This window comes from Streptomyces sp. NPDC093544 (assembly GCF_040683495.1).
Taxonomy (GTDB): domain Bacteria; phylum Actinomycetota; class Actinomycetes; order Streptomycetales; family Streptomycetaceae; genus Streptomyces.
The window spans coordinates 113986-169139 of sequence record NZ_JBFBEA010000017.1 but is presented as its reverse complement, the minus strand read 5'-3'; the positions used below and the strand labels follow the sequence as shown (position 1 = coordinate 169139).

General features: G+C 69.2%; 56 protein-coding genes and 2 pseudogenes (2 of these 58 only partly in view). 36 read left to right on the top strand and 22 right to left on the bottom strand.

All coding sequences use genetic code 11. The annotated features are described in order from the left end of the window. Together AB0N66_RS26095 and AB0N66_RS26090 are read left to right on the top strand one after the other, a co-directional pair. Positions 1 to 326 carry the 3' portion of a sensor histidine kinase KdpD gene (locus AB0N66_RS26095; protein ID WP_365439360.1) on the top strand. The gene continues 2215 nt to the left of window position 1, outside the view, so the window shows 326 of its 2541 coding nt (coding positions 2216-2541); its start codon lies off the left edge, out of view; its stop codon occupies positions 324 to 326. 87 nt (positions 327 to 413) lie between these two features. Further along, entirely contained in the window at positions 414 to 1019 is a 606-nt protein-coding gene (locus AB0N66_RS26090) for an SMI1/KNR4 family protein (RefSeq protein WP_365439358.1), read from the top strand. Positions 1020 to 1022: 3 nt separating this feature from the next. On the opposite strand, the gene AB0N66_RS26085 is transcribed toward AB0N66_RS26090, so the two are convergent. From AB0N66_RS26085 to AB0N66_RS26070, 4 genes are all read right to left on the bottom strand, one after another. Beyond that, a complete protein-coding gene (locus tag AB0N66_RS26085) occupies positions 1023 to 2105 on the bottom strand; it encodes a protein kinase family protein (RefSeq protein ID WP_365439356.1) in 1083 nt (360 codons plus the stop codon). A gap of 51 nt (positions 2106 to 2156) precedes the next feature. Then, on the bottom strand, positions 2157 to 3428 hold the full coding sequence (locus AB0N66_RS26080; protein ID WP_365439354.1) for an acyltransferase: 1272 nt from the start codon (positions 3426 to 3428) through the stop codon (positions 2157 to 2159). A gap of 73 nt (positions 3429 to 3501) precedes the next feature. Continuing rightward, complete coding sequence (locus tag AB0N66_RS26075) at positions 3502 to 5082, bottom strand: HAMP domain-containing sensor histidine kinase (protein WP_365439352.1); 1581 nt, start codon at positions 5080 to 5082, stop codon at positions 3502 to 3504. An 8-nt stretch (positions 5083 to 5090) separates the two neighbouring features. Continuing rightward, positions 5091 to 5903, bottom strand: a complete 813-nt coding sequence (locus tag AB0N66_RS26070) for a response regulator transcription factor (RefSeq protein ID WP_365439350.1) — start codon at positions 5901 to 5903, stop codon at positions 5091 to 5093. A 269-nt stretch (positions 5904 to 6172) separates the two neighbouring features. On the opposite strand from AB0N66_RS26070, the gene AB0N66_RS26065 reads away from it, so the two are divergent. Next, positions 6173 to 6739, top strand: coding sequence for a GNAT family N-acetyltransferase (locus AB0N66_RS26065; protein WP_365439348.1), 567 nt, complete (start codon positions 6173 to 6175; stop codon positions 6737 to 6739). Between the two features lie 14 nt (positions 6740 to 6753). Here AB0N66_RS26065 and AB0N66_RS26060 read toward each other — a convergent pair whose 3' ends face one another. Further along, positions 6754 to 7125 carry an HGxxPAAW family protein gene (locus AB0N66_RS26060; RefSeq protein ID WP_365439346.1) on the bottom strand — a complete coding sequence of 124 codons (372 nt, stop codon included), beginning with the start codon at positions 7123 to 7125 and terminating at the stop codon, positions 6754 to 6756. A 97-nt stretch (positions 7126 to 7222) separates the two neighbouring features. On the opposite strand from AB0N66_RS26060, the gene AB0N66_RS26055 reads away from it, so the two are divergent. Further along, positions 7223 to 7720, top strand: coding sequence for a MarR family transcriptional regulator (locus tag AB0N66_RS26055; protein ID WP_365439344.1), 498 nt, complete (start codon positions 7223 to 7225; stop codon positions 7718 to 7720). Between the two features lie 331 nt (positions 7721 to 8051). Next, positions 8052 to 9872, top strand: a complete 1821-nt coding sequence (locus AB0N66_RS26050) for an APC family permease (RefSeq protein WP_365439342.1) — start codon at positions 8052 to 8054, stop codon at positions 9870 to 9872. A gap of 13 nt (positions 9873 to 9885) precedes the next feature. Here AB0N66_RS26050 and lysA read toward each other — a convergent pair whose 3' ends face one another. Both lysA and AB0N66_RS26040 read right to left on the bottom strand, forming a co-directional pair. Further along, complete coding sequence (gene lysA, locus AB0N66_RS26045; RefSeq protein ID WP_365439340.1) at positions 9886 to 11253, bottom strand: diaminopimelate decarboxylase; 1368 nt, start codon at positions 11251 to 11253, stop codon at positions 9886 to 9888. A gap of 9 nt (positions 11254 to 11262) precedes the next feature. After that, positions 11263 to 11667: an SAV_915 family protein gene (locus tag AB0N66_RS26040; protein ID WP_365439338.1), complete on the bottom strand. Its 405-nt coding sequence runs from the start codon at positions 11665 to 11667 to the stop codon at positions 11263 to 11265. A gap of 283 nt (positions 11668 to 11950) precedes the next feature. Here AB0N66_RS26040 and AB0N66_RS26035 point away from each other — a divergent pair, with 283 nt between their 5' ends. Next, positions 11951 to 13510, top strand: a complete 1560-nt coding sequence (locus AB0N66_RS26035; RefSeq protein WP_365439336.1) for an acyltransferase family protein — start codon at positions 11951 to 11953, stop codon at positions 13508 to 13510. Here the strand turns inward: AB0N66_RS26035 and AB0N66_RS26030 are convergent. Next, the gene (locus AB0N66_RS26030) at positions 13507 to 14046 is read right to left on the bottom strand and encodes a universal stress protein (protein ID WP_365439334.1); all 540 of its coding nucleotides are present in this window, start codon (positions 14044 to 14046) and stop codon (positions 13507 to 13509) included. The two genes, AB0N66_RS26035 and AB0N66_RS26030, sit on opposite strands and share 4 nt — an antisense overlap. A 415-nt stretch (positions 14047 to 14461) precedes the next feature. Here AB0N66_RS26030 and AB0N66_RS26025 point away from each other — a divergent pair, with 415 nt between their 5' ends. The 4 genes from AB0N66_RS26025 (at position 14462) to AB0N66_RS26010 (ending at position 18270) form a co-directional block, all read left to right on the top strand. Beyond that, positions 14462 to 15016, top strand: coding sequence for an HPP family protein (locus AB0N66_RS26025; protein ID WP_365439332.1), 555 nt, complete (start codon positions 14462 to 14464; stop codon positions 15014 to 15016). A 136-nt stretch (positions 15017 to 15152) separates the two neighbouring features. Further along, positions 15153 to 16058, top strand: coding sequence for an AraC family transcriptional regulator (locus AB0N66_RS26020; protein ID WP_365439330.1), 906 nt, complete (start codon positions 15153 to 15155; stop codon positions 16056 to 16058). A gap of 273 nt (positions 16059 to 16331) precedes the next feature. Continuing rightward, a complete protein-coding gene (locus AB0N66_RS26015; protein ID WP_365439328.1) occupies positions 16332 to 16781 on the top strand; it encodes a nitroreductase/quinone reductase family protein in 450 nt (149 codons plus the stop codon). Between the two features lie 73 nt (positions 16782 to 16854). Then, positions 16855 to 18270 (top strand): aldehyde dehydrogenase family protein, encoded by a 1416-nt coding sequence (locus AB0N66_RS26010; RefSeq protein WP_365439326.1) that lies wholly within the window; start codon positions 16855 to 16857, stop codon positions 18268 to 18270. A 136-nt stretch (positions 18271 to 18406) separates the two neighbouring features. On the opposite strand, the gene AB0N66_RS26005 is transcribed toward AB0N66_RS26010, so the two are convergent. The 5 genes from AB0N66_RS26005 to AB0N66_RS25985 form a co-directional block, all read right to left on the bottom strand. Then, complete coding sequence (locus AB0N66_RS26005) at positions 18407 to 18739, bottom strand: toxin-antitoxin system, toxin component, PIN family protein (RefSeq protein ID WP_365439324.1); 333 nt, start codon at positions 18737 to 18739, stop codon at positions 18407 to 18409. A 43-nt stretch (positions 18740 to 18782) separates the two neighbouring features. Continuing rightward, positions 18783 to 19439 carry a DUF433 domain-containing protein gene (locus AB0N66_RS26000; protein WP_365439322.1) on the bottom strand — a complete coding sequence of 219 codons (657 nt, stop codon included), beginning with the start codon at positions 19437 to 19439 and terminating at the stop codon, positions 18783 to 18785. Between the two features lie 68 nt (positions 19440 to 19507). Next, a complete protein-coding gene (locus AB0N66_RS25995) occupies positions 19508 to 20359 on the bottom strand; it encodes a hypothetical protein (RefSeq protein WP_365439320.1) in 852 nt (283 codons plus the stop codon). A gap of 284 nt (positions 20360 to 20643) precedes the next feature. Further along, positions 20644 to 20772: a DUF397 domain-containing protein gene (locus AB0N66_RS25990; RefSeq protein ID WP_365439318.1), complete on the bottom strand. Its 129-nt coding sequence runs from the start codon at positions 20770 to 20772 to the stop codon at positions 20644 to 20646. Further along, on the bottom strand, positions 20735 to 21649 hold the full coding sequence (locus AB0N66_RS25985) for a helix-turn-helix transcriptional regulator (RefSeq protein WP_365439448.1): 915 nt from the start codon (positions 21647 to 21649) through the stop codon (positions 20735 to 20737). The genes AB0N66_RS25990 and AB0N66_RS25985 overlap by 38 nt, the downstream gene beginning before the upstream one ends. Positions 21650 to 21819: 170 nt before the next feature. Between AB0N66_RS25985 and AB0N66_RS25980 the strand changes: the two genes are divergently transcribed. The 3 genes from AB0N66_RS25980 to AB0N66_RS25970 all read left to right on the top strand — a co-directional run bounded on the left by AB0N66_RS25980 (position 21820) and on the right by AB0N66_RS25970 (position 24148). Beyond that, the gene (locus tag AB0N66_RS25980) at positions 21820 to 22329 is read left to right on the top strand and encodes an ATP-binding protein (RefSeq protein WP_365439316.1); all 510 of its coding nucleotides are present in this window, start codon (positions 21820 to 21822) and stop codon (positions 22327 to 22329) included. Positions 22330 to 22967: 638 nt separating this feature from the next. After that, on the top strand, positions 22968 to 23306 hold the full coding sequence (locus AB0N66_RS25975) for a MerR family transcriptional regulator (protein WP_365439314.1): 339 nt from the start codon (positions 22968 to 22970) through the stop codon (positions 23304 to 23306). Positions 23307 to 23410: 104 nt separating this feature from the next. Then, positions 23411 to 24148 carry a dienelactone hydrolase family protein gene (locus AB0N66_RS25970; protein WP_365439312.1) on the top strand — a complete coding sequence of 246 codons (738 nt, stop codon included), beginning with the start codon at positions 23411 to 23413 and terminating at the stop codon, positions 24146 to 24148. 52 nt (positions 24149 to 24200) lie between these two features. Here AB0N66_RS25970 and AB0N66_RS25965 read toward each other — a convergent pair. Continuing rightward, a pseudogene (locus AB0N66_RS25965) lies at positions 24201 to 24527 on the bottom strand (transposase); the annotation flags it as partial. A gap of 74 nt (positions 24528 to 24601) precedes the next feature. Between AB0N66_RS25965 and AB0N66_RS25960 the strand changes: the two are divergent. Continuing rightward, complete coding sequence (locus AB0N66_RS25960) at positions 24602 to 24820, top strand: ATP-binding protein (protein WP_365439310.1); 219 nt, start codon at positions 24602 to 24604, stop codon at positions 24818 to 24820. Here the strand turns inward: AB0N66_RS25960 and AB0N66_RS25955 are convergent. From AB0N66_RS25955 to AB0N66_RS25945, 3 genes are all read right to left on the bottom strand, one after another. Continuing rightward, a complete protein-coding gene (locus tag AB0N66_RS25955) occupies positions 24817 to 25356 on the bottom strand; it encodes an NUDIX domain-containing protein (protein ID WP_365439308.1) in 540 nt (179 codons plus the stop codon). The two genes, AB0N66_RS25960 and AB0N66_RS25955, sit on opposite strands and share 4 nt — an antisense overlap. A 61-nt stretch (positions 25357 to 25417) precedes the next feature. Beyond that, a complete protein-coding gene (locus tag AB0N66_RS25950; RefSeq protein ID WP_365439307.1) occupies positions 25418 to 26113 on the bottom strand; it encodes a maleylpyruvate isomerase family mycothiol-dependent enzyme in 696 nt (231 codons plus the stop codon). 9 nt (positions 26114 to 26122) lie between these two features. After that, complete coding sequence (locus AB0N66_RS25945; RefSeq protein ID WP_365439305.1) at positions 26123 to 27400, bottom strand: permease; 1278 nt, start codon at positions 27398 to 27400, stop codon at positions 26123 to 26125. Positions 27401 to 27479: 79 nt separating this feature from the next. Here AB0N66_RS25945 and AB0N66_RS25940 point away from each other — a divergent pair, with 79 nt between their 5' ends. Continuing rightward, positions 27480 to 27863, top strand: a complete 384-nt coding sequence (locus AB0N66_RS25940; protein ID WP_365439303.1) for a hypothetical protein — start codon at positions 27480 to 27482, stop codon at positions 27861 to 27863. A gap of 185 nt (positions 27864 to 28048) precedes the next feature. On the opposite strand, the gene AB0N66_RS25935 is transcribed toward AB0N66_RS25940, so the two are convergent. Continuing rightward, positions 28049 to 28801, bottom strand: a complete 753-nt coding sequence (locus AB0N66_RS25935; protein ID WP_365439301.1) for a hypothetical protein — start codon at positions 28799 to 28801, stop codon at positions 28049 to 28051. A gap of 223 nt (positions 28802 to 29024) precedes the next feature. Continuing rightward, positions 29025 to 29171, bottom strand: coding sequence for a hypothetical protein (locus AB0N66_RS25930; RefSeq protein ID WP_365439299.1), 147 nt, complete (start codon positions 29169 to 29171; stop codon positions 29025 to 29027). Positions 29172 to 29583: 412 nt separating this feature from the next. Between AB0N66_RS25930 and AB0N66_RS25925 the strand changes: the two genes are divergently transcribed. The 12 genes and pseudogenes from AB0N66_RS25925 to AB0N66_RS25870 form a co-directional block, all read left to right on the top strand. Further along, a complete protein-coding gene (locus AB0N66_RS25925) occupies positions 29584 to 30132 on the top strand; it encodes a GNAT family protein (protein ID WP_365439297.1) in 549 nt (182 codons plus the stop codon). Positions 30133 to 30322: 190 nt separating this feature from the next. Then, positions 30323 to 31102, top strand: a complete 780-nt coding sequence (locus tag AB0N66_RS25920; RefSeq protein WP_365439295.1) for a metal-dependent hydrolase — start codon at positions 30323 to 30325, stop codon at positions 31100 to 31102. Beyond that, the gene (locus AB0N66_RS25915) at positions 31102 to 31677 is read left to right on the top strand and encodes a helix-turn-helix domain-containing protein (RefSeq protein WP_365439293.1); all 576 of its coding nucleotides are present in this window, start codon (positions 31102 to 31104) and stop codon (positions 31675 to 31677) included. Before AB0N66_RS25920 ends, AB0N66_RS25915 begins: the two co-directional genes overlap by 1 nt. 327 nt (positions 31678 to 32004) lie before the next feature. Beyond that, positions 32005 to 33081, top strand: a complete 1077-nt coding sequence (locus AB0N66_RS25910; RefSeq protein ID WP_365439291.1) for a low specificity L-threonine aldolase — start codon at positions 32005 to 32007, stop codon at positions 33079 to 33081. A gap of 110 nt (positions 33082 to 33191) precedes the next feature. Then, positions 33192 to 34232, top strand: coding sequence for an ABC transporter substrate-binding protein (locus AB0N66_RS25905; RefSeq protein ID WP_365439287.1), 1041 nt, complete (start codon positions 33192 to 33194; stop codon positions 34230 to 34232). 58 nt (positions 34233 to 34290) lie between these two features. Beyond that, positions 34291 to 35256: an iron ABC transporter permease gene (locus AB0N66_RS25900; RefSeq protein WP_365439285.1), complete on the top strand. Its 966-nt coding sequence runs from the start codon at positions 34291 to 34293 to the stop codon at positions 35254 to 35256. 4 nt (positions 35257 to 35260) lie between these two features. Continuing rightward, positions 35261 to 36061, top strand: coding sequence for an ABC transporter ATP-binding protein (locus AB0N66_RS25895; protein ID WP_365439283.1), 801 nt, complete (start codon positions 35261 to 35263; stop codon positions 36059 to 36061). Positions 36062 to 36350: 289 nt separating this feature from the next. Beyond that, the gene (locus AB0N66_RS25890) at positions 36351 to 36893 is read left to right on the top strand and encodes a PadR family transcriptional regulator (RefSeq protein ID WP_365439281.1); all 543 of its coding nucleotides are present in this window, start codon (positions 36351 to 36353) and stop codon (positions 36891 to 36893) included. Next, a complete protein-coding gene (locus tag AB0N66_RS25885) occupies positions 36890 to 37708 on the top strand; it encodes an ABC transporter ATP-binding protein (protein ID WP_365439279.1) in 819 nt (272 codons plus the stop codon). The genes AB0N66_RS25890 and AB0N66_RS25885 overlap by 4 nt, the downstream gene beginning before the upstream one ends. Before the next feature lie 2 nt (positions 37709 to 37710). Next, on the top strand, positions 37711 to 39489 hold the full coding sequence (locus tag AB0N66_RS25880; protein ID WP_365439277.1) for an ABC transporter permease: 1779 nt from the start codon (positions 37711 to 37713) through the stop codon (positions 39487 to 39489). A gap of 214 nt (positions 39490 to 39703) precedes the next feature. Beyond that, positions 39704 to 40948, top strand: coding sequence for a serine hydrolase domain-containing protein (locus AB0N66_RS25875; RefSeq protein ID WP_365439275.1), 1245 nt, complete (start codon positions 39704 to 39706; stop codon positions 40946 to 40948). Between the two features lie 422 nt (positions 40949 to 41370). Further along, positions 41371 to 41698 (top strand): annotated as a pseudogene (locus AB0N66_RS25870) (tyrosine-type recombinase/integrase); the annotation flags it as partial. Between the two features lie 47 nt (positions 41699 to 41745). On the opposite strand, the gene AB0N66_RS25865 reads toward AB0N66_RS25870, so the two are convergent. Next, positions 41746 to 42183, bottom strand: coding sequence for a hypothetical protein (locus AB0N66_RS25865; protein WP_365439446.1), 438 nt, complete (start codon positions 42181 to 42183; stop codon positions 41746 to 41748). Between the two features lie 585 nt (positions 42184 to 42768). Between AB0N66_RS25865 and hemL the strand changes: the two genes are divergently transcribed. The 9 genes from hemL to AB0N66_RS25820 all read left to right on the top strand — a co-directional run bounded on the left by hemL (position 42769) and on the right by AB0N66_RS25820 (position 52543). Then, positions 42769 to 44088, top strand: a complete 1320-nt coding sequence (gene hemL / locus AB0N66_RS25860) for a glutamate-1-semialdehyde 2,1-aminomutase (RefSeq protein ID WP_365439273.1) — start codon at positions 42769 to 42771, stop codon at positions 44086 to 44088. Positions 44089 to 44225: 137 nt separating this feature from the next. After that, positions 44226 to 44873, top strand: a complete 648-nt coding sequence (locus tag AB0N66_RS25855; RefSeq protein WP_365439444.1) for a histidine phosphatase family protein — start codon at positions 44226 to 44228, stop codon at positions 44871 to 44873. A 209-nt stretch (positions 44874 to 45082) separates the two neighbouring features. After that, a complete protein-coding gene (locus tag AB0N66_RS25850) occupies positions 45083 to 46360 on the top strand; it encodes a hypothetical protein (RefSeq protein WP_365439271.1) in 1278 nt (425 codons plus the stop codon). Between the two features lie 66 nt (positions 46361 to 46426). Further along, entirely contained in the window at positions 46427 to 47062 is a 636-nt protein-coding gene (locus AB0N66_RS25845) for a TlpA disulfide reductase family protein (protein ID WP_365439269.1), read from the top strand. Between the two features lie 63 nt (positions 47063 to 47125). After that, positions 47126 to 47887: a cytochrome c biogenesis protein CcdA gene (locus tag AB0N66_RS25840; protein ID WP_365439442.1), complete on the top strand. Its 762-nt coding sequence runs from the start codon at positions 47126 to 47128 to the stop codon at positions 47885 to 47887. Between the two features lie 3 nt (positions 47888 to 47890). Next, positions 47891 to 49825 carry a cytochrome c biogenesis protein ResB gene (locus AB0N66_RS25835; protein WP_365439267.1) on the top strand — a complete coding sequence of 645 codons (1935 nt, stop codon included), beginning with the start codon at positions 47891 to 47893 and terminating at the stop codon, positions 49823 to 49825. Continuing rightward, complete coding sequence (ccsB, locus tag AB0N66_RS25830) at positions 49822 to 50916, top strand: c-type cytochrome biogenesis protein CcsB (protein ID WP_365439265.1); 1095 nt, start codon at positions 49822 to 49824, stop codon at positions 50914 to 50916. The genes AB0N66_RS25835 and ccsB overlap by 4 nt, the downstream gene beginning before the upstream one ends. A gap of 122 nt (positions 50917 to 51038) precedes the next feature. Beyond that, positions 51039 to 51641 (top strand): RNA polymerase sigma factor, encoded by a 603-nt coding sequence (locus AB0N66_RS25825; protein ID WP_365439440.1) that lies wholly within the window; start codon positions 51039 to 51041, stop codon positions 51639 to 51641. Further along, positions 51638 to 52543 carry a CU044_5270 family protein gene (locus AB0N66_RS25820; protein WP_365439263.1) on the top strand — a complete coding sequence of 302 codons (906 nt, stop codon included), beginning with the start codon at positions 51638 to 51640 and terminating at the stop codon, positions 52541 to 52543. The genes AB0N66_RS25825 and AB0N66_RS25820 overlap by 4 nt, the downstream gene beginning before the upstream one ends. Positions 52544 to 52755: 212 nt before the next feature. Here AB0N66_RS25820 and AB0N66_RS25815 read toward each other — a convergent pair whose 3' ends face one another. Beyond that, positions 52756 to 54300 (bottom strand): hypothetical protein, encoded by a 1545-nt coding sequence (locus tag AB0N66_RS25815; RefSeq protein ID WP_365439261.1) that lies wholly within the window; start codon positions 54298 to 54300, stop codon positions 52756 to 52758. 42 nt (positions 54301 to 54342) lie between these two features. Further along, positions 54343 to 55154, bottom strand: the final stretch of a protein-coding gene (locus tag AB0N66_RS25810) for a hypothetical protein (RefSeq protein ID WP_365439259.1). 1297 nt of this gene lie beyond the right edge of the window; the window shows 812 of its 2109 coding nt (coding positions 1298-2109); its start codon lies off the right edge, out of view — the gene reads right to left on this strand; its stop codon occupies positions 54343 to 54345.

The following is a 55154-nucleotide window of genomic DNA, read 5'->3' as shown; positions in this document are numbered from 1 at the left end:
ACAGCTCCGAGGAAGCGCCTGTGCTGGTCTCCGCGAGCACACTGGCCGCCCGGGTGGAGCTACGGGTCGTGGACCGTGGCCCCGGCGTCCCCGACGAGGCCAAGGACCGTATCTTCGAGCCCTTCCAGCGCTACGGCGACGCTCCGCGCGGCGCCGGCGTGGGCCTCGGCCTCGCGGTCGCCCGTGGTTTCGCCGAGGCCATGGGCGGCACACTGAACGCCGAGGACACCCCCGGCGGCGGCCTCACGATGGTCCTTACCCTGTGCTCCGCGCCGGCCCAACGCCCGCCGACGGTCTCCGAGTTCGCGGCGACGGTCGTCTCCTGAGGGAGGCCGCGGGGGTCCTTCCGGGAGCCGGAGATCTCTATGGTTGAGGGGTACTGGTGTACTGGCGTGCGGTAACGGGGAGGGGCCATGTCCCAGGTGGACGAGGTCATATCGGCATGGGAGCGCATCGTCCGCTGGCTGGAGGACCACGCTCCGGCCAGCGCCCAAGCGCTCCATCCTCCGGCCACGAACGGGGACATCCACAGACTGAACGAGCGTCTGGGCTTCGACATCCCCGATGTCCTGGAGGCGTGGCTTCGCATGAACAACGGCAGCACCGCGAAGGACACCACGCAGCCCATCCCCGGAGGGGGTGTCGCACTGATCAAGCACGTCGATTCCGGGCTCTTCCCGAGTGGGATGGCTTTCCACGGATGCGATGAGATCGCCCGCGAACACGACGACTACCTGCACATCGCCCGCGGCATGGCGGACGAGGACTATTGGAAGCCCGCGTGGCTGCCTGTGATCGCACTGCCCGACGCACCGTACGGATTCATCCTGGACGCCGGGCAGCCCAAAGGGACGGCTCCTGTACTGAGGTTCGCCGAAGCCTCCTACCCGAAACCCCACCTGCCGTCACTGGGCGATCTCCTGCGCCCCATGGCGGACCTGCTGGAGCACGGCGAGGCGCCGCGAACCTTCCCGGAGCACCGGCGATTTACCGTCACGAGCGGAAGGCTCGACTGGTAGTTCTCACTCCCCTGACGCTGATGTGCCGGCCAGGGCCCGTTGGACCTCGGCCGCTGGGAACGGCGTGCGTTTGCTCTGTGTGAGCAGTCGGTGGTGGAAGTCGTCGAGCACGATTGCGTGTGGGGCGTGGCGGTCGAGGATCGCGGCGATGCCGGGCGGAACGCTGTCGGGGCGGTGGCCCTCGATCCATCGGCGCAGGAAGGTTCCGTGTTCGGTGGTGCCACGCACGCCGTCGGGCAGGTGATGGCGAAGCAGGTGGTTCGGTGCGTAACTGCGGTCGTACACGAGATGGTCGGCAAGGAAGGCGCTCTCCTCCGCCGAGAGTTCGAAATCGCGGCTCGACGCGAGCCCGAAGTCCGCGAAGTAAACCTGCCGGCCGTCGGTGAGCAGGTTGTCGAAGTGCGTGTCGAAGTGGACCAGTCCGCGCGTGCTCATGAACTCCGTCCCCCGCAGCAGCGCATCCTCGATCCACGGGTAGGGCGACTCGCCTCCAGGCTCCCGCCGGGCCGCGTCGCGGGTGTCGCCGAGCGCGGCGCCGAGCGTCCGGGGCACATGCTGCAGGAAGAGAACCAGGCTGAAGGAAGACTTTCCGATGGCCTCCAGCCGGCGGCGCACGGCCGGCGACCCGTCCCAGTGCTCGACGGCCCCCTCAACTCCCCCGAGGAAGTCGGCGAAGCCGTCAGGGGGACTGTCAGGCAGTACCCGCCAGTGGTAGAGGAGCGGGAAACCCGCGTACTCGTCTTTCAGCACCCAGCCCGTGGTCATGATGTGCGCGGCCAGCTCACGCCAGGCGCCGAACCCCGCCGACCCCACCCCGTACTGGTAGAAGAGGGGAAGCTCGAACAGGTTGGCGGTCGAGCGCACGTGCTCCGGCTGCAACTCGATGTCCGTAAGCGGAACCCGCTTGACGAAGACGCGTATCCCGTCGACTTCCATCTCCGCCGACCTGCCGCCGATACCGGAGCCGAGACTCTTCGCGGCGGTCACCGCATCCGCCAGCCGGCGATCGCTGAGCAGGGACAGCCGTGCTCCCACGGACGCGTAAGCGGACACTCGCCGGGCATGCCCTGACTCGGTCACATCCATCGGGGGCTCCAGCCTGTCATCAAGACGAACTGATGTTGATCATGCCAGGAGTTACGCAGCCGGAGAAGTAGGAGCAGGAGAGGTAGGAGCAGGAGCGGCTGGGCCGGCGGGAGCGGTGGCAGCAGGGGCTGCCTTCTTGTGGCCGCGGCGTAGGAAGGGGCGTTCGATGGCGTAGTAGGACACCAGGGCCACCAGGATCGTCAGGGCGGCGGTGGCGGGCAGCAGCCAGGTGTCTACGCCGAGAATGCCCAGTATGCGGGCTATGGGGTAGTGCCAGAGGTACATCCCGTAGCTGAGGTTGCGGCCCGTCCAGGCGAGTGGTGGCAGCGACAGGAGTCTGGAAAGTGTTCCGTGAGGCCGGAGTTCGAGTCCTGCGACCAGGATGGCCGACGCCACCGCCACCGCCAGGAAACCGACGGTGTACCAGGCCGGTGTCCACCAGCCCGCGCTGCCGGTGATCGGCACCTGCCAGGCGGTCAGTGCCAGCGCCGCAAGGGCGGGCCAGGTCAGCCGTCCCGCCCAGACGCGCAACCGCTCCAGCCTCGGGTCGCCCGCGCGCAGCCGGGCAAGCACCACGGCCACCAGGGCTCCGGCGAGCAGCTGGTCGGCACGGGTGTCGGTGCTGTTGTAGATGCGGTGCGCCGCGTCCGGGGCCCACAGGGAGAGGCGCCACACCACCGGCAGGGCGCAGAGCACTGCCGTGGCGATCAGCACGGTGCGGGCCCGCACCCGCCGCAGCAGCAGGACCATCACGGGCGGCCAGACCAGGTAGAACTGCTCCTCCACCCCCAGCGACCAGGTGTGCGCCAGCGGCCCCGTGATGTCGGAGTAAACACCGGGCTGCACGGCCCGCACGATGTTCATCACGAAGGTCGCCGCCAGTCCGACGGCCAGCAGATGGCCGTCGAAACTCCGCAACGACGTGGTGAGTGCCAGCACGGCGCACACCGCGCACAGTGCGAACAGCGCCGGCACCAGCCGCCGCCAGCGCCGCCGGTAGAACGAGGACATGCCGACCGTCCCGGTACGGGCGTACTCGGCGAGCAGCAAGCGGGTGATCACGAAGCCGCTGATGGTGAAGAAGACGTCGACCCCTACCGAGCCGCCCGGCAGTATCTCGGGTCTCACGTGATAGACGAGCACCATTGCCACGGCCACGGTGCGCAGCCCGTCAAGACCGTTCACCCGCCCGGTGCGCCGCACCGCGGAGGGGAAGCCCCGGCCCGCCGTGGTCCCGCCGCCGGATCCGCCGGCGGGCCCAGGAATCGCCTCCAGGCCGCCGGTCTTCACCGTCGCGCTCTGTGTACTCGTCGCACTCGTCATGAAAAGGATCGCTCTTCACCTGCCGCCGGTCTCGGAATAGCTGCGTCTGCCCTGCAATCACGTCGGAAAACCCTCAAACACGCCCTGACCCCGGTAGCACCAGCCGGAACGTGCAGCCCTCCCCGGGTGCGGTGTCCAGCTCCAGACGGCCGCCGTGCCCCTGCGCGATGGCCGCGGCGATGGCGAGCCCGAGGCCGCTTCCGCCCTGGTCGTGGGCGCGCGAGCGGGACCGGGAGCGGTCCACGCGGTAGAAGCGTTCGAAGACGCGCTGGGCCTCTTCGGGGGCCAGGCCAGGGCCGGCGTCGGCGATTTCCAGGACGCCGACAGCGGTGCCGTGGGCGAGGGCCGGGGAGGCGCTGGTGCGTCCCGGCCGGTCCGCGCCGCCGGTGTCCGGGGAGACCAGGGCGGTGCCGACGCGGACGTGGATGGGGGTGCCCGGGGGAGTGTGGGTGCGCGCGTTGGACAGCAGGTTCTCGACGACCTGCCGCAGCCGGTGCGGGTCGCCGAGGGCCTCCACGAGTTCCAGTTCCTCGCCGTCCTCGTGTTCCTCGCTGTCCTCGTGTTCCTCGGCGTCCTCGTCCCGCTCGGCGCCTTCGGCTTCCTTCGCTTCCTTCAAGGTCCGCAGCGGTTCCAGGTCGATGCGGCGGCCGGAGTCGCCCAGCGCGGCCGCGCTCACCGCGTCGGCGGCCAGGGACAGCAGGTCGACGGGTTCACAGCCGTACGACGGCTCATGGTCGAGTTTGGCGAGGAGCTGGAGGTCGTCGACGAGGAGGCCCATGCGTTCGGCGTTCTGGGCGATGAGCCGGTTCGCCTCGCGGCGGCCCGCGGCGGACTGCTGTTCGTGGCGGAGCGCGAGTTCGGCGAAGCCCTGGATCGCGGTGAGCGGCGTACGCAGTTCGTGGCCGGCGTCGGCGACGAAGCGGCGCAGCCGGGCCTCGGAGGTCTCGCGCTCGCGCAGGGCGCCCTGGAGGCGTTCGAGCATGGTGTTGAGGACCCGGCCGAGCCGCCCGGTCTCGGTGCGTGCCCCGGTGTCCGGCAGCCGCAGGTCGAGGTCGCCGTCGGTGATGCCCTGGGCGGTGCGTTCCATGCGGGTGAGGGGGAGCAGTCCGAGGCGTACGACCCAGCGGCCGAAGAGCACGACGCCGGTGACGGTGAGGGCGAGCACCGTGCCGTCCAGGTAGAGGATCTTGGAGGTGGCGCCGTCGATGGTGGCGAGGGGCAGCGCGACGACCGCCTTCATGTCGTCCGGGCCGTCGCGCAGGACGATCCGCCAGCGGGCGTCGCCCGAGGTGGCGGCCACCGTGGCGGGATGGCCCACGGTCAGGCCGAGGCCGTCGACGGTGGACGCCACCTCGGGCCTGGTGGCCTGGTCGGCGTCGCCGAGCGAGGCGCTCAGGAGGCTGCCGTCGGAGCCGTAGAAGTAGACCCGGAAGTCGGAGGGCAGCGCCCCGGGGGTGGTGAACCTGCTCGGGAACCCCTCATCGCTCACCACGTCCTGGTACGCCTTCCTGGGCGTGCTGAAGTGGGCGAGCTGGTCGTCGAGTCCGTCCATCAGCCAGGAACGCAGCACGACGAAACCGGCGACCTCGGCGGCCAGTACCGCGGTGGTGGCGACGACGGCGAGACCGAGGACGAGCCGGCCCCGCAGTGACACGGGCCGTTTCACCGGTCGGCGGCCTCGGCGGCCTCCACGCGCTCGGTGGTCTGCGGTGCCTGGTCGCGTTCGGTGGCCTGTGGTGCCTGGTCGCGCGGCAGCCGCAGCGAGTAGCCGATCCCGCGCACCGTGTGGATCAGCGGCGGCTCGACGCAGTCGATCTTCTTACGCAGGTACTTCACGTACGTCTCGACGATGCGCACGTCACCGGCGAAGTCGTACCCCCATACGCGCTGCACGATCTGCGCCCTGGTCAGCACCCGGTTGGCGTTCTCCATCAGGTAGGCGAGCAGATGAAACTCGGTGGGCGACAGCGGCACGTACCGCTCAGCGCGGTACACCTCGTACGCCCGCTCGTCGAGCCGCAGGTCGGCGAAGAGCAGGATGCTCTCGTCGTCCTCGTCCGCTTTGTCGGAGGGCGCTTCCTCGGCGCCGGTGCGGCGCAGGATCGCCTGGATCCGCAGCAGCACTTCTTCGAGGCTGAAGGGCTTGGTGACGTAGTCGTCGCCGCCGGCCCGCAGCCCGTCGATACGGTCGGACAGGTCGGTGCGCGCGGTCAGGAAGAGCACGGGGGTCTTCTTGCCGCCCGCCCGCATCGCGCGGGTCACCTCGAAGCCGTCCAGGTCGGGCAGCATCACGTCGAGCAGCACCAGGTCGGGGCCGAACCTCTCGATCTCCAGCAGTGCGGCACCGCCGGACTCCACGCTGCTCACCGCGTAGCCGCTGAGCCGAAGCGTGGACTCCAGCAGGGCGCGGATGCTCGGCTCGTCCTCGACGACGAGGAGCCTGTGGGGGGCGTGGGGCTCGGGGTGCTCGGCCATGGCGTCGACTCTCCCCCCTCTTCATGGGCGTGGGCTTGGGGAAAGCTGGGGGTTGGCTGAGAGCCGCCCATGATGAAAGGCCCCGGACTCCTCCACTGAGGGAGTCCGAGGCCACCTCGTGTCTGACTGAGACCCCGCTCGGAACGAGACGTGGCTCCACGTGGTGCCTCGTACGTTAGGCGTGCCGTGTGGGAGACCCCGGGATGTCTGCTGAGAGGTTCACGTAAAACGCTTCGCCCACCGGCGGCGTCGCGTGAAGACTGAACGGTATGACCACTACCGATCCGACTACCGATCCGACTGCCGATCCGACTACTGATCCGACTGCCGATCTGTCGGCTTTGAAGGAACCGCCCGGCCTCGTCCCGCCGACCGCGACCGTGCGGGACTCGTATCTGGCCGGTGAACGCGCCGACTGCGTGGCCGAAGGACGCAGCACGGAGTGGCTCGGCCCGGCAGGCGACGACTTCGAGGACTTCGTCGCGCAGCGCGTCGGCGTGCGGGACCGTTGGGGGGTTCCCTCCACCCTCTTCTGGTACGTCTCCGGGGAGCACTACCTCGGCTCGCTCGTCGTCCGGCACAGTCTGACCCCCGAACTGGCGGAGGTCGGCGGCCATGTCGGCTACCACGTCGTCAGACCCTGGCGCCGACAGGGCCACGCCACGCGGATGCTCGCCGCGGGGCTTGCCGAGTGCCGGGGCCTGGGCCTCAGTCGCGTCCTGCTGACCTGCGGCGCCGACAACGCTCCGTCACGCCGGGTCATCCGGGTCAACGGGGGTGTCCCCGACGGTCAGGTAGAGGGCGAGGACCGCTTCTGGATCACCCTCGGTACCTGAGCTCGACGTACGCGTCAGACTGTCTGCTTCACAGGCGCCGCCTCGGCTCGGGCCGGGACGGCCGCCGCGCTGCCCGCCGCGCTGCCCGCCCCGCGCCCGGCCAGCCGGCAGCCGAGGCAGCCGGGGTGGCCCCGCCGGGCGGCGGTATCGCGGGTGCGCCAACCGTGGCCGAACGGACGTGGTCCGCCGGCCTTCCCCCACCCCGCCAGGTGCAGCAGCCAGGTGGTGAGCGCGGCGAGAACGACGACGGCTCCGCCCGACCACAGTCCGACCGGAGATCCGGCGGCCAACGCCACGCCCAGGATGGTGGTTCCCACGGTGGCCATGGCGGTGCCGGTCCAGCCGGCGACGGTGTGGCCCATGTCATGGTCGCCATGTGCACTCATACCGGCCCCCCGGGGGTGCGATGGTTCATCGGTCGATGTGTACCGCTCGGCAAAGTGTCTTACGAGCTAAGTAACTTAGATGCTAAGGGGATTTTCGGTGGAAGGCAAGGCGCGCCCCGAGGCGACGGCTGATCAGGCGCTGTACGCGATGGACCGGATGATCGCGCTCGCCCATTTCGGGCAGCAGGACATCGCGGGCCGACTCGGGCTCAACCCCACCGACCTCACCTGCCTCGGTTTTGTCATCGAGGCCGCCCTCGCCGGTGAGCCGCTCGCCGCGGGTGACCTCGCCGAGCGGGCTCGCCTCACCACCGGGGCGGTGACCGGCGTGCTCAACCGGCTGGAGAAGGCCGGTTACGCCCATCGGCAGGCTGACCCCGGGGACCGTCGCCGGGTGCGAGTGGTGATGGAGGAGTCCGCCCAGGCGCGCGTCCTTGAGGTCTACGGGCCGTTCTACGAGCGCGTCTGCGCGCTGTTCGCCGACTACACCCCGGACGAGACCGCCGTGTTGGCGGACTGGTTCGCCCGCGCGACGGCCGCGATGCAGGACTCGCTGGAGGAGATCCGCCACGGCGGTGCGGCAGCCGAGGCGTGACCACGCAGGCGCGGGTCAAGCTGAGGCCTGACCATGCAGGTGTGCCGGTCAGGCTGAGGTGTGACCGTGTAGGTGCCGGTCAGGCTGAGGTGTGACCGTGTAGGTGCCGGTCAGGCTGAGGTGTGACCGTGTAGGTGCCGGTCAGGCCGAGGTGTAACCGCTTAGGCGCCGGTCAAGCCGAGGTCTGACCACGCAGGCGCCGGTGAGCCCTCGTCCGCATCGCCAGTCTTTGCCCAAGCCCACCCCGCCTTGGCGCGTCCTTGCCCCCTCTCGGCACCGCACGCCGGTCACACTGACCTCGCCCCCGCCCCCTGCCCCCGCGAGGTCCCCCATGGCATACGGTCTGGCCCGCCGCCAACTGAAGCCGAAAGTTCCGTTGCGTCACGGAGAGGGCGACAAACACCATCTGACCAGCCTCGAAGGGCTCGCCGCGCTGTCGCTGGACGCGTTGAGCTCGGTGGCGTACGGCCCCGAGGCGATCGTGCTGGTGCTGATCGTCGCCGGCACCGGGGCGCTGACCGCGACGCTCCCCGTGACGCTGGTCATCGCCGCGCTGCTTGCGGTGCTCGTGGTGTCGTACGGGCAGGTGATCGCCGTACATCCGGACGGCGGTGGCGCCTACGCCGTGGCCAAGAAGGATCTCGGGCCCCGGATCAGCCTGCTCGCGGCGGCCAGTCTCGTCGTGGACTACGTGCTGACCGTGGCGGTCAGTCTGGCGGCGGGCGCGGCCAGTCTCGCGTCCGCGTTCCCCTCCCTCAACTCGTATCTGCTGGAGATCTGCCTCCTCGGACTGGCCCTTCTCACCGTCGTGAACCTGCGGGGCGTCGCCGAGAGCGCGCGGGTGCTGATGCTGCCCACCCTGCTGTTCATCGTCAGCATCTTCGGCATCATCGTCGTCGGGCTGCTGCGCGACCACCCGGCCGCGGTCGTCGGGACCGCCCAACCCGTCGACGCCACCGAGGCGTTGGGAGTGGTACTGCTCCTGAAGGCGTTCTCCTCCGGATGTTCCGCGCTGACCGGCGTGGAGGCCATCGCCAACGGAGTCCCCGCGTTCCGGGAGCCGCGCGTCAAACGTGCCCAGCGCACCGAGCTGATGCTCGGCGGACTGCTCGGGCTGATGCTGATCGGTCTTGCCGTGCTGATCCAGCGCGACGATGTGGTCCCGCGCGGCGGCGTGACCGTGCTCGCGCAGCTGACGGCGGGCTCGTACGGCACGGGATGGGCGTACTACGCGACCAATCTCATCGTCACGACGGTCCTCCTCTTCGCCGCCAACACCAGCTTCGGCGGCCTGCCCGTGCTGATGAGCCTGCTCGCCAAGGACCACCGGCTGGCGCACCTGTTCGCGCTGCGCACCGAACGCCCGGTGTACCGCTGGGGAGTTGTGGCCCTCGCCCTGCTCGCCGCGCTGCTGCTGGCCGCCGTGAACGCCAACACCCACCGCCTGCTCCCGCTGTTCGCGATCGGTGTCTTCGTCGGGTTCACCATCAGCCAGACCGGGCTCGTACGGCACTGGTCGAAGGAGCGGCCGCACGGGTGGCTGCGGCGCGCGGTGCTCAACGGGTTCGGCGCGGTGCTGACGAGTGTGGCGTGTGTGGTGCTGCTGGCCAGCAAGTTCGTCGAGGGTGCCTGGGTCGTCGTCGTCGCGATTCCGCTGCTGATGCTGCTCTTCGCCCGGATCCAGCGGTACTACACCGAAGTCGGCCGGGAGTTGGGGCTCGGCGAGATCCCGCCACCGGTGCGCGTCATCGCCGACTCCCTCGTCATCGTGCCGGTCGGCGAGGTCAGCAAACTCGCGCAGTACGCGCTGACGGCCGCCCGCGCCCTCGGCTCGGCGGAGGTCGTCGCTGTCGCCGTACACGGAAACCAGGAAAGGTCCCAGGCCCTGAAGGAGAGTTGGGACCGCTGGGATCCTGGCGTACGGCTCGACATCGTCGACAGTCCCAAGCGCTCCCTGGTGGAACCCATCGTCGACTACGTCCAGCGGGCGGCGGAGGACGGACGGCAGATCGTCGTCCTCATCCCCGAGGTGGAGCCCCGCCACCGCCGCTACCAGATTCTCCAGAACCAGCGCGGACTGCTGCTGGCCGCCGCGCTGAGGGCTCGTACCGATGTCGTCGTGTGCGTGGTGCCGTACCGGCTGAGCATCTGATCGACCGGGGTGGCTACAGCCCGACGTCCCGGCGGCTCATGTCGTCCAGCGACTCGCGGCGTACGAGGACGCGCGCGATGCCGTCGGACGCCGCGACGACCGGGGGCCGGCCGACGAGGTTGTAACCGGAGGCCATGGACAGGTGATAGGCCCCGGCCGCCGGGACGGCGAGCAGGTCGCCGGGGTGTACGTCGCCCGGGAGCGCCACCTCGTCCGCGAGGATGTCGCCCGCCTCGCAGTGCCGGCCCACGACAGTCACGAGGCGCGGCGCCGCGGCGGACGCACGGCCGATGAGCCGGGGCGCGTACCGGACGCCGTACAGCGCCGGCCTCGGGTTGTCGCTCATGCCGCCGTCGACGGCGACGAAGATGTGCTCCCCGGTGCGCTTGACCGACAGGACCCGGTAGACGGCGACCCCCGCGGGGCCGACGATCGCCCGGCCGGGCTCCAAGGTGAGCCGGGGGACGGGCAGTTGGGCGCGGGCGCAGCCGTCCGCCAGCTCGGCGCGGACGCGGCCGGCCAGCACACCCACGTCGAGACTGTCCTCGCCGGGCCGGTAGGCGATGGCGTGTCCGCCGCCGATGTTCAGCTGCGGCAGCGTGACGCCGTGCTGGTCGCGGATCCGGGCCAGCAGCCCGACCATGCGGCGCACAGCGGCGACGTACGGCTTCACGGTGGCGATCTGCGAGCCGATGTGGCAGTGCAGGCCGACGAGTTCGAGGTGCGGCTGGTCGAGTATCCGGGCGACGGCGTGCTGCGCGGAGCCGTCCGTGATCGACAGGCCGAACTTCTGGTCCTCGGTGCCGGTACGGATCTTGGTGTGGCCGCCGGCCGCGATGCCGGGCACCACCCGCACCATGACCTTCTGCCGGGTGCCCTCGGGCGTGATCGCGGCCAGCCGGGCGATCTCCGAGGTGCTGTCCACGACGATGCGTCCGACACCGAGACGCAGCGCGGTGCGCAGGTCCTCGGGGCTCTTGGCGTTGCCGTGCATCACGATCTTCTCCGGCGGGAACCCGGTGGTGACGGCGAGCGCCAGCTCACCGGCCGAGCACACGTCCAGGCCGAGGCCCTCCTCCTGCACCCAGTGCGCCATCGCACGGCACAGGAACGCCTTGGCCGCGTACACGATGTCGGCGTCGGGGAACGCCGTGCGGTAGATACGGCAGCGCTCCCGGACCTCCTGCTCGTCCAGCACGTACACGGGGGTGCCGAAGCGGTCGGCCGCCTCGGTGAGGGAGACGCCGCCGACGGAGACGTCTGCGTCGGGCTCGGGGCGGGCGGAGCGGGGCCAGACCGACAGGGCGGCTGCTCCGCCCGCGGGTTCGCCCTCGTCCGGAGGCGGAGAGGCAGGAAGGAGAGAGGTAACAGAGATGGACATGACGCCTCCTCAGCCGATCAGCAGGTTCAGATACGCGATGACGGCGGCGGCGCCGGTCACCCGCAGGGCACCGACGTGCTGGGGGTGCCAGTCGCGCCAGGTGTGCTCGCGGTCATCGGTCTCGGTGGGCGCCGGAGCGGAGAGCTGCGGGTCGACGGTGAGCGCGGTCACGCCCAGGGGCGCGGCGAGCGAGCGCAGCGCGGGTTCGGAGAGCCTGATGCAGGCCTGTTCCGTGCCGAGGGTGGCGGTGAGCCTCGCCGCCGAGGTGAATCCGACGGCCGTACGGCCGCCCAGGGGAGTGCGGAAGAACCGGGCCGTACAGCCCGCGGGCCCCGACCGGACAGGTACGTAGAGGAGTCCGGCCGGGATGCGTTCAGAAGGCTCGGGGTCCTCGGAACAGTTCAGTGGAGACATCGTGCAGCTCCTTGACGAAGACGACGTGCGCGCCGCTCTGCCGATGCGGTTGCTCTGGTGCTTTGCGTATCGGCCGGACGCTTCAGTGACGCTATGCCCGGGTGACGGGGTACGGAGCGGTCCGCTGACGGATGCTTGACGCCTGGGGCGGCTGCCGTAACGCGATGCTTACGGGGATGCCGCCGAGTGGGGTTCGACCGGGCGTACGCCTGGCGTCACCGCCCCGGAGGCCGGACACTGGTGCCGCCATATGCGACATGCCACACGCCACGGGGGAGGCGGCATGACGGAGCCGGGAGGCGCGCCGGGACCGGGGAGGCGTACGGAGCCGGGGGAGCGGGCGGAGCCTGCGGTGGGCGTGCCGGAGCCGCGCGGGGAACCCGCGGGAGGGGTGCCGGGGGAGCGGGTGGAGCCTGGGGTGGGCGTGCCGGAGCCGCTGGTGGAGCCTGCGGGAGGCGTGCCGGGGGAGCGTGTCGAGGCCGCGGTGGACATGCCGGAGCCGCGGGCGGAAGTCATGGGCGCCGCGTCAGGGGAACGCGCGGAGTCCGCGGGTGCCGCGTCCGGTCGGCGTACGGAGTCCGCGGGTGCCGCGTCCGGTCGGCGTACGGAGTCCGCGGGTGCCGCGTCCGGCCGGCGTACGGAGTCCGCGGGTGCCGCGTCCGGTCGGCGTACGGAGCTGGACGCGATCCGTACCCTCGTCGTCGTCGGGCTCGTCTTCTTCCACTCGGCGCTGGTCTTCGCCACGGACGACGACTTCTACGTCAAGAACGGCGACACCACCGACGCGATCCTGGTCATCGCCGGGTTCGGTGTGGTGTGGGCGATGCCGATGCTGTTCTTCGTGGCGGGCCTCGGCTCCTGGTACTCACTGCGCCGCCGCGGCCCCGGCGGCTTCGCCACGGAACGGCTGCTGCGGCTCGGCGTACCGCTGCTCTTCGCGACGGCCGTACTGCTGCCGCTGCCGCAGTGGCTGCGCGAGCGGGCCGCCGACCCCGGCTACGACGAGTCGTACCTCCGCTTCCTGCCCCGCTTCTTCGACGTCCACCTGGATCTCTCCGCGTTCCCGTTCGTCGTGCAGGGCGAGTACTTCGAGACGGGCCACCTGTGGTTCGTCGTGCTGCTGCTCACGTTCTCGTTGTTCCTGGTGCCGCTGACCCGGTGGTTTCCCGTGCCGCGCGCCCAGCGGCTCCGCGACGCGCTCGCCAGGGCGTGCGAACGGCGTGGCGTGGTGCTGCTCCCCGCCCTGCCGCTCGCCGCGATGAGCGCGCTGATCGGCCTGGAGGAGGACTACGGAGGCTGGGGCCGGTGGGCGTACCTCCTCTTCTTCCTCTACGGTTTCGTCCTGGCCACCGACGACCGCCTCCGCGCGGCGATGCGCCGGGACGCGGTGTGGGGAGCAGTCCTTGGCCCCCTCCTCTTCGCCGCCTCCGCGCCCGGCTTCATGACGGCGGACGACGCCTTCACGGACCCGACCGCCCTCGCGACGGTCACGCGCGCGCTGTTCGGCGCGGCGGGCTGGTGCTGGATCGTGGGCATCGTGGGGCTGCTGGACCGCCGTGACCGCCGTGTGCCCGGGGCCGGTGACGATGTCGGTCGGCGCCGTCGCCTGTTCGGCTATCTGGCCGTCGGCGCACTGCCGTTGTACGTCCTGCACCAGCCGATCGTCGTGGCGGTCGCGTACGGAGTGGTCGGCCTGGACGCCCCGATCCCGGTCAAGTACGCCCTGCTCGTCGCGGCTTCGCTGTTCCTGACCCTGGCCGCGTACGAACTCCTCGTACGGCGGACGAGGTTGACGCGTTTCCTGTTCGGAATGCGCCCGAGCAGAGCGCAGGCCAGGCCCTAGTTCTGGATGCCGTCGGTCAACTCCCGTGCGTCGAGGGGCAGTCGCAGGCCAATACGTCGATGCACCGAGGCAAGGTCGCTCTCCAGCGGCGAGGGTGGCACGGCCAGGACCGGACAGGTGGCGTGGGCGAGGCAGTACCGGGCGGTGGACGGCGAGAACGCCCGATGCAGCCAGCCACGACACCCCGCGCCGACCACCAGGAGGTCACCGTCCCGGTCGGCACACTCCACCAGCGCGCGCCCCGCCATACCCCGTACGACCAGGCCCTGGAACGGAACGCCGGGTCCCACCTCGCCGAACGCCGTACGCAGCGTCCCGAGCAGCCGTTTGCCCGCCGCCTGCCGGAGGTCGGCCGTCGGAGAGGGGAACACCGCGCGCCCCTGGGCGAGTTCACCCCTGGGCGGCTCCCACGCCAGCACGGCCACCAACTCGGCTTCCCCGCGCCGCGCCTCGGCCACGGCCCGGTGCAGCGCCACCAGACTCCCCAGCGACCCGCTCACCCCGACCACGATGCGCCGCCCGTCGAACTCGCCCATCGCCTGTTCTCTCCTCGGCCTACGTCCCTCTACATATCGGCGTCCCATAGAAGGGCCGAGGGGCGTGGGCGGACGGCTCTGTTGGCGATTGCCTGACGCCGGGGCGCCGGTTCATAGCGACTCTCTGACGCCGGGCGGCCCAAGTGGCCGCCGCCCGGTGCCCTGGGTGCAAGCGGTTTCGATAGAGGCCCTCGATCGGGCGATAGGGAGGCGGTCTTGGACGGGCGTCGCCCGGCAAGGTCACGATGCCGGGGATGATCCCCGTCTTCACGGACGACGAGCCGCCGTGGGCCGGAAGCGGGGACTCTCCGAGGAGTTCCCGTGCTGCTTCCGTGCGCCCAGCAGGTGTGCGACCCGCCTGAACTGGGCCGATCTACGGCTTCCGGCCTCACCTCCCGATCTGAATCCCGCATTCATGGCGTCTGACGCGCCTGAGATTCCGGAAGTCGTGGACGTACACGCCCGCCCGGCGAACCACCCCGCGAACCGCTGGTGGAAACCTGACGAGCCACGGTCTCCCCGGCGCACCGTCGCGTCCGCGGCCATCACCACGTCGGTCGGGCTGGCCGTGCTGGCGGCCGTGGGGTCGCTCACCCACCAGACGGCGCTCGTACCGCCGCTCGCGGCCACGATGGCGATCGTGACCGCGACCCCTCACTCGCCTCTCGCGCAGCCCCGCCATGTCATCGGCGGCCACATGCTGTCCTGCCTCGTCGCCTTCGCGGTGCTCGCCCTCGGCTGGCGCGGTCCTTGGGCCGCCGCGGTGGCCTGCGGCATCGCCTGCGGACTCGTTCTCATACTCAAGACGGCCCACCCACCGGCCATGGCAACCGCCGTCATGATCATGCTCACCCACCCACCGCTCACCCCCTTCGTACCCCTCCTCGCCGTCGGCGCGGTGCTGCTCATCGCGGTACAGATGGTCTCCGCCCGCCTCCAGCAGGAGGTGTATCCCACGTCCTGGTGGTGAGGCCGCCTCTTGCGCGCTCTGTACGATCCGCAACCGGCGCACCCAGGCTCGGCGGACGCTTTGACGAAACTGGCGAGTCGTTGCACGTTCCTCTCGGTTCTGAAGATCATCGCCGGTCATGTGCTGCAATCGAGGCATGTCTCTGGGCGAACTTCGCGACCTGCTGGAACGGCATGTGCGTCCCGATCTGACCACTGCCATCGACGAGGTCCGGATCTGCAAGGCCGACCACGCCGTGCCGCCGGAGTCCGCGATGTCCGGCACGGTCCTCGCGGTGATCGCTCAGGGCCGCAAGCGTCTGGCACTGGGAGACCGCGTCTACGAGTACGGCGCTGGTCAGTACCTGATCACCTCGGTCGATCTCCCGGTGACGGGGCACTTCGTCGACGCCGCCCCGGGCCGCCCCACGCTCGGTTTCGGGATGACTCTGGAACCTGCCGCCATCGCCGAGCTGCTGCTGCTGGCAGGGTCGGAGGATCTGCCGAGGTCCCCCGGCACCGTACGCCCGGGAATCGCCGTCAGTGACGCCCCGGACGAGTTGCTCGACGCCATCGTGCGGCTGCTGCGCCTGCTTGACCGGCCTCGGGACCGGAAGGCACTGGTCCCGCTGGTCAAGCGCGAGATCCTCTGGCGGTTGATGACCGGGGAACAAGGTGATGCCGTGCGTCAGCTCGGCCTGGCCGACAGCAGCCTGAGCCACATCAGACGTGCGGTGCAGTGGATCCGGGAGAACTACACCCAGCCGTTCCGGGTGGAGGAAGTGGCACAGCTTTCGGGGATGAGCGTCTCCGCTTTCCACCGGAACTTCCAGGCGGTAACGGCGATGACCCCGATCCAGTTCCAGAAACACATCCGGCTACAGTCGGCGAGATTGCTCCTTGCGAACCATCCGAACGACATCACCGGCGTCGGGCACCGCGTCGGATACGACAGTCCGGCCCAGTTCAGCCGGGAATACCGGCGCCAGTTCGGTGCCCCGCCCAGCATTGACGCGTTGCGTATGCGTGGCCGAGCCGGTCCCGCTGCCGCGGCGCTCCCATAAGAGCCGCTTGGGCGAAGAGGATTGTGCAACCAAGCGAGAGGATCTTGCTGGCTCGGCGCCCGCCGCATTGGTTCCATGGAGGTACCGGAACGTTCCACGAATTTCGGGACGAAGCAAGAGGCGGGTAATGGCGGCGGTGATGAAGGTCGCCGACCGCCCACCGAATGCTCTCCGATCACCTCCGAGGGAGAGAATCATGAATTACCGCACGCTGGGCCTGTCCCGAGTCGAGGACGGCGACGCGCCCCTCGACGAGGATCCGCGGACCGGGCTGTGACTGTCGATGACGCCGTCGCCCGCGCCCTGGCCATCGGGCCGGACTCCTCGGCGGCCGAGCGCACGATCGACATCACGACGCTGGGTGCTCGCAGCGGCATGCCGCGGCGCATCGAGATCTGGTTCCACCGCGTCGACGGCCGCTGGTATCTGACCGGCATGCCCGGACCACGTAACTGGTACGCGAATCTGCGCGCGCATCCGCGGTTCACCGTGCATCTCAAGCACGGGGTCACAGCCGACCTGCCGGCGACCGCGGCGCCGGTCGACGAGCCGACACGGCGGCGAGTGATCACCGCGGTCCTCGACCTGCAGAACCGGCCCGAGATCGCGGCGCGGGTCAGTCAACGCCAGAACTTCGACACGTGGTTCGCCCACAGCCCGCTGGTCGAGATCGTCTTCGACGACGAGCAGTTGCGGACAGCCTCCTCGGCGTCGGCCGGATAACCCGAACCATCAGGATCAGACAACCGCCGCCCCTCTCTGTGGTTTCGGCGGCGGACAAGTCCAGGAGACCACCATGAAAGACAACGTGATCGACAAGATCTACATAGACGGTGAGTTCGTCACCCCGCACGGCATGGAACTCGCCGACCTTTTCAATCCCACCACCGGGAAAGTGATCGGACAGGTCCAGCTTGCCGACGAGGTCGATACAGCGGCGGCTGTCGCAGCGGCGAAGCGTGCGCTGCCGGCTTGGTCCGCGACATCTAAGGAAGAGCGAATCGACGCGCTGCGTCGGCTTCAGGCCGCGGTCGCCGCGCGAAGGAACGAAATCGCGGACGCCGTCCTCTTGGAGTACGGCGCTCCGGTGCGCAACGCGTTTATGGTCGATTCGGCTCCCGGTGCGATAGCCGACATGATCACGACCTTGGAGGGCTTCGACTTCGCACGGCACGTCGGTAATGCGACGGTGGAGATGGCGCCGATCGGCGTCGCCGGCCTGATCACGCCGTGGAATTCCGATCCGTTCATCATCTGCGACAAGCTCGCGACCGCATTGGCGGCCGGCTGCACCGTCGTCATGAAGCCGAGCGAGATGAGCGCGACGCAGACCCATGTCGTGACTCAGGCACTCCACGAGGCCGGGCTGCCCCGGGGTGTCTTCAACATCGTGACGGGGCGCGGCGATGTCGTCGGGTCCGCGATCACCCGTCACCCTGACGTCGCCAAGATCTCCTTCACCGGCTCGACCGCGGTCGGCAAGGTCATCTTCCGCGAGGCGGCCGAGACGATGAAGAGCCTGACGCTCGAACTCGGCGGTAAGTCTCCGTCGATCATCCTGGACGACGCCGATCTCGATGAAGCCGTCACGGGCGCGCTCATGGCCGGGTTCGCCAACAGCAGCCAGGCGTGCGTCGCCGGCACCCGCATCCTCGTCCCGGAGAGCCGATTGGACGAGATGCTCGCTGTCGCCACGGCGAAGATGGCCGACTTCCCTGTCGGTGATCCGGGAGACCAGGCGACCGTCATCGGTCCGATGGTGAGCGAACGGCAGTGGGAGCGGGTGCAGGGTTACATCCGTCGCGGTGTCGAGGAAGGCGCCCGGATCGTCGTCGGTGGACCCGACCGACCGGAGGGCCTCGCGGACGGATACTTCGTGCGCCCGACCCTGTTCGCGGACGTCACCAACGACATGACGATCGCGCGCGAGGAGATCTTCGGGCCGGTGCTGTCGATCATCACCTACCGCGACGAGGACCACGCCGTCGAGATCGCCAACGACACGGACTACGGCCTGCACGCCTACGTGTTCTCGTCGGATCCCGCGCGAGCGCATCGTGTCGCGTCGCGGCTTGAGGCCGGCCGGGTGTCGATCAACGGTGGTTATGCGCCGCTGTCCCCGTTCGGGGGGTTCAAGCAGTCGGGCATCGGGCGGGAATACGGCACCTTCGGTCTTGAGGGCTTCCTCGAACCGCGGTCCGTGATGGCCTGACCGGCCCGCCCGTGCCTGGTGACTGATGCGCGAACCTGCGGCCCATCGGCGGTCCCATAGCGCCTCGGTCAGCCATGACGGCACCGCGGTCCGAGGTCACCGTACCCCTCTCGGTGACACCTGCGGGCGCGGGCTGTCATGGCCAGGTGCGGTCGAGGCCGCCCTGCCGTACGGCGTAGGCGGCCGGACCGCCCTTCTCGACGGCTCGGTGGATCGCGCTGCGGTGTGCATCGAGCCGGTCCATCATCTCCAGACTGCGGAGCTGCTGGTTGTCGAGGTAGAAGAGCACCGCGCAGCGGTCGAGGACAGGCTGGATCTCCAGGTCCCGTGTCTTGATGCGGCCATCCTTCGACAGCGGAACCCAGGACCGGTCGAGACCGTAGGAGATCCACTCCTCGTCGGGGATGTTCTGCGCGTCCTCCGGGAAGACGTCGACGATGCGGTGCACCGACCAGCCGCGATCCCTCAATTCCTCCGCTACCCGGCGTCCCGGGTTCCGGTCGAGGAAGAACTCAGGCGGCAAGGCGCACCACTGCGTGGCAGAGTTCGTCGACCTGCTCGGGAGTCATCCCGTACTCGTAGGCGATGTCCTCGACGCTTTCCCCGGCCTCCCAGAGGTCGGTGACCGCCTTGACCGAGACACGGTTGGTGGCGATGACGGGCAGTCCGTGGCCGAACCGCGGGTCGATGACGACAGGAACCGATTCCCCGTGCTGCCGCAGTCGCAGGCTCGCTGGGTAGTCGTCGTCGCCCTCCCAGTTCAGGTATCGGAGGTAGCGGGCCACCACTTCCTGGATGGGGGCCTGACCGTCCCGGGCCCTGCGCAGATCCCCGAAACCGTGCTCTACGAAGATGTCCACCCCGTCGGTCGCGACGCGCTTCGAGACCAGGCCGTAGGGGGTGTCGAACGCCTTTCGTACGGCGGCCGCCGCCTCCCGGATCTCACTCATGCGCAGACCGAGCGAGCGAAGAGAACGCAGGACGTGAGCCTCGGCCACGGCGATGAAGGGAACCGACGGCTGCCCGCTGCGTACCGGCTCGACCCGGTGCACGAGCGGTGCGCCGGCCGCCGTCCCCTTGAGCCAGCTGGTGAGCGTCGACAACGGGACCTCAAGGTGCGAAGCCGTCTCCGTGGGCGTCAGAAGCCCGTCATTGAACCGGTCAACCATGACCCTCCTCCCGCTGATCCCAGGTTTCGCATGCTCGCACACGCGGGTCCCTGGCTGCCTCAGGATCATCAGGCCGCTTCCCGGCAGTCGCGGCAGGAGGACGGTTCCGGGGCCCGGAAGGCGCGTTCGCAGCCGTCGCAGGTTTGCCAGGGCAGGACGGGCTGCTGGGCGGGCGGCGGTGCGTACAGGGCTGGTGGCGCCGGGAGTGGGACCTCGGCGAGTCGGTGTGCGAGAAGGCGCGCTGGGCGGGACCGGAAGTGCTCGGGGAGTCCGGCGGTGAGCAGGCCGGTGATCTCCTCGGGCCGGAGACCCCGCGCGAGCCACTCGGAGACGTCCGGGGCCAGTTCGGCGACCTCGCGGCGGGACAGGACCAGTCTGCGGTCGACGATCCGCAGGGAGGCGAGGATGACGACGGCCTGGGGGTCGGCGGCATCCAATGAGGGGGAGGGTTGCGGTGATGAGGGCGTGGGCTCGGGTGCGGTGACTGTTCCGTGTGGGGACTCTTCGGCGGACTTCCGTGGCTGAACAGGCCGATTGGGTCGGTTCGGCGGCGGGGTGGGCTGACCCTGGCCGCGCGGTACGTCGTAGAAGAAGGTCCGCGTGCGTACCTGGCCGTCGGGCCCGCGTTCGCGCCGGCGTTCCAGGTATCCGGCGGCTTCCAACTCCCTTAGCGCGCGGGAGATCAGGATCTCGCCCTCGGTGAAGTGCGCGCAGAGCGCGGCGATGCTGACGATGGCGCCGTCGGGCAGCGAGAGGATGTAGGCCGCGACGCCGACCGTGACCGCGCTTCCGCGCCGCTGCGCAAGGGCGTTGGCGATCACGGTGAAGTCGGCGGTGAGGCGGGTGCGGACGTGGATCACGCCGGAGGTCGGAGCGCCAGTGTTGGCGCGCGAGGGCGCGTTAGACTGCGGATCAGCCATCGGGAAGCTACTTCTTCCTGAGCGGTCAGGCCCTCGTTCAGGATTGCCGTCCTGGCGGGGGCCGTCGTTCGTGTGGAGTTGTCGCCGGGAACGTAACCTCCCGCCACCACTCACCGCAACTGGGTCACCCCTGAGGGTGAACGGGCGGGAGGGGGAGGGTAGTTGGTTCTTTCCTTAAAGTCCTTGGGGGAGGGCCGTGGCCCACCGGGCCGCCGCGAACGAGGGCCCGGTGGATCGGGAACGCCGTCCGGTGCCGGTACCTGGGCGGCTCGGATTCGGTCGGCTCAGATGCGGTGGCGGGACTTCAACTCGCCTATGAACAGGGCCCAGGAGGCGGCGGCGAAGGCGAGCGCCGGGCCGTCGGGGGCCTTGCTGTCACGGACGGGGACGAGGCCTGGGATTCCGGACGCCACCTCGACGCAGTTGCCGCCCTCCTGATTGCTGTGACTGCTCTTGCGCCAGGCGGCGCCGTTCAGTTCGGGACGGGATGGTCGCGCCACGGTGGTTGCCCTCCATCACTGATCGGATCATGTCGAGCGACATGAGCGGGGGCAGGGCTGCCGCCCGGAGCCGATCGTAAAACAGCCGGAAGCGCTCGACGTCGGCCGGTTCTTCCACGAGTTGGCCGTAATGGGAACCCTCCGTATAGGCGACTTCGCTGCCGTCCGACAGCTCCAGGATGGTCAGCGACCCGCCCATCACATCGTGCTCGCCCTGTTCGAACGGCAACACCTGCACCGTGATGAGACGGTCGGAGGCGGCATCCAGCACACGCGCCAACTGGGCTCGCATAACTGCCCATCCGCCGACCGGCCGCCGTAGCACCGCCTCGTCCAGTACGACCCACAGCGCGGGTCGGTCGGATGCGGTCAGCCGCTCCTGCCGACCGAGTCGCGCCGACACCCGCTCCTCCAGGTGCTCCTCGCCCTGGAGGGAAAGCCCGACGCTGAGTACGGCCCGCGCGTAGTCCTCCGTCTGCAAGAGACCGGGCACGAGGTGCGCCGCGTACTCGCGAATGAAGACCGCCCTTTCCGAGTGCGCCATGAACGCCCGCGACCAGTCCGGAAACGCCTCGCGGTAGACATACGGCCACAGGTCGATCAACAAACCGTCCGCGCCGAGGACTTCATCAAGAGCGCGGGCCAGCTCCAGCGTCGGCTTCGCCCCCGACGCCCGCTCGACCTGCGTGATCCGAGAGGCGACCACATGTGTCCTCTCGCCCAGTTCCGCCTGGGTCAGCCCCGCCGCCGTACGGAGTCTGCGAACGCGTGATCCGAAGAGCGCCGCCATCGATGATCCCGGGTCAATTTCCTTGGCCAAGGCGCTACATCCATTCCTTACGGTCCGAACGGTAAGGCTCGATCACCTTTTGAGCGTAGGCCCGCATGACGACCCTTGTGTACGGAACGTCACGACGCGCACACACTGCGGGTCGTGCTTGCGGCTACGAGAGGGATGCGATGGACGGCACTGTGTCGAAGGAACCCGCGGAGGCGACCGGGGGTCCCCTGTTCGCCATGCAGTTCACGTCGTCACCCCGAGGCGCCCGGCTCGCCCGGCAGCTGACGGTGCGCCGCATGGCCGAGTGGGGCTATCCGTCGACATCGGACACGTCCGCGACGGTCTCGCTGCTCGTCGCCGAACTGGCCACCAACGCCGTACAGCACGGCCGGTTGCCCGGACGGGACTTCCACCTCCGGCTCGCCATGGACGCACGAACTCGGCTGATCCGTATCGAGGTTGGGGACGCCTCCACGCGCCAACCCCGGTTCGGATCGGAAACAGTCGCGGGGCCGGAGGACGAGTCCGGTCGAGGCCTGCTCCTGGTGGCGGTGCTCGCCGTGCGCTGGGGGACGGTGCCCCGTACGCCCGTCGGGAAGACGGTGTGGGCGGAGGTCGTGGCGGACCCGCCGGAAGGCGCATGCGGCTACCCCGGGCCGTGCGAACCGTGCGAACCGTGCAGGCCGTGACGGCCTCGCCCCTGTCTGCGTCGCTGTTCGAGGTCGATTACCCCACTGCTGGACGCACGGAAATCTATGTTGGCCGGAGTAGACATTGGGCGGTGTCCTGGTTATGGTTTCTCTCGTAGCCCAGAGAGACAGCAGGGCCTGGCAGACACGAACTGCCGGGCAGCAGTACATGCAGTCGCAGTGCGTAGGACGGTGCGGTGGTGGAGTTCCGAAGCCAGGGTTGTTGCAGGACGGCGACGGGACTGACGACCGGACCGGGTGGCCCGAGGTGATCAGGGGCCGCCGTGAGCAGGACCGCGGTTGACGCGGCGGCAGTAACCGTAGGTGCAGTTCGCAATACCCAGCAGTACGCCGTCTCCGCTTGGTAAGTGATTGATCCAGAGGGAAGAACGGAGGGGCCGAGCGCCGTCAGGATCGCCCGGGCGTAAGTGTTGAGCCCGGGTACCGCAGGACATCGATAGTGAGGTGGTCTCCGGTCGAGCAACCGCGATCCCCGCACCCCCGACAGAATCTCGGTCGGGTGCGCGGAAACAGAAGGCCGGCGCAGTACCAGGGCCGGCAGATGGTGTAGCAGTTCCTTCGGGGCCCTGGTGCCATACGGCACCGGGGCCCCTCCACGCGTTCCGCAGAGAGGTGCAATGACAGCAGACGACTCCTACGGCCGTCTCGATGACGACGACTACCCCGCCTACACGATGGGCCGGGCCGCCGAGATGCTCGGCACCACCCAGGGCTTCCTCCGCGCCATCGGCGAAGCCCGCCTCATCACCCCGCTCCGCTCGGCAGGCGGACACCGCCGCTACTCCCGCTACCAACTGCGCATCGCCGCCCGGGCCCGGGAACTCGTCGACCACGGAACCCCCATCGAGGCCGCCTGCCGCATCGTCATCCTCGAAGACCAGCTCGAAGAGGCCCAGCGCATCAACGCCGAACATCGCCGCGCCGCCGAATCAGCGAACCCAACGGCCGCGGCCTGAGGTTCTTGTGAGCCCTCGTCGTATTTCAGGGGGATACCCGCGCTCCTCTGCCAACGGCAGAACAGCGGCCGAACCGGGCTCGACGATCACTAAAGTCCAGTCTCATGACGACGATTACGACGCGTACGGTCGAGTACCCGGCCGACGGTCTGACGATGATCGGGCACCTCGCGCTCCCGGCCGGTGTCGACCGCCGGCCAGCGGTGCTGCTCGGGCCAGAGGGCATGGGGCTCAGCGACGTCGAGCGCCGCCGGGCCGATGCTCTCGCCGAGCTGGGATACGTAGCGCTGGCCTTCGACCTTCACGGCGGGCGCTATTTGGGTGACCCCGAGGAGATGCTGGCCCGTTGCATGCCACTGCTCTCTGATCCCGACCGGATGCGGGGCATCGGTCATGCGGCGCTCGACGTGTTGCGCAACGAACCGCGGACCGATTCCGACCGGATCGCCGCCGTCGGCTACGGCACCGGGGGCGCCGTCGGGCTGGAACTCGGGCGCGACGGCGTCAACCTGCGCGCCATCGGGACAGTCAACGCGCTGACCACGGGCCGACCGGGCGAGGCGGCGCGCATTCGCTGCCCGGTGTGGGCCGGGGTCGGGTCGGAAGACCCGATCATGCCGCCCGCGCAACGCAAGGCGTTCACCGCTGAGATGCAGGCCGCGGGCGTCGACTGGCGCCTGGCGGTCTACGGCGGCGCCTTGCACGCCTTCCACCATCCGCCGGTCGACCACCCCGTGGTCCCCGGCGTCGGCTACCACCCGCGGCACGCGCAGCGAGCCTGGCGCGACGTCGTCGACCTGCTCTCCGAGTGTCTGCCTGTGACGGAGGAGCTGGGGGCATGACCCAGGCAAACATGCTGGCCCCAGGCTTGGTCGGCGTCATGCCTGGGACGCCTCAACCAGCGTGGACGGGTTCGGCAGATCGGGTCATGGATGCGTTGGGCTGGACGGCGGGCCGGGTGAGCCTGCGGGTCATAAGCGTGATCGAGGCGAGGGTGAGCATCGCCTCGGAGTGCTCAGGTCGGGTCTCGTAGTCGCGCACGTTCCGACGCGCATGCGACAACTGAGCCAGTGACCTCTCTACCACCCAACGCCTCGGCAGGATCACGAAGCCCTTGGCGCCCTTGGGCCTGCTCACGGTCTTGATCGTGAGGTGGAGGAAGGACTTGGCCCAGGCCACAAGGGTGCCCGCGTAGGCCAAGTCGGCCCAGACGATGGTTGGTCCGCGTGCGTACCTGGCCGTCTGGTCCGCGTTCGCGTCGGGTGCCCGGACGGGACGTCCACCTCCGGGTCACCATGGACGTACGAACTCGGCTGATCCGTATCGAGGTTGCGGACGCGTCCACGTGCCAACCCCGGTTCGGCTCGGAAACAGTCGCGGGGCCGGAGGATGAGTCCGGTCGAGGCCTGCTCCTGGTGGCGGTGCTCGCCGCGCGCTGGGGGACAGTGCCCCGTACGCCCATCGGGAAGACGGTGTGGGCGGAGATCGCGGCGGACCTGCCGGACAGGTCCTAAGTCCAGCCGTGCAGCGAGACTTCGGGCCGGTCCGCGGCGAGGTATCGGCGGAGAGCGACGGCGCTGGATTTCACGAAGGGATCGGGGATGGCGCCGATGTCGGTCCAGCGCACCTGGGCGTGCTTGAGCGGCTCGCGGTTCTCTGGTTCGCCGCTCCATTCGTGGGCGGCGAAGACGACGGTGAGGAAGCCGTTGGGTGCTTCGGCCCCGAATGCGCCGTGGATGATGTGAGCGACCTTCAATGCCTCCGGTCTCACCGTCACGCCCGTCTCCTCATACAGCTCGCGCACGGCGGTCCCGGTGATCGGCTCGCCGGGTTCGCTCTTGCCTAGGGGGAGATCCCACATGCCCCGGCCGAACTTGGCGTTCTCACCACGCTGGAGGAGGACGACGCGGTTGGTGGCCCGGTCGTGGACGATGACGGCGGCGGTCAGCACGGTCATGGCTGCGAGGGCGGGCTTGAGAGCATTGGGCTGGTCGTCGGTCTTCGGCTGAGCCACGGTGATCCCTTCGGCGGGCGGGATGGGCGACAGCATGGCCAGGTGCGGTCGGGGCCGCCCTGTCGTACGGCGTGGGTGGCCGGGGCCGGCGGTCGCGTCAGGGCACCAGCGGACCGTCCAACACCGCCTGCCCGGCTCGGCGATCACCTTCCCATGCCAGTGCGTCATCGGTTCGCGGCAGCCGCCGCCCCCACAGTGTCAGCAGGAGGTTCTCCGCGGTGCCGGAGAGTACGGCGACCGGGTCTCCCGGACCGTACGTCCAGGTCGACCCGGTGTCCGTGGCTTCGAGCCGGAGCGCGACCGTGGGCGGGATCGCCCGGCCACGCGCGATCATCCGCAGGGCCATGGTGTCGAAGACCTCGGACACCCCGTCGTCGACCAGCTCCGCGTTGAGCGGCCCGGGTGCCCCGAGGGCGTTCTCGGCGTCCCACCTGTGCACGAGCGTTTCCATGCAACGCCGTCGTTGCCAGAACCCGACCGTGTGCGGCGGATGGAACGTCCAGGCCGCGGTGGACGGATCGGCGTCCAGGGCCGCGAGCAGGGTCTCGGACGTGTCGTCGAACCACCGCCCCAGCGCCGCCGGTTCCGGAGGCGCCGCCGCCGCTCTGAAGTCACCGTTCCCCTCGGTGACAGCGGCGGCCGCCCACAGGTTCTGGCCGCCCAGATGGTTCGCCAGGTCGTACAGCGTCCAGTCCCCGCAGTGCTCGACCCGTGCGGCTGGATCGCCGTCCAGGCAGGCCCGAAAACCGTCCAACTCGCGGCGCAGATGGAGGAGTAGAGACGCGGAATCCATACCGCGAACCTATCCCGATCGATCGGGATGGTGGGGGTGGCGGGGATGGTGGGGATGGTGGGGTGGGTCCGGCTGATCGGGCTGATCGGGCTGATTGGACTGGTCAGGCTGGTCAGGCTGGTCGGGCTGGTCGGACTGATTGGACTGGTCGGGCTGGTCGGGTGAGCCGCCCATCATTCGCATCATCATCAGGCCGCCGGTGCGCCAGAACCGTACGAGCATGGACGCCGCCAGCAGCAGGAAGACGATGTTGAGCCAGGTCGTGTAGTTCCAGGTGATCCCTTCCTCCGGGATCGTCGCGTCGGCCTGGTCCGGAATCAGTCCCAGGCCGCCGAAGGCGAACTCGACGATGTATCCGGCGACGGCCATCGCCGTGAAGAACGTGACCAGGAGGAAGGTGGCCATCCGGGCGCCGTAGTACTTCCGGTAGATGTTCAGGATCGGGAGGATCAGAAGGTCGGCGAAGATGAAGGCGATCACCCCGCCGAAACTGATCCCGCCCTTCCACAGCACCACCGCGAGCGGCACGTTGCCGATGGAGCAGACGAACGTCGCGATTGCCACGAGTGGCCCGATGAGCGGCCCGACGAGCTTGGCGGCGAGCGGATGGTCCGTCAGGAAGAACGCCTGCCAGAAGTCGTCCGGCACCCAGGCGGCGATCGCCCCGGCGATCAGGAGCCCGGCCACCAGGTCGCGCAGGATGGCCGCCCACTCCATGACGAAGATGTGCGACACGGACGTAAAACCGTCCCGCGAGAACAGTCGGCGCGCGAAGCCGCCCTCACCTCCCACGGACATGTCCATCGCCGCGTGGCCCTCCATGGACCCGGCCAGCCCGCGCTCGGCCTGCTCGCGGGCCTGGCGCAGGAGCCGCTCGCGCAGGAAGACCCGGAACAGCACGGCGATGACGACGATCATGATCGGGCCGCCGACGAACTCGGCCACCGTGAACTGCCAGCCCATCAACAGCGCCAGGATCACGCCGAGTTCGATCACCAGGTTGGTGGAGGCGATCTCGAAGGCCATCGCCGCGGTGAAGTCCGCGCCCTTGCGGAAGAGCGAGCGGGCGAGGGCCACGGCGGCGTACGAGCAGGAGGACGAGGCCGCCCCGAGCCCGGCGGACACGACGAGGGTGCGCGGCCTGTCGTTGCCGAGGAGCCGTACGACGGTGGCGCGGCGCACCACGGCCTGCACGACGGCGGAGAGCGTGAAGCCGAGGATCAGCGCCCAGGCGATCTCCCAGGTCATCGACCCGGTGATGGACAAAGCATGCCCGATGGCGTCCACGGAGATGCACCCTTCCCGAGGTGGCGGTTGCCTCCGGCGAGTATCCCCCTAGGGGTATGTCCTGGCGGGAGATGGAGGCGTGATTCGCTGCCGGCTCACCGGCGCCGTCGGCCTGATCGCGCTGCGCCTCGACGTCGCCACGTCCACGTCGTTCATCAACTTCGGCGCGTTCACCGCGTTCACATTCGTCAACCTCGCCGTCATCGCCACGTACATGCGCGAACGCGCCGCCGGCCGGCACCCCAGCCCGCTGGTCCATGTCGCCGCACCCGTGATCGGTGCCGGAGTCTGCGTCTGGTTGCTGGCCCACCTCGACGGCAGGGCACTCACCCTCGGGCTGATCTGGCTCGGCCTCGGTGTGGTGTATCTGGCTTACCTCACCCGGCTGTTCCGGGTCCCACCGCCCGAGATGGCCTTCACCGAGGAGAGCGCGGACGCCCCGAAGACGGAGCCGGTTGGCTGAGGCACCAGGCCGCCTCCCGGCAGTCCCGGCAGGAGTACGTCGCCGGGGCGCGGAAGGCGCGTGGCCGCGCGGTACGTCGTACAAGAAGGTCCGCGTGCGTGCGCACCTGGCCGACGACCATCTACCTGGTCGGAGTCCCCGTCGCGGGCATTTTCCGTTGGTCTGCCGCGCACACAGAAGGCCAGTCAGGAGCAGGAGCGAATCGCATCGTCCCAGGCGCGAGGACTGCGGTAGTGGTTTTTGTGCCCTTCGACGAGCACGCGGCGCAATTCTGCGAGGTGCTGGGTGCCCGCCGGTAGATCCAGCTGGTCGAGGAGGGCCAGCGCGGCAGCCGGCTCCAGGTCGCCGTAAACGTCGTGGTAGCTCGCCCGGAGGCCCTTGAAGAGGGCCGGGTGCAGGGCGGGGAGCCGCACGGAGGTGCGGTAAGTCGGTTCCTTCACCGGCCAGGGCACCGGACCCGAACACTCCAGAACCCGACGGGCTCGGCGAAGCAGGGCTTCGGAAGGTTCGGCGACCACTTGGTCGATGTCATTGCCGAGCACTTCGGCGAAGGCCGTCGCGGCAGTGTCACGGTCCTCGAACCAGTCGACCCAGAGCGAGTAGGTGAGAGCCTCGGCGTCCCTGGCCGCCTCCAACCGCTGGCGGTAGCCGTCCCACAGCACGTCAGCCGGCAGGGGGCCCTCCGCGCTCTTGTTCGCGAACCGGATCTCGCACGTCACCCAGTATTCGTCGAGGAGATCCAGCAGCCCAAAGGCCAGCCGTACCTGGTCGGTTGCCTGCACGTCTTCGGCGAACACGTCGCCGGCCCAGGAGTGCGCCACTTGGCCAGCCGTGAGCAGCACGTCCGGTACCTCGGTGCTCAGCCACCCGTCGCGCACTTGGCTGACGCCCTGATCCGCCAGCCAACGCCGCGCCCTCGCCATGGCTTGCGTCTCCATTCGGGAAGTATGACAAGCCTCGCAAGATCCGAACGAGAGGGCCTAGCGGGCCCCAACGGACCGTCTCGGCATCCTCTTCGCGGAGTACGCGTACGAGTGCGAGATGGGTACCCCTGCTTCCGTTGCTCCCGTCGTCATTCCCAGGTGACCCGAGTCGGCGAGATCTCACGAGCGATGAGGTCGAGACCCTCTCGGAACGAGATCTTTCGGGCCCGGCATGTGGCTATCCATGTCCCTTCTCCTCGCAAGGCTCGCCGGCCAGGTCGACGTTCCAGCCCAACGGGAGTTCGCTGCCGCAGAAAACGCACACGAAGTAGTTCTCGCGGACGATGCTGAGTTCCTGGCAGTCGGGGCAGTGCCGGAACTCCACTTCGTGGGTGAACGCGGTTGGGTGCTCGATCCCCGCCTGCTCCGATGCCTCCGCGACCGACTGCCACGAGTCGATGTCCGGGCAGTATCCGGTTGACTGGTTACTGACCTCGTCGAGCGTCCACCGGCTGGTGGTGGATTTGCGGCAGAAACTGATCTCGCCCGCGCTGCGAACGGCATCTCCGCCGGCGCAGCCTGCCCCTCGGCTCCGGGCCGGACCATGTCCAGCAGCTCAACGGGCCCCACGTATCGATAAAGCCGCCCCGAATAGGCCACGCACATCAGCCTGGACAATCAATTCCAAGGGTCGGTGCGACCGCCTGGCCTGATTGACTATTGATGCAAACGTCTTGAGGACATCCGCGTATGGATCGCCGGCCTTGAGCGGTTCTGTGATCGATTAGGGTTGCGCAATGTTCGAAGGAAGTTTGGTAAGGCTCCGTGCGCTGCGCTCCGAAGACGCGGAGCATCATCTTCGGTGGCGCAACGACCCGGAAGTGGTGCGCTGGGCGGCGGCCGGCGATCCGTCTTTCGGCCCGGTCACGGCAGAGGCGATCGGGCTCGGCTTCGACACCATGCTGCGCCTGATCCCGAGGGAGTCGGCCGTGTTCACGGTCGAGGATCTGGCAGGTGGAAGGGTGATAGGCATGGCCGACTATCGGGACCTGGACCCGCACGCCGGAGTGGCCACACTGGGAGTCACCATCGGCGAGCGAGAGTTCTGGGGTCGCGGCCATGGCAGCGACGCGTTGCGGCTGCTCGTGGGCCATCTGTTCGGCGCGTACTCCCTGAGCCGGCTGGAGTTGGACACGTGGAGCGGCAACGAGCGCGCCGTGCGCGCCTTCACCAGGCTGGGCTTCCGTGAGGAAGGCCGCCGTCGGTCGGCGGTGCTGATGGAGGGAGAGCGCTACGACCGCGTGCTCTTCGGGATGCTTCGCGAGGAGTGGGCGAACCCCGCGTGACGCCGTAGAAGATCTTCCAAGGGCTGGTCGCGGGGGCGAGAACGAGGGGCGCGCAAGACCGTTGTGTGACACGGCGTGAGGATCGTGGACCCCACATCGGTGACCGGCGATCACCTTCCCTCGATCGGGATCGTTCAGTAAAACGAACGTGAGGTTCACTGATTCTTCAGGGGTTCGGTATGGTGAACGCATGGTTCATTCAATCGAGGCTTCTCGGGTGGGCGGACAGGTCAGCGTCTACCTCGATGACACATACCTGGAGCAGGTCGATACGCGGGTGATCGCAGTCGGTGAGAGGGACGGGGCGCCATGGGCGGCCGTCGAGCACTGTCTGTTCCATCCGCAGGGCGGGGGGCAGCCCGCCGACCTGGGGTGGCTGGAGGACACGGAGATCGTCCCGGTCCGGGACCGCGAGTCGGGGCTGGTCGTGGCGATGGCACCCGAGGGCCTTCTCTCGCTCACTGAGGGGCAGCAGGTGCGAGCCCGGATCGACCTCCCGACCCGGACAGCGCACGCCGCGCTGCACACGGCCGGACACCTCGTCGAAGCGGTCGGGCGGGCGCAGGGGTGGGACATGGTCGGCAGCAACCATTTCCCCGGTCAGGCACGCATCGAGTTCCAGGCGCCCCAGGCGGACGCGCGGCTGGCCGACCCGGAAGGGCGGGAGGAGGTGACCGCCGCGCTGCGCGCCGCCGTGGCCGCCGCGGTCGCCGACGATCTACCGGTCTTCGCACGGAGCCTCGCCGACGGGCGGCGCGTGGTGCACCTGGACGCGCTGCACGCCGCGCCGTGCGGGGGCACACACGTGCGCGGCCTCGGCGACCTGGCCGACGTCGTGCTGCCGACGCTGAAGGTCAAGAAGGGCCGTATCCGCGTGTCGTATGCCGCGAGTCATGTGTCGTACGCCGCAACTCACTTGTCCGGCAACGCAATCCACGCGTCGGACACCACAACGCACGGGAGCCGTTGATGACGCCCCCTCCGTCCGGCCGTCAGCCGGTGAGCAGTACCGCGGCCGCGGTCGGCGCGAAGATTCGGCTGCGCCGTCAGCAACGTGGCATGAGCGCCGCCGAGATGGCCCGGCGCGCCGGGCTGAGCAAGGCCACGCTGTCCCAACTGGAGGCCGGCAACGGCAATCCGACGATCGACACCCTGGACGCGATCGCGATCGCCCTGCGCATCCCGATCGCCGACCTGCTGGCGCGTGACGCCGAAACCGGGCCGGTCTTCCGGCCGGCCACGGACGTCGAGCCCGGCGAGGTCTCCCGCGAACTGCTGCGCCGTATCAGCAGCGGCAACAGCCTGGAGATCTGGCGGCTGCGCATTCCGCCCGAGACGGAGTTGCCCGGCGTCCCGCACGCCACCGGCACGATCGAGCACCTGCTCGTCGCCACCGGGCACTTCACCGCGGGCCCCGTCGACGCCCCGCAGGAGTTGGGCCCCGGCGACATGCTCGCCTTCGCAGGAGACGCCCCGCACTTCTATCGCACGGGGGCGGAGGAAGTGGACGTCACTGTTGTCTTCGCTTCGCCCATCAGTACCTGAGGTCGGGTGCCTGAGGCCGAGACCTGAGGTCGGGTGCCTGAGGCCGAGACCTGAGGTCGGGTGCCTGAGGCCGAGACCCGAGGCCGAGAACCTGAGGCCCGGCGCCTGAAGCCCGCGCCTGAAGCCCGCGCCTGAGGCCCGGCGCCTGAAGCCCGCGCCTGAGGCTCGACGTCTGCGCCCTGGCACCTGGCACCTGGCGCCTCCGCCCTGGCACCCGGCGTCTGCACCCCGGCACCTCCGCCCCAGCACCTCCGCCCCGGCACCTGAAACCCGGCACCTGAAACCCAGCGCCTGCGACCCAGCCCCTGAGACCAAGGAAGCCCCCTCATGACGACCCCTACCGCCGCCGCCCCCATCCCCACCACCCCCTCCGGCCGCGCCTTCATCAGCGACAACATGGCCGGAGCCTCCCCGCAGATAGCCCAGGCCGTCGCCGACGCGGTCGCCGGGCAGGTTCTGCCGTACGGCAACGACCCCTTCACCGACAGCGCCCGCCGCAGGCTCGGCGAGATCTTCGAGCGGGACGTCGATCTCTTCCCGGTCTCCACCGGGTCCGCCGCCAACGGCCTGAGCCTGGCCGCTCTCACCCCGCCGTGGGGCAGCGTGCTCTCGCACCCCGGCAGCCACATCAACACCGACGAATGCGGCGCTCCGGAGTTCTTCACAGGCGGCGCCAAGCTCGTCGGCGTACCGGGCCCCGACAGCAAGATGGACCCCGAAGCGCTGCGGGCGGCGGTGCGGCGCCGGGCCGGTGACGTGCACAGCGTGCAGCCGTCCGTGGTGAGCATCAGCCAGGCCACCGAGAGCGGCAGCGTCTACACGCTGGACGAGATCCGTCGCCTGTCAGCCATCGCCAAGGAGGCGGGGCTGCGCGTCCACATGGACGGCGCGCGTTTCGCCAACGCCCTGCTCCATCTCGGCGTCACCGCGGCCGAGATGACCTGGAAGGCCGGCATCGACGTCCTGTCCTTCGGCGCCACCAAGAACGGCGCGATGACGGCCGACGCCATCGTCTCCTTCGACCCCGCACTCGCCACCGAGCTCGCTTTCCGCGCCAAGCGCGCCGGCCAACTCGCCTCCAAGATGCGCTTCCACACGGCCCAGATCGACGCGTACCTCACCGACGGCCTGTGGCTGCACAACGCCCGCCAGGCCAACGCGATGGCCACCCGCCTCGGCGACGGCCTCAAGACCATCCCCGACGCCGGCCTGCTGGCCACACCGCAGGCCAACATCCTTTTCTGCCGCCTGCCCCAGCACGTCACCGAAGGACTACTGGCCGAGGGCTACGCCTTCTACCACGACCGCTGGGAACCGGGAATCGTCCGGTTCGTCACCGCCTTCTCCCACAACGCCGACGACATCGACCAACTCCTCGACGCGGTACGCCGCCACACCCGCTGACCTCGATGTGCCGGTCCGCACGGAAAACCGGTGATCGCCGGGAACTCAGAGCCACTGCATGCCGACTGCTGTACCGGAACGTCAGCGCAGTCCGTACGCAAGGAGCCCGCATGTCGATGTACCGGCCGGTCGCCACCGCTCTGGCCGCGGCGCTCTGTCTGCTCACGGCGGCGTGCGGCTCCTCGTCCGAGGTCACGGCGAGCGGCAGCACCACCGGGGCCGCCGCATCGAAGTCCGGCTACCCGGTGACCCTGGACAACTGCGGTGAGAAGGAGACGTTCGAGAAGGCACCCGACCGGGTCGTCGTGATGAACGGGGCCTCCGTCGCCGAGGTCTCCACCCTTCTCTCCCTCGGCCTACAGGACAAGATCGTCGCCAACCAGCAGTCGTACGGCATGTCCGAGGTGCCGGGCCGCGCCGAGGCCATCAGGAAACTGCCCACCGGTGACGTACAACTCAACGAGGCCTACGACATCCCCCGCGAGACCATGTTCGGCCTGCGCCCCGACCTCGTCCTGTCCGTCACCACGTACGGCTTCGACGAGAAGAACGGCTTCGCCACCCGTGAGCAGTTGAAGCAGGTGGGCGCCAACAGCTATGTCTCCCCGCAGGGTTGCGACGACGACCCTTCGAAGATGACCGTCGCCGACAGCTACCAACTGCTGCGCGACATGGGAAAGATCTTCAACGTCAGTGAGAGGGCCGAGAAGTTGATCGCCGCCTCCGAGAAGAACATCGCGGCGGTCTCGGCGAAGGTCAAGGGGGAGAAGGAGACCCCCAAGGTCATGGTGCTCTTCTCCAACATGTCGATGGGCAGCAATGACTTCAGCTCGGTCGTCGCAAAGGGCATCATCAACGACATTCTCGCCAAGGCCGGCGCCTCCAACGCCTTCGAGAACGCCTCCGGGACCACCTTCGCCGACCTGAGCAAGGAGACGGTGGCCGCCACCGACGTCGATGCGGTCGTCGTCATCGCCTACAACGACCCTGACCCGGCGGCCTACGCCGAGAAACTGCTGAAGGAGTTCCCCCAGTGGCCGGCCGCCAGGAACAACACGTATGTGACGGTGTCCGACTCGATGTACCTCGGCCCCAGCAACGACCTGGCCGTGGAGAAGATCGCCAAGTCCCTGCACCCGGACGCCTTCTGAGCCGGATCAGGGTCCCGCTGGCCTTCACGCTCCTGCCGGTCGCGCTGCTCTCGCGACCATGATCGTGGCGATCAGCATCGGCGCCGTCAACATCCCGCTCGGTGACGTGTGGGCGATCGTCCTCCACCACGTCACCGGCGCAGGGACGCCGCCGAGCGATCCCGCGCTCGACCAGATCGTCTGGAACTTCCGCACTCCGCGGGTGGTGCTGGCCGCCCTGGTCGGAGCGGGGCTCGCCGTGTCCGGCGCGGTGCTCCAGACGGTGGTCTCCAACGCGCTCGCCGATCCCACCGTCCTCGGCTTCTCCTACGGCGCGACGCTGGGCGCGGTCCTCGTCATCACCGTGGGCGGCGGTGCGGCGCTGGCCGGACTCGGGGTGTCCGCGGCGGCCTTCCTCGGGGCGGTCGCGGCCGGCGCGCTGGTCTTCACGCTCGGTCAGCGGCGGGGCAGACTGGCACCGACCCGGCTGGTGCTGGCGGGCGTGGCCGTGGGCTACGTCTTCCTCTCGGCGACCAGCTACGTTCAACTCCAGGCGACGCCGACGGAGTTGCGGACGGTCATGCTCTGGATGCTGGGCAGCGTCGCGGGAGCGCAGTGGGACCAGATTCCCACCGTGACCGTGGTGGTGCTGGTCACCACCGTGCTCCTCACTCTCTTCGGCCGGCCTCTCAACGTCCTGCTGGCCGGCGACGAGTCCGCCACCGCGCTCGGTGTCGACGTCAATCGGCTGCGCGCCGTCCTGCTGGTCCTCAGCGCGCTGCTCACCGGCACGGTCGTCGCCGTCTCCGGCGGTATCGGCTTCGTCGGCCTGATGATCCCGCACCTGGTGCGCCTGACGATCGGCGCCGACCACCGCAGGCTCCTGCCCTTGACCGCCCTGCTGGGAGCCGTCTACCTGGTCCTCGTCGACCTGCTCTCCCGCACTCTCGACCGCCCCAACGAACTGCCGCTGGGCATCCTCACCGCCCTCCTCGGCGCCCCCTTCTTCCTCTGGCTGCTGCGCCACAACAAGGGCCTGGACTGACAGCATGAAACTCACCGTCGACCAGCTCCACATCACCCTGGACCACACCCCGATCCTGCACGACGTGAGCCTCGACGCGCGCAAGGGCGACATCGTCGGACTCGTCGGCCCCAACGGCAGCGGCAAGTCGACCCTGCTGCGCGCCGTCTACCGCTCACTGCGCCCGGCGGAAGGAGTCGTCAGGGTCGGAGACGATGACGTATGGGCGTTGTCCGCCCGCGCCGCGGCCCGCCGCACTGCCGCCGTCCTCCAGGACACCGGCGGCAACACCACCGGCCTGAGCGTCACCGAGATCGTCGCCCTCGGACGGGCGCCTCACCACGGCCTGTTGGGGCGTGACGGCACCGAGGACCACCTGGCCGTGTCGGACGCCATCGACCGCTGCGGCGTACGGCCCTTCGCGGACCGCGACTACACCTCCCTCTCCGGAGGCGAATGCCAACGCGTCCTGCTCGCAAGGGCGTTGGCCCAGGGCCCTCGGCTCCTGGTCCTGGACGAACTCACCAACCACCTCGACATCCGCGCCCGGTTCGAACTGCTGGACCTCATCCGTGCCACCGGGATCACCACGCTCGCGGTCCTGCACGACCTCGACCTCGCCGCCCGGCTCTGCGACCAACTGGTCGTCCTGCACGAGGGAGCGGTGGTCGCGGCGGGACCCGTCCTGGAGGTACTGACCCCGCAGATCCTCGCCGAGGTCTTCGGCGTCCATGTGAACACCGAGCGGCACGCCGACGGCGTCATCCGCATCACCTACGCGGCGCAACCTCTCGCGGACACGGATGCCGTGCCGGAGACCGCGTAGGAGGGCCCGAAGACCCCGCCCGCTGCCGGCAGATCTCCAACTCACGGCCAGGCAAGGCAATCAGGCTGATGCCCCGCCTCGTGCGACCGGTGGCTGAATCAACCGCGTGATCAAGCTCGCGCCCGCGCCGCCTTCGGCTTCCGCACCTCCGACAGCCAACGCCTACGGACACGCTGCGTGACTACCCGCCGGGCCCGTGGACATCTCTGCACCCCTCAACTTTGCAGACCCGGTTGACGCCTCTTTTGGATAACCGCTATCTATTGTGGGTCGTTGAGGAGGGTGATTCGTGCAGGACGTGGTGCTGGCGCTACTGGTCAAAGAGCCGTTGCACGGTTACGACCTGCGCAGGCGCCTGGCAACGGCACTCGGGCCGCTCGGAGAGACGCTGAACGCGGGGCAGGTCTATGTCACGCTCACCCGGCTCGAAAAGGCGGGCCTGGTCGTCCAAGTGCGCGAGGAAGCGGCGCTGCGTGGCCCGAAACGCAAGGTATTCGCGCCGACCGCGGCCGGCCACGAGCGGGTGGTCGCGTGGATGACCGAGAGCACCGGGCCCCGGGCGGACGTGACGGAGTTCCATCTGAAGCTGGTGGCCGCCCGCGAGTCCGGCACAGCCGATCCGCTCGCGCTCGTGAACGCGCGCCGACGAGAGCTGATGAGCAGCCTCGCCGAAGCCCAGCATGCTGCCCTCGCTCGCGATAGGGGTTCGGAGGCCGGGCTGCTGCTGGAGGGCGTCGCGCTCCGGCTACAGGCTGATCTGCGCTGGTTGGAGGTGTGCGAGCGGGCCTGGTCCGGCCGCACGACGCGGAGGAAAGGCAGAGGAAACGGATGACAAGAGACAGCAAGTGGAGCCGGTCGCGGCGGCGCGGTACGGACGACAGCGTGGAAGCGCGCCGGCCCGGTGAGGCGGCCGGGCCGGCGCTGCGGGCGGTCGGCCTGGCGCGCGTGTACGGCGAGGACGAGAGCGCGATATGGGCCGTCGACGGGGTCCACCTCGAAGTCCCCGCCGGGCAGATGCTCGCCGTAACCGGGCCCAGCGGCTGTGGCAAGTCCACGCTGCTCCAGCTACTGGGCGGCCTCGACCGGCCCACCGAGGGCGAGGTGTGGCTCGGAGGACGGCGCATCGACGACCTCGGCGAGCGGGAGCTCGCCCGGCTGCGGCGCAGCTCCCTCGGGTTCGTCTTCCAGGCCTACCACCTGGTCGACGAGTTGACCGCAGCGGAGAACGTCGAGCTGCCCGCGCTGCTCGCCGGCGCCTCGCCCCGCACCGCCCGCCGTCGCGCCGACGAACTCCTCGACCAGGTCGGACTCGCCGACCGGGCCCGGCATCTGCCCTCGCAGCTGTCCGGCGGGCAGCGGCAGCGGATCGCCATCGCCCGCGCCCTGGTCAACAAGCCGCTGGTCGTCCTCGCCGACGAGCCCACCGGAAACCTCGACAGCGCCTGCACCCACGACATCCTCCGGCTCTTCCACGAGCTGCGCGCCGCTCGCCAGACCTTGGTCATGGTCACCCATGACGAGCGCGTCGCCGCCACCGCCGACCGCATCGTCTCCCTGCGCGACGGGACATTGGACGAGGACACCCGCCTGGACGGCCACGGCGCCGGCACCGAAAGGCTCGGCGCTCTCTTGAACTGGGAGAACTGACGGTGGGACACCTGCTCCTGATAGGGCGCCTGGTACTGCGCGACATGCGCCGCCGCCCCGGCGAGGCCGTCGTCTTCCTGCTCGCCGTCACCATCGCAAGCACGAGCCTGACCCTCGGCCTTACGACCAGTAACGCCGTCGACATCGGGTACGAGAAGACTCGCGCAGCCACTGCGGGACCCGACATCATCGCCGTCACGACGGCCGACGATCCGTCCGGCGTGTCCGCGAGCCTCGCGGACACGCCCGGTGTGACCGAGCAGGCCGACCCCGTCTTCGCGTTCGACACGTACATCAAGGCCCACGGCAAGAGCGCGCATTCCGCGGTCGAAGGGCGCGACACCTCTCAAGATGCCGCAGTCGACCAGCCGCTGGTGACGTCGGGCACCTGGGTACGGCCCGGCGGCGCGGTGCTCGAACGCGGCTTCGCGAAAGCACTCGGCGTGAGCGTCGGTGACCACGTCACCGTCAGCGGACGCGACTATCCAGTCGTCGGAACCGCGATCAGCGCGGCCACCTCGGTGTATCCGTGGAGCGACAACGCGCAGGGGCCCGGAACCTCCGACTTCGGCGGCAGGATGTGGCTCACCTCAGCAGACACCCGCGAGGCCGCGGGCGAGGACGCGGGAGTCCACCTGATCTATTTGAAGCTGGACGATCCCACCGCGACGCAGCACTGGATGGACACCGCGTTTGCCGACTGGAACGAGGCCGACGGCTGGGTCAACGCCCATGACTGGCAGGGCGTCCTGCTGACCGACAAGGCCATGATCAGGGACATCCAGCCCGCCCTGGTCGTCGGCGGCTGGCTGCTCGCTGTCGCCGCGATCGTCACCCTCGCCGCACTCGCGACAGCACGCGCCGCCCGGGACAACCGGCGGGCCGCATTGCTCAAGGCCATCGGCGCCGGACCTGCCACCGTCACCGCCGCCCTGCTCACGCAGTACCTGCTGCTCACCCTCCTGGCCACCGCGATCGGCCTGACCGCCGGGGCGCTTGTCGCGCCCCGCCTGGTCGACCCCAGCGCCGGGCTGCTCAACACCGTCGGTCCTCCGGACTTCGGCACCGTCTTCGCCGCGGTCCTCCTCGCCGTCGTCGTCGCGGTGACGGGCGCGTTTCGCCCTGCCCTGCGCGCGGCCCGTGCCAGTACCGTCAACGCCCTGACCGACCCCGCACATCTCCTCACGCGACGCCCGCGCCTCCATGCCGTAACGGCGTATCTGCCCACGTCGCTGCTACTCGGCACCCGGCTGCTCGCACGTCGGCCCGGCCGCGCCGTGCTGGCCTGCGCCGGAGTGGCCGCCACCACGCTCATGGTCACCGCCCTGCTGACCTGGCACATCGAACTCGCCGCGCGGCCCGACTCCACGCAGTTCGGCCCCATCGAGGTACGGGCCGACCAGACAGGTCAGGTGCTGCTCGCCGTCACGTTCGCGCTGGTGGCGATGTCCATGCTCAACACCGTGCTCCTCGGCTTGAGCACCGCCGTGCAGGCCCGGCGCGCCCTGTCCGTCGCCCGCACTCTCGGCGCCACACCGGGCCAGGTCGTTGCCGCGCTCTGCGTTGCACAGCTTCTGCCCGCCGTGCCCGGAGTGGCGGCGGGTATTCCGGCCGGGCTCGGCCTGTACTGGTTCTTCGGCACACAGACCATGCCCCCGGGAGCGTGGCTGCTCACCGCCGCACTCGTCATCCTGCTGGCAGTCGGAGCACTGACCGCCCTGCCCGCGTGGGCCCACACACGCAGCCCTGCCGGACGCTCCCTCAACGCCGAACCTGCCTGACGGGCCCTTCACCGGGCCCTTCACCGGGCCCTTCACCGGGCCCGGTCTGTCGGCGGTGCTGTCACCGCGAACAGGCCAGGGTGTATCGCGGGCGTATCGAAGATCGCATACGCCGCCGCAACAGTCCTGGGTCTTCAGTGGAGGCATGGACCACAGCGCATCCGTATCTGGGTGGCGTACGGGTCGGTATGTCGATCGGGAAAGGGTCGCGGTCATGGATTCGGATTTCGTACGTGGTAACGACCGGCGGTGGCTGCTCAGGTGGGGCGGGCTGGCGGCTGTCTGCGCGGTGGCGGCCGGCGTGCCGCTGGTGGGCGCCCAGCCCGGCCACGCGGACCCGGCCCCGACCGACCCCGACATCCCTCCGGACACCTTGCCCGGCGGAGCCTACGACCGGTACCTGGCAGAACTGGCCGCCCAGGACAAGTTCTCCGGCGTGGTGCTGCTGTCGCACCGGGGCCGGACGGTGCTGTCCCGCAGCTACGGCATGGCCGACAAGGAAAAGGGGATCCGCAACCACGAGGGCATCGCGTTCAACCTCAGCTCGGCGGGCAAGCCGTTCGGCGCGGTGGCCATCTTGCAGTTGGTGCAGCAAGGCGCGGTGAAGCTGTCGGACACGGTGGGCACTTTCCTGACGGGCTTCGCCAAGGAGATCGCCGAACAGGTGACCATCCACCACCTGCTCTCGGGCACATCCGGGCTGAACACCCCGGCGGAGGACCTGCAACGCATCTTCCAGAGCCGGGAGGAGGTGCACGAGTTCTACGAGCAGTGGGCCCGGCAGTCGACGCTGGTGGCCACCCCCGGCACTCCCACCGACCACTCCGGTGCCGAGGTCGTCATCCCCGCGCAGATCGTGGAGGCCGTGACCGGCAAGACGTACTGGGACTACGTGCAGGAAAACATCTTCGAGCGCTGCGGCATGACCGGCACCGCGTTCTACACCAGGCCGCAGTGGCTCACCGACGAGCACATCGCGCACTCGTACATGACGCTGGCCGACGGCAGCCGGGTGGACGCGGTCCGCAATCTGAACGAGGGCAGCCCGTACCCGTACGAACTGGGCAAGAACCCAGGCCGCAGCTTCATCGACGCCCCCGGGGACGGCGGCTTCGCCACCGCACCGGATCTGGTCCGGTTCGCACAAGGGCTGGGCAACGGCACGGTGCTGGACCGGCCCTACGCCGATCTGCTCACCGGGGCCAAGATCCCCCATGGACAGGCCCAGGGCGGCCTGGCGGCCACCGCCGACTCGTCGTTCGGCGCTTACGACATGCCGGTCCACATCGTCAATGGACAGTGGGTGTTCGGGCGCGCCGGCGCCAACCCCGGCAGCTGCGCCAGCTGGAACATCTACCCGTACACCGGCTGGGTCGGCGTCGTCCTCAGCAACTACGACGGCCTGCCGCTTCAGGAGATCAGCCAGCAGGAGGTGCAGGCCGTCACCGGCCGGCACTGACATCGCCCCGGCGCCGGCCGGCCTTCGGGAACTCCACCGCGTCCAGCACGGTGCGGGGCACCGCCGGACAACCGGCACACCTGTGGGGATATCGAAGGGATCGTGCTGACCTGCGGGTGGATTCCGCGGTCGGGCGGAAGCGGAGGAAGCGTGATCAAGGGGTGGCACGGCTGGTTCGGCACGTTCAATGGGGTGGCACTGATCACGGTGGGCGCACTGCCGTTGGCCGCGCTGGCGGTGGTGGCTGTGGCACTGCGTCGGCGGGCCACAGCCACCACCCCGGCGTGGGTGTGGCGGATGTCGCTGGCCGAGGTCGGCATCGTCTACGGGACGGTGCCGTGGGTGTGGATGATCATGTTGCCGGGCGGTCGGGCCGGCTCCGTCCCCGCTCGGGTGAGCCTGGTACCGCTGCGGGACCTGCTCGCGAGCGCGGCGCGCGCTACCTCCAGGCGGCTCCGGAAGACGGCATGCACGCCCTCCGGCACGCCTACGCCTCCGTACTCCTGGACGCGGGGGAGAGCATCAAGGCGCTCTCCGAGTACCTCGGCCACTCGGACCCGGGCTTCACGCTGCGGACGTACACGCACCTGCTGCCGTCCAGCGCGACCCGCACCTGCACGGCGATCGATGACGCCTTCACGGAAGCCGAGGCGGAAGACGAGGACGACCTGCCCGCCGACCAGGGGCACTTCAGTGCCCCCAGCAAAACCAATGTGCTCTGGCCGCCTGTCGGCCCCTCCGAGGACATGAAAAAGGCGAGGCCCGAAGACCCCGCCCGCTACCACCAAATCCCCAACTCACGGCCAAACGAGACAATAAGGCTGATGCCCCGCCTCATGCAGCCGATGGCTGAAGTCCTGCCACTCGTGCAGCAGTTGGTACACATTGAACGCGTCCCGCGGGCCGCCCCGGTCCGGAACCGTCGACCAGATGAAGGCTGCCGCGCCGACCTGCTCCTCGCCTATCCCTCGAAGTGGGTCGACGACGGTCATGGGGAGCTTGACCACGGCGTAGTCGGGGTGGAGTACGACGAGTTCGAGTGGGGGCACTTTGTGGAGGGGGACGCCTTCTATACCGGTGAGGACCATGGCTGCCATGGTTTCCGGCTTGATCTTGGTGAACATGCCGTTCATCCCGAGCTCGTCGCCGCCGAGTTCTTCGGGGCGCATGGAGATCGGGACCCGGGCTGCCGTCGCACCGTCGGGCGCGCCGAAGTATTTGTACGTCACCCCCACCCGGCCACCATTCCCGCTCCCTGCCGCCAGCCGCTCGATCCTGCGGTCGGCACGCTCGGGGTCCTGTCCGGCTCTGGCCCCGGCCGCTTCCTCCGCCTCGCGTCGGTGCTTTCCCCCGCGGGCACGCCGAGGACCGAGGTCATCGGTCCCCTCGCCCAGTCCGCCACCGCGATGCATATTCTCCACCCGACTGCTTTTCCAAGGCGCGCGACCCCCGCCACGCAACCCGATCATCGTGACAGTGACCTCCCCCACGGCCGCACGCCGAAACGTGCGCTGAAACACCTGTCCGCAGGATCTTCGCGGCCTCTGAACACCATCGTTCATGTGAGCTGTCCGTACCAGGTCCCAGTTTCGCAGATGGCCGGAGGCCGCAGCCCGTTTGTCGTACCGAGCATGGGCCCGCTGCCTGTGCGATGGCTGGGATCTTCCGTACGTGGGGCGAGGCGCCTGCGTTCACGGGACCTCTACTCAGGTGTCCATGACGTGCCCGCGGTGCCGCGCTCTCGTGCCCGCGGCGGCCGGAAGCCGCTGGCCTACCCTGAGTAGGTCACTAGCCCCCCGGAGTCGGAGACGTCGCAGGTCATGACCGAACTTCCTTATCCCTATGAAGCCCCAGCCTCGCAGTCGCTGTTCGACCGTGCGGCCGTTGTCACGCCAGGTGGCGTGAACTCTCCTGTGCGCGCGTTCCGTGCCGTGGGCGGTACGCCCCGGTTCATGGTGTCCGGTAACGGTCCCTACCTGACCGACGCGGACGGGAGGGAGTATGTCGACCTCGTCTGCTCCTGGGGGCCGATGATTCTCGGGCATTCTCAGCCCGATGTCATCGCCGCGATCCAGGACGCCGTCTCCCGAGGTACGTCCTTCGGTACGCCCGGCGAGGGCGAGGTCACTCTCGCCGAGGAGATCGTCGCCCGCGTCGAGCCCGTCGAGCAGGTCCGGCTGGTCTCCAGCGGGACCGAAGCGACCATGTCCGCCATCCGTCTCGCACGCGGCTTCACCCGACGGGCGAAGGTGATCAAGTTCGCCGGGTGTTATCACGGTCACGTCGACTCGCTGCTCGCCGCGGCGGGGAGCGGGCTGGCCACGTTCGCGCTGCCCGACACCCCCGGCGTCACCGGGGCCCAGGCCGGCGACACCATCGTCCTCCCCTACAACGACCTCGAAGCCGTGCACGCCGCCTTCCACGCGCACCCCGGTGAGATCGCCTGCGTGATCACCGAGGCCTCGCCCGGGAACATGGGCGTCGTGCCGCCGCGGCCCGGGTTCAACCAAGGACTCAAGGACGCCTGCGCGAAGAACGGCGCACTCTTCGTCTCCGACGAGGTGATGACCGGGTTCCGGACCAGCAAGGCCGGCTGGTACGGCATCGACGGGGTCAAGCCCGACCTCATGACCTTCGGCAAGGTCATGGGCGGCGGCTTCCCGGCCGCCGCCTTCGGTGGGCGGGCCGATGTCATGGGCCACCTGGCGCCCGCCGGGCCGGTGTACCAGGCGGGCACACTGTCCGGGAACCCAGTCGCCACCGCTGCCGGGCTCGCCCAGCTGCGGCTGCTCGACGACGCCGCGTACGAGAAGATCGACGCGGTGAGCGAGCAGATCCGTACCCTCGTCACGGACGCGCTGAGCAAGGAAGGCGTGGCCCACCGGCTGCAGAACGCCTCCAGCATGTTCTCCGTCTTCTTCACCGGGCGAGAGGTGCGCGACTACGACGACGCGAAGGCGCAGGAATCCTTCCGGTACACCGCGTTCTTCCAGTCGATGCTGGCGCAGGGCGTGTACCTGCCGCCGTCGTCGTTCGAGTCCTGGTTCGTCTCCACCGCCCACGACGACCGGGCGATTCAGCGGATCGCCGACGCCCTTCCGGCGGCGGCACGGGCGGCAGCGGAGGCGGCAGCGGCATGAGTTCCGACAACAACAGCGGCAACAGCGCCGGCGGCAACGTCGACAACAGCACCGGCATCAACATCGGCGGCAACACCCGCGGCAACGCGGGCAGTGGCGCCGTCGACAAGGCCGATGACATCACCGTCGTACACCTGATGCGGCATGGTGAGGTCGCCAACCCGGACGGCGTCCTCTACGGGCGGCTGGCCGGGTACCACCTCTCCGAGCTCGGGCGGCAGATGGCCGACCGGGTCGCCGAGCACCTCTCGTCGCGGGACGTCACGCATGTCGTCGCCTCGCCGCTGGAGCGGGCGCAGGAGACCGCGACGCCCATCGCCAAGGCGCACGGGCTCGACCTGTCGACCGACGGGCGGCTGATCGAGGCCGAGAACATCTTCCAGGGCAAGACCTTCGGGGTCGGGGACGGAGCGCTGCGGCGCCCCGAGAACTGGAAGTACCTCGTCAACCCCTTCAGGCCGTCCTGGGGTGAGCCGTACGTGGATCAGGTCGTACGGATGATGGGGGCGCTGGACGCCGCCAAGGACGCGGCCCGTGGGCATGAAGCGGTGTGTGTCTCGCACCAGTTGCCCATCTGGATCGTGCGGTCCTTCGTGGAGCGGCGGCGGCTGTGGCACGACCCGCGCAAGCGGCAGTGCACGCTGGCGTCCCTGACGACCTTCACCTACCGCGGCGACAAGATCGTGTCCGTCGGTTACACCGAGCCCGCACGCGATCTCGTCCCCGCCCATCTCCTCGCGGGCGCCAAGCCGGTGAAGGGGAAGGACAAGGCGTTCGGTGCGTAAGCCCCTCTGGCGCTCCAGCGGGAGGTGTGCGTACTTATACCCGCAAGGCGTACGCCCCGTTACATAGCGTATGGATTCCTGCCATCTGAGCGTATTTTCGTAAAAACAGCTAAATGTGCGCGAGTTTGGCGGAACCCCTGTCTTCCTCGCGCCCTCTCATGAGGTGTCGGCCGGAGCCGGCCAAGAGGGCGCGAGGAGACGGGGACGGAATGCGGGACATCAGTCGCAGGGGAATGATCGGTCTGGGCGCCGGTGCCACGGCCGCGCTGGGACTTGCGGCCTGCGGTACCGCACCGCAAGAGGGTGCGGGGCAGGGTGGCGGTTCCAGGAGTGGGCAGCCGGGGGCTCCGAAGAACCCCGTACGTCCCCTCGGCGACGGCTCCACCGCCTTTACGGGGAAGCAGCCGGGGCAGCCCGCACAGCCGGTGCCGCTCGAACCCGGCGAGACCCCACCGCAGTTCGTGATCTTCTCCTGGGACGGTGCGGGAGAGGTCGGGACCGGGCTCTTCTCCCGCTTCCTCGAACTCGCCAAGGACCACGACGCCCACATGACCTTCTTTCTCTCCGGGCTCTATCTGCTCCCCGAGTCGAAGAAGCGCATGTACTCGCCGCCCAACAATCCCAAGGGCGCCTCCGACATCGGTTATCTCACCGACGACCACATCAGGACGACGCTGAAACTCGTCCGGCAGGCCTGGCTCGAAGGCCATGAGATCGGCACGCACTTCAACGGCCACTTCTGCGCCGGCACCGGAACCGTCGCCAACTGGACGTCCGCGCAGTGGCGCAGCGAGATCGACCAGGCGAAGTCCTTCGTCAAGGAGTGGCGGACCAACAGCGGCTGGACCGATCTGCCCGCGCTGCCCTTCGACTACGAGAAGGAACTCATCGGCGGCCGCACCCCGTGTCTGCTCGGCCAGAGCAACCTGCTGCCCACCGCCAGGAAACTCGGCTGGCGCTACGATGCCTCCTCGCCCGGCGGAGTCCAGCGCTGGCCGCAGCAGAGCCAAGGCCTGTGGGATCTGCCCCTCCAGGCGATGCCCTTCCCGGGGCACACCTTCGAAGTGCTCTCGATGGACTACAACATCCTCGCGAACCAGTCGATCAACACGACCCGCGCCCCCGCCTACAACTACCCGGCCTGGCGCACCCAGGCGACCCAGTCCTACATCTCCGGATTCAAGCGGGCGTACGAGACAAACCGCGCCCCCTTCTTCGTCGGCAACCACTTCGAGGAGTGGAACGGCGGCATCTACATGGATGCCGTCGAGAACGCCTTCAAGTACATCGCGCGGGAGAAGGAGAAGGGCGAGGACGTACGCCTGGTCTCCTTCCGGGAGTTCGTGGACTGGCTGGACGTGCAGAAGCCCGAGGTGCTTGCCGGGCTCCAGTCGCTGGACGTGGGGCAGGAGCCGGCCGGCGGCTGGAAGGCCCTCCTCGGCGAAGTCGGGACACAGTCCGCCAAGGGGTCCGAAAAGGCCGCCTGAAATGCGGGTTTGCGCCCGCAAGGGGGGCGCGCAAGATCCCCGGAACGGACATGCGAAACTTTTCACATGAGTGCTGCCTGCCGCGCCGACCAGCGTTCGAACCGCACCCTTAGTCGTAACCGCAGTCGTACCGCCCTGCTGACCGCGGGAGCCGCCGTCGCGGCTTTCGCCCTGGCCGCGTGCGGTTCCGGGGGTACTTCGGGCGGCTCGGGCAACACCAACTTCGTCGCCGGCGAGGACGGTATCTCCACCGTCGCCAAGGGCGGGCGGAGCGCCGCGCCCGACCTCTCCGGCGAGACCGTCGACGGCAAACAGCTCGATGTCGCCGACTACAAGGGCAAGGTCGTCGTCCTCAATGTGTGGGGCTCCTGGTGCCCGCCGTGCCGCGCCGAGGCGCCGAACTTCGTCAAGGTCGCCAAGGACACCGCGGATCAGGGCGTGCAGTTCGTCGGCATCAACACGCGTGACCCCAGCACCGCTCCGGCCAAGGCCTTCGAGGACGAGCAGGGAATCACATACCCCAGTCTTTACGACCCCACGGGCAAGCTGATGCTCCGCTTCAAGAAGGGCACGCTGAACCCGCAGGCGATCCCGTCCACGCTCATCATCGACCGGGACGGGAAGATCGCCGCCCGCACGCTTCAGGCCCTCAGCGAAGACAAGCTGCGCGAGATGCTCGCTCCCGTCCTCGCGGAGAAGTGACCTGACGTGTCTCTTCTCGCCGCGTCCACGGACTTCGCCACGTCCGCGCACCTCGCCGGGTCCATGGACCTCGCCGCACCGATCGGCAACAACAAGACCGTCTACGACGGAGCACTGCTCCTCGCCCTGCCGATCGCCGTGCTCGGCGGACTGATCTCCTTCTTCTCGCCGTGCGTGCTGCCGCTCGTGCCCGGTTACCTGTCGTACGTCACCGGGGTCAGCGGCACCGATCTGGCGGAGGCCAGACGGGGGCGGATGGTCGTGGGGGCGAGCCTGTTCGTGCTCGGCTTCACCGCCGTGTTCGTGTCGGGCGGGGCGCTGTTCGGGTACTTCGGCGCGACCTTGTACGAGCACCAGGACACGCTGTCCAAGGTGCTCGGCGTCCTCATGGTCCTCATGGGCGTCTTCTTCATGGGGATGATGCCCTGGCTCACCCAGCGCGAGTTCCGCTTCCATAAGCGGCCGGTGACCGGTCTGGCGGGCGCCCCGCTCCTCGGCGCGCTCTTCGGGATCGGCTGGACCCCCTGCATCGGCCCGACCCTCTCCTCTGTACAGGCTCTGTCGATGGAGCAGGCGAGCGCCGGCCGAGGGGCCATACTGACCGTCGCGTACTGCGCCGGGCTCGGAGTGCCCTTCGTCCTCGCCGCGGTCGCCTTCCGCAGGGCGCTCGGCGCCTTCGGCTGGGTCAAGGCCCACTACGCGTGGGTGATGCGCATCGGCGGCGGCATGATGATCGTGACCGGCCTCCTGCTGCTGACCGGTGCGTGGGACAGCCTCGTTCAGCAGATGCAGGTCTGGTCCAACGGCTTCACGGTAGGGATCTGATCGATGAGCACGACTGACGCCGGTAAGACGGCGAAGGACGGCGCCGGCAAGGCGGCGACCGACACCGGCGAGACGACGGACGGCGCCGGTGAGGCGACGGATCCGGTGCCCGCCAGCCGGCATGTCGGTGTGAGCGCCCACGGGGAGCTCGGTGCCGCCGGGTCCCAGCTGTCCACCGCCCCGCTGGACACCGTCGTCCCCGGCTCCTTCGGCGGCGTACGGAAACCGGGTGCCGTCGGATGGCTGGCGTGGACCGGGCGCGAGATCATCGGCTGGGCCCGTTGGTTCTGGCGGCAGTTGACCTCCATGCGGGTCGCGCTGCTCCTGCTGTTCATGCTGTCGCTGGGGGCGATCCCCGGCTCGCTGATCCCGCAGTCGGGGACCGACGCGGTGAAGGTGCAGGACTTCAAGGACGCGCACAGCCTGCTGGGGTCCGTCTACGGCAAGCTCGGGCTGTTCCACGTCTACAGCTCGGTGTGGTTCTCGGCGATCTACATCCTTCTCTTCGTCTCGCTCATCGGCTGCATCATCCCGCGCACCTGGCAGTTCGTCGGGCAGCTGCGCGGCCGTCCGCCGGGCGCGCCCAAGCGGCTGAACCGGCTGCCCGCGTACGCCGCCTGGCGCACGGACGCCGATCCTGAGCAGGTCCGTGCGGTCGCCCTCAAGGTGCTGAAGAAGCGACGGTTCCGGGCGCACCTCGCCGGGGACGCCGTCGCCGCCGAGAAGGGCTATCTGCGCGAGACCGGCAACCTGCTCTTCCACATCGCGCTGGTCGTGATGCTGGTCGCCTTCGCCTGGGGCCAGCTCTTCAAGTCCGAGGGCAACAAGCTGATCGTCGAGGGCGACGGCTTCTCCAACACCCTCCTGTCGTACGACGACTTCAAGTCCGGCAACCTCTTCTCCACCGACGACCTCACACCGTTCAGCTTCGAACTGAACAAGTTCACCGGCACTTACGAGGAGACCGGACCCAACAAGGGCACCCCTCGCACCTACCAGGCGGACATCACCTACAGCGTGGGCGCCGAGGGCAAGGAGCAGAAGAAGACGGTCAAGGTCAACGAGCCGCTGGAGATCGGCGACTCGAAGGTCTACCTCGTCAGCCACGGCTACGCGCCCGTGGTCACCGTCCGGGACGGCAAGGGCAAGGTCGTCTACTCCGAGCCCGTGCCGATGCTGCCGCTCGACTCGAACGTCACCTCGCAGGGCGCGATCAAGGTCATGGACGGCTACCGGAACGCGAAGGGCGACAAGGAGCAGCTCGGCTTCGCCGCGTTCTTCGTGCCGACCTTCGCGGGCGCCGGTGCGGGCGACATGTTCTCCCAGTTCCCCGCGCTCAAGGACCCCGTGCTCGCGCTGAGCGGCTACCACGGCAGCCTGGGGGTCGACTCGGGCCTTCCGCAGAACGTGTACCAACTGAACACCTCCCAGATGAAGCAGTTCAAGGACTCGAAGGGCGAGATCCTCAAGTCGAGGCTGGCGCCCGGCGAGACCATGACGCTGCCGAACGGTGCCGGCTCGATCACCTTCGAGAAGGACATCAAGGAGTGGGCCGGCTTCCAGGTCACCCAGCAGCCCGGCAGTGACTGGGCGCTGGCCGGAGCCTTCACCGCGATCTTCGGTCTCGCCGGGTCGCTGTTCATCCAGCGCCGCCGCGTCTGGGTGCGGGCCGTCAAGGGCGCCGACGGTGTCACCGTCGTCGAGATGGCGGGCCTTGGCCGAAGCGAGTCCACCAAGCTTCCCGAGGAACTCGGCGACCTGGCCGCACTCGTGCACGATCAGGCGCCCACCAAGCACGACGAAGCCGAGGTTGAAGCCGAGGTTGAAGCCGAAGCCGAAGCCGAAGCCGAAGCCGAAGCCCGAGCCCAAGACGAACCCGTCCCCGATCCCGACGCCGAACCCCCCGTACCTGCCGCCGGAAAGGCTGAGAAGCAATGACTCTCGCCACCGCCACCGATCTGGCCACGGCCACCAACGAACACCTCGCCAACATCAGCAACACGCTGATCTACTCCTCGATGGCCGTCTACACGCTGGCCTTCTTCACCTACATCGCCGAGTGGATCTTCGGCAGCCGCAGCAAGGTCGGCCGCACGGCCGCCGCGCTGACCTCCCCGCGGAAGGCGGCGGCTCCCGCGGTCACGGTGAAGCAGGCGGGCGGCACCGCGGTGCTCGATCGGCCCCAGGTGGTCACCCGGTCCGCGGCCGGCGCCCGCGACGTGCCCGACGGTCCCGGCGCGCACGGCGGGGACGAACAGGGCGATCTCTACGGACGTATCGCGGTGTCCCTCACCGTGGTCGCCTGGGCCGTCGAGACGGCCGGTGTCGTCGCCCGTGCTCTGTCGGTGCAGCGGGCGCCGTGGGGCAACATGTACGAGTTCAACATCACCTTCTCCACCGTCGCCGTCACGGTGTACCTGGTGATGCTCGCGCTGAAGAAGAACATCCGCTGGCTCGGCCTCCCCCTGGTCACCACGGTCCTCCTCGATCTCGGTCTTGCCGTCACTGTCTTGTACACCGCCAGTGACCAATTGGTTCCCGCGCTCCACTCGTACTGGCTGTACATCCACGTCTCGACCGCGATCCTCTGCGGCGCCGTGTTCTACGTGGGCGCGGTCGGTGCCCTGATGTACCTCTTCAAGGACAGCTACGAGAACAAGCTGGCCACCGGCGGCAAGCCGGGCCGCTTCGCGACCTCCGTCATGGAGCGGCTGCCCGCGTCGGCCTCCCTCGACAAGTTCTCCTACCGAGTGAACGCCGCCGTCTTCCCGCTGTGGACCTTCACGATCATCGCGGGCGCGATCTGGGCGGGCGACGCCTGGGGCCGCTACTGGGGCTGGGACCCCAAGGAGACCTGGGCGTTCATCACCTGGGTCGCCTACGCCTGCTACCTGCACGCCCGCGCCACGGCCGGCTGGAAGGGCCGCAAGGCCGCGTACATCGCGCTGATCGCCTTCGCCTGCTTCCTCTTCAACTACTACGGGGTCAACATCTTCGTCACCGGTAAGCACTCGTACGCGGGCGTGTAAGTCCCTACCAGTCCCTTGCGGCAAGTCCCTTGCGGTGAAGGCCGGTTCCTGTGACGCGGGTCACGGGAACCGGCCTTCGTCGTACGGACAGGTAAGTGGGTGTGGATACGAATCTGCGGCATCTGAGGAAACGCATCCGCGCGGGGGACCACGACGCCTTCGGCGAGCTCTTCGACGCGTACGCCCGGTCCGTGTACAACCATGCCTTCCGGCTCACCGGGGACTGGGCGCAGGCGGAGGACGTCGTCTCGCTGACCTTCCTGGACGCCTGGCGCCTGCGCGACAAGCTCGACGAGGAGGGTGGTTCGGTGCGGCCCTGGCTGCTCGGGATCGCCACCAACGTCACGCGCAACACGCGCCGGGCGACCCGAAGACACGCGGCCGCCGTCGCCCGGCTGCCCCGCGACGAGGCCGTACGCGACTTCGCCGACGAGGTCGCCGGGCGCCTGGACGACGCGGCGCAGCTGGACCTCGTACGGACAGCGCTTCAGCAACTGCGGCGGGCCGAGCGGGAAGTACTGGCCCTCTGCGTCTGGTCGGGGCTCGACTACGCGGCGGCGGCCGAGGCGCTCGGGGTGCCCGTCGGCACCGTACGGTCGCGGCTCTCCCGTGCGAGAACAAAACTCGCGAAACATCTGAAAACCACGGAACTCCCCGCAGCACGCGGACAGATGAGAGGTGACCGCATCACCGCGGTCGGCCCCCTGAGGGAGGGAAACCAATGAACCAGCTTCCCGAGCAAGACCTTCCACCGGGCCGTCACCAACTCCTCAAGGAGCGTCTGATGACCGAGATCCGGCACGAAGACCCGGCACGTGCCCGTAGCGGCAACAAGTGGCTGCGGCCCGCGATCGCGGCAGCCGCCGTTGCCACCGCCGCAGCCGTCACCTTCGTGCTCCTTCCGTCGGGCGGTACGGCAGCCCCGGCCGCCTCTCAGAGTGCAGTGGAGCTTCTGGGCGACATCGCGCTCGCGGCGGAGCACCAGAGGGTGCCGGACGGTATCCGCGACGACCAGTTCGTCTACATCGAGAGCAAGTTCGGCTACCCCACCCGGGGGGGTGGCAAGCCGGCCACCGTCGACCCGGTTCACCAGCGGGAGGTCTGGTTGTCGGTCGACGGTACGCGCTGGGGTCTCCTACAGGAGGACCAGAACGACAAGCAGCTGGAGCTGGACCCGGTCACCCCCGGCAACCCCACCAATATCAACTACCGCAATCTTCAGACCCTGCCGACCGACCCCGACGCGATGCTGGACTGGCTGCACGAGAACGGCAAAGGCCCCAGGAGCGAGGACCAGAATGCCTTTGATCTCGTCGGACGCCTGGTGAGTGATTCACTGCTGCCGCCGGATGTGGCCGCGGCTCTGTTCCGGGCGACCGCGAAGATCCCGGGGGTCGTCGTCGTCCCGGACGCGGTGGATGCGGCGGGCCGGCATGGCGTGGCCGTCGCACGGGTGGACAGCGGGCAGCGCGAGGGGCTGATCTTCGATGAGGAGACGTACGAGTACCTCGGTGAGCAGACGGTCACGCTCGTGGATCTGGACGACGGCCTGAAGAAGGGGCAGACCGTCGAGACCAGCGCCGTCCTGAAGCGGGAGATCGTCGACAAGGCGGGTCAGCGGCCCTGACGGGTGCCGGTGGGCGGGTTGCGAGCGGCTCCTTCTCGTACTCGGCGGCTAGGGGGTGTCGTTTGGATCACCTCGGGTCCGCGACGCCTGGCACGGCACCTCGCCGCGTTGTCGCATCACCCGAGTACGTCCAGTACGCGGGTCATGCTCCGCCTTGCGATGCACCGCACCATGCGCCGCGGCCTGATCCGAGGTGATCCAAACGACACCCCCTAGGCGGGCGGCAGGCACTCCTTCGCCGGGGGCTTCCCCTCCGGCCAGGCGATCTCCACGAAGCGGGCCTTGCCCTCGGGGGTCAGTTCCACGATGGGGACGGCCTTGTCGTACGGGTTGCCGTGGACGTCCAGGCAGATCCAGCCGCTCGCGCCGTTCACCCGCTGGGAGCCCTTCGTCAGCGTCCACTGGTTGGCGACGTCGGCGATGGGCGGGACCGTCTTTCCGTCGGCCGTGGCCTCGCGGATGCCCTGTACGGCGAGCGTCATGGCGTCGTACGCGATGATCGTCTGCCCGTCTTCGAGGGAGACGTCGCCGATGGGACCGACGGGCTTCTGCTCGCCGGCGGTGAGCAGTTCGTCGAGCACCTTCGCATCAGTGGCGCTTCCCCCGCTCTTCGGCGCGTCCTTGGCGAGCCAGGCGTCCGGGTGGGCGAGTGCCGTGTAGCGCACGGAGATGCGGTGCGTGAGGGCGGTGCGGTCGAGGTCCTTGTCGCCGGTGAGGTAGGAGCCCTCGTCGCCGGTGAGCAGGGTGAAGCTGCGGTCCTGGCAGCCGCGGTCGCCCAACGCGTTGATGAACTGGCGCAGTTGGGTGTGCCGGCCCGCGAACAGGATGGTGTCCGTGGAGCGTGCCGTGTCGCAGACGAGGTGGGTGATCTGCCGGAAGGTGTTGGCGGTGGTGCCCTCCTCGCTGCGGTCGTCGGGCGGGGTGAACGGCTGCGGCTGGTACGGCGACCCCTTGAGCAGCCTCTCGAAGGACTCCTGGAGCGTGCGCGAGTACGGGTCGCCCGGCTTGTCGTACACCAGGAGCGCCTTGCCGGGCGTGACGTCGGCGAAGGAGGCGAGAGCGCGGGCCTCGTCGGTGTTGGTGGGGGAGACGCGGGCAAGTCCGGGGTAAGGGTCCTTGCCCTCCTGCCCGTTGGCGAGGTCGTCGGCCGTGATGGAGGAGCCGATCACCGGGATGCCGCGGCGGGTGAGCTCCTTGACGGCCTTCTTGTTGTTCTCGGTGCTCAGGCCGACGCCGGTCACCGCGCGCAGCCGGTCGGGCCCGGTGGCCATCCCCGCCAGCTGGTCGACGGTGTGCTGCCACTGCTCGCCGGTGGCACCGGGGTTGGCGAGCACGAGCCGGATCTTCGGTGTCTGGTCGTTGGAGTTGTGGTTGGCCCGGTACTGCGCGAGATAGGCGCCCTGGAGCTCGTGCAGCGCGTCGCCCAGATTGTCGGCGTCGGTCGCCGTGAAGGGTTCGAGCAGGGCGACGGTGACCCAACTGCCGGACTTGAGGCTCCTGTTCTCCGCGTCGATCGCCCGTACGGCCTCGGTGAACTGGGAGCGGCCCCAGTTGTACGAGGTCGCCGAGACGCCCACACACTCGTCACTGCCCTCGGCACGCTCGACGCCGGGAGCACAGGAACGGTCCTCCTGCGCGAGTGTCGTACCGCCCCAGACGCCGAAGGCGACGAGGACGGCCGCCAGCAACAGGGCGATGTACCGCCGGAACCGGATCTCCCAGACGTCCTCGCGCAACCACACCCACAAGCGCGCCATTACCCGCCCCCGTCCTGCGTCATGAGTTGGCTCCGCCCTCAGTCATGAATTGGCTTCGCCCTCGTCGTCCTCGTCACCCGGGATGCGGAAGGGCCGGCCCGCGAGCGCGTCCGCCGGCCAGTCCCTGGAGGCCCGCCACAGCAGGGCGTTGCCCGCGGGCCGCAGATTCGACAGCTGCTCCAGCTCGAACCGCAGCCGCTCCGTCACCTTCGGGTCCGGCAGCACCAGCGGGTCGGTCAACTGCCAGACGGCGTGCAGGAGTCGGCGTACCCGCAGATGCAGTACGGCGTCCACGCTGTCCGGCGGGGACTGCGCGGCGTCCGTGCGGCCGAGCGCGACGGACGCCCGGTGGTCGTGGCCGTCGAAGTCGTGGCCGTCCGGATCGTGTGCGTGGTAGTAGGGCGCGGAGGCGATGAAGACCAGCGCCGACAGCCAGGCGCGCGTGTCGACGCGGTGGAAGGTGTCGCGAAGATACGCGACCGCGAAGTCCGCCTTTCCCAGGGCCAGTTCGTGGTGCAGCCGGTACTGGGCGCGGCCGGGGTTGTCGTCGCTTCCTGGTACGTCGGCGTAGTGGTCGATGAGGGTGCGGTGCACGGCCCGCCACTGCTCGTGACCGGGATCGCGGTGGTGCAGGCGCAACAGCAGCAGGGCGCGCAGGAACGGGTCGCCGACGAACTGGTCCGCCGCCACCGGCCAGCCCTCCTCGGCAAGCCGCGCCTCCAGACCCAGTACGCCCGACGCGCCGAAGTCGTCCGGCAGTCGGTCCTGAGCCAGTGCTCGGGCCGAGTCGGGGTCGTGGGCGGCGGCGAGCACGGTCAGCTCGTCCAGGCTGTCGCCGGGCACCAGCTTGTCCA

What these genes read in the sequence shown, in the direction of transcription:
- AB0N66_RS25845 (WP_365439269.1), top strand. Translation starts at nt 46,427, where the DNA reads ATGAGTGCTGCCTGCCGCGCCGACCAGCGTTCGAACCGCACCCTTAGT.
- AB0N66_RS25905 (WP_365439287.1), top strand. Translation starts at nt 33,192, where the DNA reads ATGTCGATGTACCGGCCGGTCGCCACCGCTCTGGCCGCGGCGCTCTGT.
- AB0N66_RS25875 (WP_365439275.1), top strand. Translation starts at nt 39,704, where the DNA reads ATGGATTCGGATTTCGTACGTGGTAACGACCGGCGGTGGCTGCTCAGG.
- AB0N66_RS25955 (WP_365439308.1), bottom strand. Translation starts at nt 25,356, where the DNA reads ATGCTGTCGCCCATCCCGCCCGCCGAAGGGATCACCGTGGCTCAGCCG.
- AB0N66_RS26000 (WP_365439322.1), bottom strand. Translation starts at nt 19,439, where the DNA reads ATGGTTGACCGGTTCAATGACGGGCTTCTGACGCCCACGGAGACGGCT.
- AB0N66_RS25980 (WP_365439316.1), top strand. Translation starts at nt 21,820, where the DNA reads ATGGACGGCACTGTGTCGAAGGAACCCGCGGAGGCGACCGGGGGTCCC.
- AB0N66_RS25910 (WP_365439291.1), top strand. Translation starts at nt 32,005, where the DNA reads ATGACGACCCCTACCGCCGCCGCCCCCATCCCCACCACCCCCTCCGGC.
- AB0N66_RS25840 (WP_365439442.1), top strand. Translation starts at nt 47,126, where the DNA reads ATGGACCTCGCCGCACCGATCGGCAACAACAAGACCGTCTACGACGGA.
- AB0N66_RS26060 (WP_365439346.1), bottom strand. Translation starts at nt 7,125, where the DNA reads ATGAGTGCACATGGCGACCATGACATGGGCCACACCGTCGCCGGCTGG.
- AB0N66_RS26030 (WP_365439334.1), bottom strand. Translation starts at nt 14,046, where the DNA reads ATGGGCGAGTTCGACGGGCGGCGCATCGTGGTCGGGGTGAGCGGGTCG.
- AB0N66_RS25975 (WP_365439314.1), top strand. Translation starts at nt 22,968, where the DNA reads ATGACAGCAGACGACTCCTACGGCCGTCTCGATGACGACGACTACCCC.
- AB0N66_RS25935 (WP_365439301.1), bottom strand. Translation starts at nt 28,801, where the DNA reads ATGGAGACGCAAGCCATGGCGAGGGCGCGGCGTTGGCTGGCGGATCAG.
- AB0N66_RS25985 (WP_365439448.1), bottom strand. Translation starts at nt 21,649, where the DNA reads ATGGCGGCGCTCTTCGGATCACGCGTTCGCAGACTCCGTACGGCGGCG.
- AB0N66_RS26035 (WP_365439336.1), top strand. Translation starts at nt 11,951, where the DNA reads ATGACGGAGCCGGGAGGCGCGCCGGGACCGGGGAGGCGTACGGAGCCG.
- AB0N66_RS26085 (WP_365439356.1), bottom strand. Translation starts at nt 2,105, where the DNA reads ATGGATGTGACCGAGTCAGGGCATGCCCGGCGAGTGTCCGCTTACGCG.
- AB0N66_RS26065 (WP_365439348.1), top strand. Translation starts at nt 6,173, where the DNA reads ATGACCACTACCGATCCGACTACCGATCCGACTGCCGATCCGACTACT.
- AB0N66_RS25900 (WP_365439285.1), top strand. Translation starts at nt 34,291, where the DNA reads ATGATCGTGGCGATCAGCATCGGCGCCGTCAACATCCCGCTCGGTGAC.
- AB0N66_RS25835 (WP_365439267.1), top strand. Translation starts at nt 47,891, where the DNA reads ATGAGCACGACTGACGCCGGTAAGACGGCGAAGGACGGCGCCGGCAAG.
- AB0N66_RS26040 (WP_365439338.1), bottom strand. Translation starts at nt 11,667, where the DNA reads ATGTCTCCACTGAACTGTTCCGAGGACCCCGAGCCTTCTGAACGCATC.
- AB0N66_RS25970 (WP_365439312.1), top strand. Translation starts at nt 23,411, where the DNA reads ATGACGACGATTACGACGCGTACGGTCGAGTACCCGGCCGACGGTCTG.
- AB0N66_RS26050 (WP_365439342.1), top strand. Translation starts at nt 8,052, where the DNA reads ATGGCATACGGTCTGGCCCGCCGCCAACTGAAGCCGAAAGTTCCGTTG.
- AB0N66_RS25915 (WP_365439293.1), top strand. Translation starts at nt 31,102, where the DNA reads ATGACGCCCCCTCCGTCCGGCCGTCAGCCGGTGAGCAGTACCGCGGCC.
- AB0N66_RS26010 (WP_365439326.1), top strand. Translation starts at nt 16,855, where the DNA reads ATGAAAGACAACGTGATCGACAAGATCTACATAGACGGTGAGTTCGTC.
- AB0N66_RS25950 (WP_365439307.1), bottom strand. Translation starts at nt 26,113, where the DNA reads ATGGATTCCGCGTCTCTACTCCTCCATCTGCGCCGCGAGTTGGACGGT.
- ccsB (WP_365439265.1), top strand. Translation starts at nt 49,822, where the DNA reads ATGACTCTCGCCACCGCCACCGATCTGGCCACGGCCACCAACGAACAC.
- AB0N66_RS26020 (WP_365439330.1), top strand. Translation starts at nt 15,153, where the DNA reads ATGTCTCTGGGCGAACTTCGCGACCTGCTGGAACGGCATGTGCGTCCC.
- AB0N66_RS26025 (WP_365439332.1), top strand. Translation starts at nt 14,462, where the DNA reads ATGGCGTCTGACGCGCCTGAGATTCCGGAAGTCGTGGACGTACACGCC.
- AB0N66_RS25820 (WP_365439263.1), top strand. Translation starts at nt 51,638, where the DNA reads ATGAACCAGCTTCCCGAGCAAGACCTTCCACCGGGCCGTCACCAACTC.
- AB0N66_RS25885 (WP_365439279.1), top strand. Translation starts at nt 36,890, where the DNA reads ATGACAAGAGACAGCAAGTGGAGCCGGTCGCGGCGGCGCGGTACGGAC.
- AB0N66_RS26080 (WP_365439354.1), bottom strand. Translation starts at nt 3,428, where the DNA reads ATGACGAGTGCGACGAGTACACAGAGCGCGACGGTGAAGACCGGCGGC.
- AB0N66_RS25920 (WP_365439295.1), top strand. Translation starts at nt 30,323, where the DNA reads ATGGTTCATTCAATCGAGGCTTCTCGGGTGGGCGGACAGGTCAGCGTC.
- AB0N66_RS26070 (WP_365439350.1), bottom strand. Translation starts at nt 5,903, where the DNA reads ATGGCCGAGCACCCCGAGCCCCACGCCCCCCACAGGCTCCTCGTCGTC.
- AB0N66_RS25925 (WP_365439297.1), top strand. Translation starts at nt 29,584, where the DNA reads ATGTTCGAAGGAAGTTTGGTAAGGCTCCGTGCGCTGCGCTCCGAAGAC.
- AB0N66_RS25995 (WP_365439320.1), bottom strand. Translation starts at nt 20,359, where the DNA reads ATGGCTGATCCGCAGTCTAACGCGCCCTCGCGCGCCAACACTGGCGCT.
- AB0N66_RS25960 (WP_365439310.1), top strand. Translation starts at nt 24,602, where the DNA reads ATGGACGTACGAACTCGGCTGATCCGTATCGAGGTTGCGGACGCGTCC.
- AB0N66_RS26090 (WP_365439358.1), top strand. Translation starts at nt 414, where the DNA reads ATGTCCCAGGTGGACGAGGTCATATCGGCATGGGAGCGCATCGTCCGC.
- AB0N66_RS25815 (WP_365439261.1), bottom strand. Translation starts at nt 54,300, where the DNA reads ATGGCGCGCTTGTGGGTGTGGTTGCGCGAGGACGTCTGGGAGATCCGG.
- AB0N66_RS25850 (WP_365439271.1), top strand. Translation starts at nt 45,083, where the DNA reads ATGCGGGACATCAGTCGCAGGGGAATGATCGGTCTGGGCGCCGGTGCC.
- hemL (WP_365439273.1), top strand. Translation starts at nt 42,769, where the DNA reads ATGACCGAACTTCCTTATCCCTATGAAGCCCCAGCCTCGCAGTCGCTG.
- AB0N66_RS25895 (WP_365439283.1), top strand. Translation starts at nt 35,261, where the DNA reads ATGAAACTCACCGTCGACCAGCTCCACATCACCCTGGACCACACCCCG.
- lysA (WP_365439340.1), bottom strand. Translation starts at nt 11,253, where the DNA reads ATGTCCATCTCTGTTACCTCTCTCCTTCCTGCCTCTCCGCCTCCGGAC.
- AB0N66_RS25855 (WP_365439444.1), top strand. Translation starts at nt 44,226, where the DNA reads ATGCGGCATGGTGAGGTCGCCAACCCGGACGGCGTCCTCTACGGGCGG.